Annotated in this window: 50 protein-coding genes and 6 pseudogenes (1 of these 56 only partly in view); 23 read left to right on the top strand and 33 right to left on the bottom strand. The window is 70.1% G+C overall.

The annotated features are described in order from the left end of the window. The 4 genes from efeU to ACWGH1_RS25825 all read right to left on the bottom strand — a co-directional run. Positions 1–55, bottom strand: the 5' end (the start) of a protein-coding gene (efeU, locus tag ACWGH1_RS25840; RefSeq protein WP_453355490.1) for an iron uptake transporter permease EfeU. 791 nt of this gene lie to the left of the window's left edge; the window shows 55 of its 846 coding nt (coding positions 1–55); its start codon is at positions 53–55; its stop codon lies beyond the left edge, outside the window. A 21-nt stretch (positions 56–76) separates the two neighbouring features. Continuing rightward, positions 77–1,228, bottom strand: a complete 1,152-nt coding sequence (efeO, locus tag ACWGH1_RS25835; RefSeq protein WP_453355491.1) for an iron uptake system protein EfeO — start codon at positions 1,226–1,228, stop codon at positions 77–79. Positions 1,229–1,381: 153 nt separating this feature from the next. Beyond that, the gene (locus ACWGH1_RS25830) at positions 1,382–2,320 is read right to left on the bottom strand and encodes a M56 family metallopeptidase (protein WP_453409031.1); all 939 of its coding nucleotides are present in this window, start codon (positions 2,318–2,320) and stop codon (positions 1,382–1,384) included. Beyond that, entirely contained in the window at positions 2,317–2,688 is a 372-nt protein-coding gene (locus ACWGH1_RS25825; protein ID WP_453354484.1) for a BlaI/MecI/CopY family transcriptional regulator, read from the bottom strand. Before ACWGH1_RS25825 ends, ACWGH1_RS25830 begins: the two co-directional genes overlap by 4 nt. 159 nt (positions 2,689–2,847) lie before the next feature. On the opposite strand from ACWGH1_RS25825, the gene ACWGH1_RS25820 reads away from it, so the two are divergent. From ACWGH1_RS25820 to ACWGH1_RS25810, 3 genes are all read left to right on the top strand, one after another. Beyond that, entirely contained in the window at positions 2,848–3,522 is a 675-nt protein-coding gene (locus ACWGH1_RS25820; protein WP_361319525.1) for a DedA family protein, read from the top strand. A 346-nt stretch (positions 3,523–3,868) separates the two neighbouring features. Next, a complete protein-coding gene (locus ACWGH1_RS25815) occupies positions 3,869–4,129 on the top strand; it encodes a hypothetical protein (protein WP_453354485.1) in 261 nt (86 codons plus the stop codon). A gap of 1,052 nt (positions 4,130–5,181) precedes the next feature. Continuing rightward, the gene (locus tag ACWGH1_RS25810; RefSeq protein ID WP_453354486.1) at positions 5,182–5,880 is read left to right on the top strand and encodes a HEAT repeat domain-containing protein; all 699 of its coding nucleotides are present in this window, start codon (positions 5,182–5,184) and stop codon (positions 5,878–5,880) included. Positions 5,881–6,572: 692 nt separating this feature from the next. Here ACWGH1_RS25810 and ACWGH1_RS25805 read toward each other — a convergent pair. After that, a complete protein-coding gene (locus ACWGH1_RS25805; protein ID WP_453409030.1) occupies positions 6,573–7,529 on the bottom strand; it encodes an NAD-dependent epimerase/dehydratase family protein in 957 nt (318 codons plus the stop codon). Positions 7,530–7,782: 253 nt separating this feature from the next. On the opposite strand from ACWGH1_RS25805, the pseudogene ACWGH1_RS25800 reads away from it, so the two are divergent. Further along, positions 7,783–9,030 (top strand): annotated as a pseudogene (locus tag ACWGH1_RS25800) (IS701 family transposase). Positions 9,031–9,584: 554 nt separating this feature from the next. Here the strand turns inward: ACWGH1_RS25800 and ACWGH1_RS25795 are convergent. Both ACWGH1_RS25795 and ACWGH1_RS25790 read right to left on the bottom strand, forming a co-directional pair. Next, complete coding sequence (locus ACWGH1_RS25795) at positions 9,585–9,971, bottom strand: peptidase inhibitor family I36 protein (protein WP_453354488.1); 387 nt, start codon at positions 9,969–9,971, stop codon at positions 9,585–9,587. 208 nt (positions 9,972–10,179) lie between these two features. Beyond that, positions 10,180–10,440, bottom strand: a complete 261-nt coding sequence (locus tag ACWGH1_RS25790; RefSeq protein ID WP_453354489.1) for a hypothetical protein — start codon at positions 10,438–10,440, stop codon at positions 10,180–10,182. 223 nt (positions 10,441–10,663) lie between these two features. Between ACWGH1_RS25790 and ACWGH1_RS25785 the strand changes: the two genes are divergently transcribed. From ACWGH1_RS25785 to ACWGH1_RS25770, 4 genes are all read left to right on the top strand, one after another. Next, a complete protein-coding gene (locus ACWGH1_RS25785) occupies positions 10,664–11,428 on the top strand; it encodes a CAP domain-containing protein (protein WP_453409029.1) in 765 nt (254 codons plus the stop codon). A gap of 120 nt (positions 11,429–11,548) precedes the next feature. Beyond that, positions 11,549–12,109: a hypothetical protein gene (locus ACWGH1_RS25780; protein ID WP_453409028.1), complete on the top strand. Its 561-nt coding sequence runs from the start codon at positions 11,549–11,551 to the stop codon at positions 12,107–12,109. A 307-nt stretch (positions 12,110–12,416) separates the two neighbouring features. Next, positions 12,417–13,130, top strand: a complete 714-nt coding sequence (locus ACWGH1_RS25775; protein WP_453352957.1) for a response regulator transcription factor — start codon at positions 12,417–12,419, stop codon at positions 13,128–13,130. Next, positions 13,127–14,524, top strand: a complete 1,398-nt coding sequence (locus ACWGH1_RS25770) for an ATP-binding protein (RefSeq protein ID WP_453352958.1) — start codon at positions 13,127–13,129, stop codon at positions 14,522–14,524. Before ACWGH1_RS25775 ends, ACWGH1_RS25770 begins: the two co-directional genes overlap by 4 nt. 11 nt (positions 14,525–14,535) lie before the next feature. Here the strand turns inward: ACWGH1_RS25770 and ACWGH1_RS25765 are convergent, their stop codons facing one another. Further along, positions 14,536–14,955, bottom strand: coding sequence for a TetR family transcriptional regulator C-terminal domain-containing protein (locus ACWGH1_RS25765; protein ID WP_453352959.1), 420 nt, complete (start codon positions 14,953–14,955; stop codon positions 14,536–14,538). A gap of 60 nt (positions 14,956–15,015) precedes the next feature. Between ACWGH1_RS25765 and ACWGH1_RS25760 the strand changes: the two genes are divergently transcribed. Beyond that, positions 15,016–15,801, top strand: a complete 786-nt coding sequence (locus tag ACWGH1_RS25760) for an alpha/beta fold hydrolase (RefSeq protein WP_453352960.1) — start codon at positions 15,016–15,018, stop codon at positions 15,799–15,801. A 271-nt stretch (positions 15,802–16,072) separates the two neighbouring features. Here the strand turns inward: ACWGH1_RS25760 and ACWGH1_RS25755 are convergent, their stop codons facing one another. Beyond that, positions 16,073–16,255, bottom strand: a complete 183-nt coding sequence (locus tag ACWGH1_RS25755) for a hypothetical protein (protein ID WP_453352961.1) — start codon at positions 16,253–16,255, stop codon at positions 16,073–16,075. 156 nt (positions 16,256–16,411) lie between these two features. After that, positions 16,412–17,149, bottom strand: coding sequence for an SDR family oxidoreductase (locus tag ACWGH1_RS25750; RefSeq protein ID WP_453352962.1), 738 nt, complete (start codon positions 17,147–17,149; stop codon positions 16,412–16,414). 222 nt (positions 17,150–17,371) lie between these two features. Between ACWGH1_RS25750 and ACWGH1_RS25745 the strand changes: the two genes are divergently transcribed. Further along, a complete protein-coding gene (locus ACWGH1_RS25745; RefSeq protein ID WP_453352963.1) occupies positions 17,372–18,184 on the top strand; it encodes a helix-turn-helix transcriptional regulator in 813 nt (270 codons plus the stop codon). A gap of 557 nt (positions 18,185–18,741) precedes the next feature. Here ACWGH1_RS25745 and ACWGH1_RS25740 read toward each other — a convergent pair. The 8 genes and pseudogenes from ACWGH1_RS25740 to ACWGH1_RS25705 form a co-directional block, all read right to left on the bottom strand. Beyond that, positions 18,742–19,035, bottom strand: coding sequence for a hypothetical protein (locus ACWGH1_RS25740; RefSeq protein ID WP_453352964.1), 294 nt, complete (start codon positions 19,033–19,035; stop codon positions 18,742–18,744). A 252-nt stretch (positions 19,036–19,287) separates the two neighbouring features. Then, positions 19,288–19,605 (bottom strand): annotated as a pseudogene (locus ACWGH1_RS25735) (fic family toxin-antitoxin system, toxin component); the annotation flags it as partial. A 29-nt stretch (positions 19,606–19,634) separates the two neighbouring features. After that, positions 19,635–20,705 (bottom strand): amidinotransferase, encoded by a 1,071-nt coding sequence (locus tag ACWGH1_RS25730; RefSeq protein WP_453352965.1) that lies wholly within the window; start codon positions 20,703–20,705, stop codon positions 19,635–19,637. 245 nt (positions 20,706–20,950) lie between these two features. Beyond that, a pseudogene (locus ACWGH1_RS25725) lies at positions 20,951–21,424 on the bottom strand (hypothetical protein); the annotation flags it as partial. A gap of 155 nt (positions 21,425–21,579) precedes the next feature. Next, positions 21,580–24,306, bottom strand: a complete 2,727-nt coding sequence (locus ACWGH1_RS25720; protein WP_453352966.1) for a molybdopterin-dependent oxidoreductase — start codon at positions 24,304–24,306, stop codon at positions 21,580–21,582. A gap of 1 nt (position 24,307) precedes the next feature. After that, entirely contained in the window at positions 24,308–25,132 is an 825-nt protein-coding gene (locus ACWGH1_RS25715; protein WP_453352967.1) for an FAD binding domain-containing protein, read from the bottom strand. A gap of 1,249 nt (positions 25,133–26,381) precedes the next feature. Next, complete coding sequence (locus ACWGH1_RS25710; RefSeq protein WP_453356911.1) at positions 26,382–27,479, bottom strand: PP2C family protein-serine/threonine phosphatase; 1,098 nt, start codon at positions 27,477–27,479, stop codon at positions 26,382–26,384. After that, positions 27,457–28,626, bottom strand: coding sequence for an aromatic acid exporter family protein (locus ACWGH1_RS25705; protein ID WP_453356910.1), 1,170 nt, complete (start codon positions 28,624–28,626; stop codon positions 27,457–27,459). Before ACWGH1_RS25705 ends, ACWGH1_RS25710 begins: the two co-directional genes overlap by 23 nt. Before the next feature lie 343 nt (positions 28,627–28,969). Between ACWGH1_RS25705 and ACWGH1_RS25700 the strand changes: the two genes are divergently transcribed. Then, positions 28,970–31,519: a SpoIIE family protein phosphatase gene (locus ACWGH1_RS25700; RefSeq protein WP_453409027.1), complete on the top strand. Its 2,550-nt coding sequence runs from the start codon at positions 28,970–28,972 to the stop codon at positions 31,517–31,519. Positions 31,520–31,811: 292 nt separating this feature from the next. Further along, a complete protein-coding gene (locus ACWGH1_RS25695) occupies positions 31,812–33,080 on the top strand; it encodes a YhgE/Pip domain-containing protein (protein ID WP_453351937.1) in 1,269 nt (422 codons plus the stop codon). A gap of 511 nt (positions 33,081–33,591) precedes the next feature. On the opposite strand, the gene ACWGH1_RS25690 is transcribed toward ACWGH1_RS25695, so the two are convergent. From ACWGH1_RS25690 to ACWGH1_RS25655, 8 genes and pseudogenes are all read right to left on the bottom strand, one after another. Next, positions 33,592–34,038, bottom strand: a complete 447-nt coding sequence (locus tag ACWGH1_RS25690) for a DUF6098 family protein (protein WP_453351936.1) — start codon at positions 34,036–34,038, stop codon at positions 33,592–33,594. A 280-nt stretch (positions 34,039–34,318) separates the two neighbouring features. Then, complete coding sequence (locus tag ACWGH1_RS25685) at positions 34,319–34,516, bottom strand: hypothetical protein (protein ID WP_453351935.1); 198 nt, start codon at positions 34,514–34,516, stop codon at positions 34,319–34,321. Positions 34,517–34,720: 204 nt separating this feature from the next. Then, a pseudogene (locus ACWGH1_RS25680) lies at positions 34,721–34,974 on the bottom strand (DUF5709 domain-containing protein). A gap of 30 nt (positions 34,975–35,004) precedes the next feature. Next, positions 35,005–35,319 (bottom strand): hypothetical protein, encoded by a 315-nt coding sequence (locus tag ACWGH1_RS25675; RefSeq protein ID WP_453351934.1) that lies wholly within the window; start codon positions 35,317–35,319, stop codon positions 35,005–35,007. Between the two features lie 528 nt (positions 35,320–35,847). Beyond that, positions 35,848–36,888, bottom strand: coding sequence for a vWA domain-containing protein (locus ACWGH1_RS25670; RefSeq protein ID WP_453351933.1), 1,041 nt, complete (start codon positions 36,886–36,888; stop codon positions 35,848–35,850). Between the two features lie 702 nt (positions 36,889–37,590). Further along, positions 37,591–38,433: a hypothetical protein gene (locus ACWGH1_RS25665; protein WP_453351932.1), complete on the bottom strand. Its 843-nt coding sequence runs from the start codon at positions 38,431–38,433 to the stop codon at positions 37,591–37,593. Between the two features lie 62 nt (positions 38,434–38,495). Beyond that, a pseudogene (locus tag ACWGH1_RS25660) lies at positions 38,496–38,782 on the bottom strand (SDR family oxidoreductase); the annotation flags it as partial. Continuing rightward, positions 38,755–39,111: a DUF3052 family protein gene (locus ACWGH1_RS25655; protein ID WP_453351939.1), complete on the bottom strand. Its 357-nt coding sequence runs from the start codon at positions 39,109–39,111 to the stop codon at positions 38,755–38,757. The pseudogene ACWGH1_RS25660 and the gene ACWGH1_RS25655, both read right to left, overlap by 28 nt. A 51-nt stretch (positions 39,112–39,162) precedes the next feature. On the opposite strand from ACWGH1_RS25655, the gene ACWGH1_RS25650 reads away from it, so the two are divergent. Then, a complete protein-coding gene (locus tag ACWGH1_RS25650) occupies positions 39,163–39,714 on the top strand; it encodes an ankyrin repeat domain-containing protein (RefSeq protein WP_453351931.1) in 552 nt (183 codons plus the stop codon). Between the two features lie 569 nt (positions 39,715–40,283). On the opposite strand, the gene ACWGH1_RS25645 is transcribed toward ACWGH1_RS25650, so the two are convergent. Next, positions 40,284–40,838: a hypothetical protein gene (locus ACWGH1_RS25645; RefSeq protein ID WP_453351930.1), complete on the bottom strand. Its 555-nt coding sequence runs from the start codon at positions 40,836–40,838 to the stop codon at positions 40,284–40,286. Positions 40,839–40,929: 91 nt separating this feature from the next. Between ACWGH1_RS25645 and ACWGH1_RS25640 the strand changes: the two genes are divergently transcribed. The 4 genes from ACWGH1_RS25640 (at position 40,930) to ACWGH1_RS25625 (ending at position 43,780) form a co-directional block, all read left to right on the top strand. Next, entirely contained in the window at positions 40,930–41,442 is a 513-nt protein-coding gene (locus tag ACWGH1_RS25640; RefSeq protein WP_453351929.1) for a PadR family transcriptional regulator, read from the top strand. Between the two features lie 108 nt (positions 41,443–41,550). Next, on the top strand, positions 41,551–42,132 hold the full coding sequence (locus ACWGH1_RS25635; RefSeq protein WP_453409026.1) for an IS5 family transposase: 582 nt from the start codon (positions 41,551–41,553) through the stop codon (positions 42,130–42,132). Between the two features lie 33 nt (positions 42,133–42,165). After that, positions 42,166–43,005 carry an alpha/beta fold hydrolase gene (locus ACWGH1_RS25630; RefSeq protein ID WP_453351927.1) on the top strand — a complete coding sequence of 280 codons (840 nt, stop codon included), beginning with the start codon at positions 42,166–42,168 and terminating at the stop codon, positions 43,003–43,005. Between the two features lie 4 nt (positions 43,006–43,009). Then, positions 43,010–43,780 carry a MerR family transcriptional regulator gene (locus tag ACWGH1_RS25625; protein ID WP_453409025.1) on the top strand — a complete coding sequence of 257 codons (771 nt, stop codon included), beginning with the start codon at positions 43,010–43,012 and terminating at the stop codon, positions 43,778–43,780. A gap of 636 nt (positions 43,781–44,416) precedes the next feature. Here the strand turns inward: ACWGH1_RS25625 and ACWGH1_RS25620 are convergent. The 3 genes from ACWGH1_RS25620 to ACWGH1_RS25610 all read right to left on the bottom strand — a co-directional run bounded on the left by ACWGH1_RS25620 (position 44,417) and on the right by ACWGH1_RS25610 (position 47,523). Further along, positions 44,417–45,049: a PASTA domain-containing protein gene (locus ACWGH1_RS25620; RefSeq protein WP_453351925.1), complete on the bottom strand. Its 633-nt coding sequence runs from the start codon at positions 45,047–45,049 to the stop codon at positions 44,417–44,419. 669 nt (positions 45,050–45,718) lie between these two features. Then, the gene (locus tag ACWGH1_RS25615; protein ID WP_453409024.1) at positions 45,719–46,408 is read right to left on the bottom strand and encodes a response regulator; all 690 of its coding nucleotides are present in this window, start codon (positions 46,406–46,408) and stop codon (positions 45,719–45,721) included. Beyond that, positions 46,405–47,523 (bottom strand): sensor histidine kinase, encoded by a 1,119-nt coding sequence (locus ACWGH1_RS25610; RefSeq protein WP_453351923.1) that lies wholly within the window; start codon positions 47,521–47,523, stop codon positions 46,405–46,407. The genes ACWGH1_RS25615 and ACWGH1_RS25610 overlap by 4 nt, the downstream gene beginning before the upstream one ends. 180 nt (positions 47,524–47,703) lie before the next feature. On the opposite strand from ACWGH1_RS25610, the gene ACWGH1_RS25605 reads away from it, so the two are divergent. The 5 genes and pseudogenes from ACWGH1_RS25605 (at position 47,704) to ACWGH1_RS25585 (ending at position 53,199) form a co-directional block, all read left to right on the top strand. Continuing rightward, entirely contained in the window at positions 47,704–48,363 is a 660-nt protein-coding gene (locus ACWGH1_RS25605; protein ID WP_453351922.1) for a hypothetical protein, read from the top strand. Further along, positions 48,356–48,904 carry a hypothetical protein gene (locus ACWGH1_RS25600; RefSeq protein ID WP_453351921.1) on the top strand — a complete coding sequence of 183 codons (549 nt, stop codon included), beginning with the start codon at positions 48,356–48,358 and terminating at the stop codon, positions 48,902–48,904. Before ACWGH1_RS25605 ends, ACWGH1_RS25600 begins: the two co-directional genes overlap by 8 nt. A 480-nt stretch (positions 48,905–49,384) precedes the next feature. Continuing rightward, positions 49,385–49,594, top strand: a pseudogene (locus tag ACWGH1_RS25595) (hypothetical protein); the annotation flags it as partial. A gap of 38 nt (positions 49,595–49,632) precedes the next feature. Then, a complete protein-coding gene (locus ACWGH1_RS25590; protein ID WP_453409023.1) occupies positions 49,633–50,259 on the top strand; it encodes a hypothetical protein in 627 nt (208 codons plus the stop codon). Beyond that, positions 50,260–53,199 carry a M56 family metallopeptidase gene (locus ACWGH1_RS25585; protein ID WP_453409022.1) on the top strand — a complete coding sequence of 980 codons (2,940 nt, stop codon included), beginning with the start codon at positions 50,260–50,262 and terminating at the stop codon, positions 53,197–53,199. It begins immediately after the preceding gene. 183 nt (positions 53,200–53,382) lie between these two features. Here ACWGH1_RS25585 and ACWGH1_RS25580 read toward each other — a convergent pair whose 3' ends face one another. From ACWGH1_RS25580 to ACWGH1_RS25570, 3 genes are all read right to left on the bottom strand, one after another. Then, a complete protein-coding gene (locus ACWGH1_RS25580; RefSeq protein WP_453356834.1) occupies positions 53,383–53,667 on the bottom strand; it encodes a hypothetical protein in 285 nt (94 codons plus the stop codon). 523 nt (positions 53,668–54,190) lie between these two features. Then, a complete protein-coding gene (locus ACWGH1_RS25575; RefSeq protein WP_453356833.1) occupies positions 54,191–55,456 on the bottom strand; it encodes a hypothetical protein in 1,266 nt (421 codons plus the stop codon). Continuing rightward, positions 55,443–55,823, bottom strand: coding sequence for a hypothetical protein (locus ACWGH1_RS25570; protein ID WP_453356832.1), 381 nt, complete (start codon positions 55,821–55,823; stop codon positions 55,443–55,445). Before ACWGH1_RS25570 ends, ACWGH1_RS25575 begins: the two co-directional genes overlap by 14 nt. Positions 55,824–56,117: 294 nt before the next feature. On the opposite strand from ACWGH1_RS25570, the gene ACWGH1_RS25565 reads away from it, so the two are divergent. Beyond that, the gene (locus tag ACWGH1_RS25565; protein ID WP_453356831.1) at positions 56,118–56,567 is read left to right on the top strand and encodes a GNAT family N-acetyltransferase; all 450 of its coding nucleotides are present in this window, start codon (positions 56,118–56,120) and stop codon (positions 56,565–56,567) included. Positions 56,568–56,721: the final 154 nt, after the last annotated feature.

Raw genomic sequence — 56,721 nt, 5'->3', positions numbered from 1 at the left:
CGACGAGGCTCGCTTCGAGACCTTCGCGCAGTCCGATCAGGTAGTTGCCGAACATGGGTGGCTGTGTCCTTCCGGACTACTTGACGACGGCGGCGGCGAGCTTGGACAGGGGTTCGGCGAGTGCGTTCACCGCGTCGGAGAGTTCCTTGCGCTGCGGCTCGGCGACGGTGTCGTAGGAGGCGTACTGATACCCACTCGCGCCGTAGCGGTACTTGTCCAACAGCGTGGTGAGAGACGCGAACTGCCCGTCGAGATCGTTGACGAGTCGGGGGGCGTTCTTCGCGGCGGCGGGCTTGAGGAGCTCATACGCCTTCTGGGCACCTTCGAGGTTGCCCTTGAAGTCCGCCAGGTCGGTGTGGGAGTAGCGGTCCTCCTCGCCGGTGATCTTGTTGCGGGAAACCTCGTCGAGGAGTTCCTTGGCGCCGTTGGCCATGGAGGTGGGGGTGATTTCGGCGGTGCCGACCCTTTTCACCCAGTCGTTCAGGTCGGTCATGAGCTGATCAGCCAGTTCCTTCTCCCGGTCGCCGATCTTGCCGTCCCGCCACAGCGCCTTCTCCAGGCGGTGCCAGCCGATCCAGTCCTGCGCCGGGTCCTGGCCCGCCTCCAGGCCGTCCTCGCGGACATCGACCTTGGGGTCGATGTCGCCGAAGGACTCGGCGACCGGCTCGGTGCGCTCCCAACCGATGCGCGAGGGGGCGTAGAGCTTCTTCGCTCCTTCGAGGTCGCCGGCTTTGACGGCGTCGGCGAAGGCCCGGGCCCGCGGGAGGGTTTCCTGTGCCTGTTCGAGGACGTAGGAGCGGTAGGCGGCGAGCGCGCCGTCCGCCTCGGGGCTCCGCTTGGTGGCCGCGTTCTGTCCGGTGGCGGTGACGTTCCGGCGGATGCCGTCGCCCTTCATACCGGGCTTGCAGGCGATCTGGTAGGCGCCCGCCTTGACTTCGGCGGTGATGGTGGCCTTGGTACCGGGGCCGATGTTCTCGCGTTCCGCCGCGATCCGGTCGTCCGGGAACAGGACGTACACCTCGGTGACTTTGGAGCCCGTGTTCTCCACGTCCAGGGTGAGATGTCCGGCGGGGAACTCGGCCTTGGAGACGTCGCAAGCCGAGTCCGAGGCCGTCACCTTGATCGCTTCATGCCCGCCCGCGGGCTTCTGCGCACACCCCGGCAGTGAGACGACGGCCGCAACGACGCTGCTCACGCCGAGCAGCAGGCGGCGATGGCTCGCGGACATGGGGCCTCATTTCGCGCAGGGGACGCAGGCAGCAGGGCATCATGCCCGGCCGCCGCGGAGTCTACTCAAAAGTAGACAGTAAGGAAAGCCTGCCCTTAGTAATGGGTCACCGCAATCACGGGGCGGAAAGACCACCGGGAGGAGTCCCCCAGCTCAGCCGGAAGGACACTCGCCCTGGGCGATCTCGACCCCCCGGTGCAACCAGACGGCCCCGGCCACGGAGGAGGCGCCCGCCGCCGTACACAGCAGAGCCATGGCAAGCACGGCGGGTGCGATGCGCCTGACGGGTGCCTGGCCCAGCAGGGCCCGCACCCGGGCCGGGACGGGTCCGGTGACCGCGCCCGCCACGAGCACGGACCGCCCGGGTCGACCGGCACCGTGGGTAGTGGCCAGCGCTGCGCGCCCCACGGCGTGCGCGGCGAGGGTGCGGCTGCCGGTGGCGCGAGCGGCTGATTCGTCCGCCACCCGCTCAGCGGCATAAGACACCTGGGGGACCACGGCGGCCAGCGCAGGGTGGCACCAGCCGGCCAGCTGGGCAACGGCAAGGAAGAGATGATGGCGCGCGGCGAGGTGCGCGCGTTCATGGGCCAGCAGAACCTCACCCTCGCGGGGGTCCAGGGAGCGCAGCATGCCGCTGGTCACCACGACCCGGCCCGGGCCCGCCAGACCGGGCAGCGCATAGGCATCCGGGCGGGGGTCGTCCAATACGCACACCCCTGCGACGTGCGGGAGGTGGGCGACGGCGCCATGGGCAATGCGCAGGCGCCTCACCTCGCAGAGGCCACGCCGGACCACGATGACGCCGGTGGCCCCGAGGATCCCGGCTGCCAGGGCGGAGACGCCCAGCGTCACGTCCGCCGGTCCGGCACGGAGCGGCTGGGTCAGGTGCACGAGCGCGGCCACGGGCGGGATCGTCAGGGCGAACGGCAGCAGCAGCACTCCCAGGCACGCCACGACCCCGACGGCGAGCACCCCGGCGGCGGCGGTGATCGCCCACAGGGCAGCCGCGGGCCTCACCCGGCCCGCGGCGCGCCGGGCCAGCGGCGGCAGGATCCAGGGCAGGAGGAGGGGGACCAGCAGCAGGGCGATCATTGACCGCCTCCCTCCAGGAGCCGCCTGAGCTCTGCCTCGTCGTCGACGCTGAGCCCCTCGACGAACCGGGCCAGGACGACGCTGCGGTCGCCGTCCTGGTCGAGCTCACGGTGCATCCGGCGAGCGGCGAGGCCGTGGGCATCGGCGACCGGGAAGTACACGAAGCTCCGCCCGCCCGGCCTCCGGTCGATGACACCCTTCTCGTGCAACCGGGCGAGCAACGTCGCCACCGTGGTCCGGGCCAGAGGTTGCGGTATCGCGGCTCTGACCTGCGCCGCGGACTGCGGCCTTCCCGCCGCCCACAAGGCCGCCAAAACGCTGGCCTCCAGCTCGCCCGCCGGCCGACGTTCGCTCGCGCTGCCCGTCATGGAAAACCTGCCTCCCACTAGATCGTCTACAGTGAGGTAGACCGACTACTGTTTTGTAGACACCGAGGTGGGTGAACCGCGCCGGCGGCGGGTCCGGGAACCTCTTCGTCTTCGGCGGTGAGCCCCACCACCGCCACCATTATCGACGGGACCGCGCCCATGCCCCTTGCACACCTCGCCTCAGCACCGCCGGTGCAGCTCGCCGTGAACCTCCTCGACGCCCAGTCCCTGCTCGCCGCGTTCGGGACCATCGGCATCGCGGTCATCCTGTTCGCCGAGACCGGCCTGCTCGTCGGGTTCTTCCTGCCCGGCGACTCGCTTCTGTTCACCGCCGGACTTCTGTGCACGGGCTCAGCCGCCTCTCCGGGGCACCTGTCGCTGCCCTGGGTCCTCCTCGCCTCTGCCATCGGCGCCCTGGCCGGCGCACAGACCGGCTACCTGCTGGGTCGCAAGGCCGGGCCCGCCTTCCTGACCCGGACGAAGTCCCGCAAGATCGGCGAAGGCGCCGCCCGGGCGGCGGAGATCCTGCATCGCTACGGGTACGCGAAGGCCATCGTCCTGGCGCGCTTCATGCCCATCGTGCGGACCGTGCTGAACCCCCTCGCCGGAATCTTGAACGTCCCGGCCCGCGCGTTCGCCCTCTGGCAGGTTCTGGGCGGCCTGCTGTGGACCACCGGACTGGTCCTCGCCGGTTACGCACTCGGCGCGTCCGTGCCAAACGTCGACCACTACCTGCTGCCGATCATCGCGGTCATCGTCGCCGTATCCCTCATCCCGGTCGCGCTGGAGGTCCTCCGCGCCCGCCGCGCGGGCAGCACCGACGGCGGCATTTGACGCCCCGCCCGGTACCGTGGCGCCGGCACGACGAAGTCGGCCAATCGCGGCGGAACAAGTCATCGCCATCTGCCGCGGACCGCCCGGCAGCCCGGGCGGCTGGGACGGTGTCGATGGCGTCTGAGCGCAGCGGTGTGCCCAGCGGGCGAGTCTCGATGCGCTGGAGCGCCTGCCAACGGAGCGGGATGAGTTCGGGCGGCTACGTGCGGGGCCTGGCGCTCGGCCACCCACTGCGCGCAGGGCGTCAGCCTCCGGCCGGGCGTCCGCCACTCCACGCCTCGTCGACGAGGTCGGTGGCCTTGTCGAGCAGGTACCGGTCGTGGATCGCTCTTTTCTGTGCACCGACGTGATCGGCCACCACATCGCCGCCGAAGCCGCCCACCGCGGCCATCACGGCACCACGAATTCGCTCGACCACGACGAGTGGCAACAGGCAGGGGTCTTCGACCGGCTGCACCGCATCCTGCTCAGCGAGCTGAACGCGGCCGGCGAACTCGACTGGTCGCGCGCCTGCGTGAATGGCTCCTCCATCCGCGCGAAGAAGGGGACGCCGACACCGGCCCCGCGTCGGCCGACCGGCGGAAGACAGGCAGAAAACACCATTTGATCTGCGACGGACGCGGCATCCCGCCGAAAGGCATCACGGCCGCGGCGCACGTCAACGGCGTCACCCAGACACTCACCCTGGTCGACGCGATCCCACCCGCCGTGGACCAACCCGCACGTCCCTGCCGACGTCTCGAGGCCCTGCTCGGAGACATGGGGCGACGACTCCAACTCACACCGCGATGCGCTGCGCAAGTGCCGGATCCTGCCGCTCATCTCCCGCAGAGGCGCCCCGAGCATCAGGTCATGGGCACGCTCCGCTACATGGTGGAACAGACCTTCGCCCTGCTCCACCACTTCAAACGCCTCACCGTCCGCTGGGAACGCCGCCCCCAACTCCAGGACACCTTCGCCCCCCTCGCATGCAGCCGCACCTCCCGGCGACGCCCCAAAAGGCAGAATTCACGAGCGTGTTACGAGCTCTCATGTCCTTTTCGAATCAGCTCAGGACGACAGATTTCACAGGCTCCTCGCTGGGCCTGCACCTCGCTCCGAGGGACGGACTGGACATCATGGATCTCGTCTCCTCTATAGCGAGCGTACCGCTGCCCGTCTTTGATTCCTTCACAGCTGGGCGTCCGGTGGTAGACGCTCCCGCCTTTGGTGATGTACACCCTCCGGGGGAGCTCCGATCGCAGTGTTCGACAGTGGTCGCACTGGGAAGCGGGCAGGAACATCACTTCACAGAAGTCGTCGTCCATACTCCCATTCTCCTGCACCGATGCCTGCGTGACCACCTCCTATCGGTCAACTGGCCTTTTACCATGGCCCCTTGAAGCCCCTCGCGTAAACAGGATCCACATCCTCCGGCGAAGCGTCCTCGACCGGCTGCTGCGGGACCACTTGGCCGCCACGTCAGGTGTCGATCTGCAGGGCGATCACGGGTGTGGTCGAGGTGAGCCAGCCGTTCTGCACGAGCCGGTGCACGATGTAGATCCGAACGAGGTGAGGCTCCTCGCCTTCCATCTCTTCAGGCGGCGGCCCCGAAAGGGAACCCGGCCGAGTCCGCCGACCCGATGCTCCGACGCGGACCGGATGCCGGACGATGAGGGCATGAACGCGGAAGAGCTCGCTGCCCTCATCACTCAAGCCGGTCACAAAGACCCCGAACTTCGTGCCGAGGTGGCGAGCGAGCTGCCCACGGCCTTGTCCGGGCAGGCGGACGACCCCGTGCCTGCGGCTCTGATCCGGCTGACCTCCGACCACGAGGCGCGCGTGCGCGAGCAGGCCACCTTCGCACTGGGGCAGCTCACCCAGGTGGACGGGCCGGAGATCAGGGCGGCCCTGTGGCGGCGCGTCGGCGACGAAGATCCACAGACGCACGAGGAAGCCGTACGCGGTCTGGCAGTGCGCCGTGATCCAGGCGCCGTTCCGCTGCTCGCGGCGCTGCTCGAGGAGCGGACCGCGTATGTACAGACGTTCACCGCGGCGGCGGTACTCGGCGATCCTGGGCTACTGCCCGCGCTGAAGAGGTACGACCCGGCGGATCCCGGTGTCGGCGAGGCCCTCCAGACCTGCGACCCGGCCGCCCGGGAAGGCCGCGATGCCGCGGCGTGCGCGCTACTGGACGCGGTCTACGCCCTGCTGCCCGCGGCGGACACGGCCCTGTACGCCTCGCGCTTCGAGGCGAACCTGACGCTGCTGCTCATCACCGCCGGCCGGGGCGAGGTGACGTGGAACGCGGACGCCCTGCTCGTCCGTGCCGGCGGGGACCCGCGGCGGGCTGCGGCGCTGGTAGCCGAAGACCTCTGAGGTGACGTCCGGGAAAGGCCTCGTGCCCCCTACGGAAAACGGACGCGAATGGCCCCTGTCGCATCGGCCCGGTCGTCGTAGGCAATCGTCTGCAGGGAGAGCATGCCGGTGGGGCCGGGGGCGGGTGTCAGTTGCTGGCGCGTTTTTGCGAGTTGCGGTCGCCCGAGAGCTCCTCCTCGAAATTCTGCTCTGCTCGGCCGCGTTCAGCACCTTCGGGTCAAGGCAGGGCAGACCAGCTTCGCCGGTTCAGGGCTTCCGCCGGTGGTGGGGGGCAGATCATCGGGTGATGGGCCGTGCGTTGGATCTGTCGGACGAGTTCCACTCCGAGGCCTTCGGAGAGCTCCTCGACTTCCTGCACGGCACCCCCGCTCCGGCGCAGACATCCTGGCTCCTGCGCGCCGTACGCGGTTTGCTTCAACCTCTAGGTGCGGCCACCGGGGGGCCAGTTCGATGGTGAGCTTCATCAAGCGCCTTCGAGCAGCGCGAGAGGCAGTTGAGCCGGTCTGGTCGCTGAGATTCATGGGCTTCCATTCCTTCGACGGCTCTTCGTGTGCGTTGAGACGTTCTGCTTCTTAATACTCCAGCCGTAGATCGTGATCACGACGGGACAGGGTGCTCCCCCACGGCCGTCGGGCAGTGGAGTCGCTTCTGCGGCGCCCACAGGTGCCTGCCCAGCTGATTTCCTGCGACCGTCAGGCTCTGGCGAGTAGCTTCGCCTCCTCTGTAGGGGACAGTCCGTGCCGGAGCGGCGGTTCGCCACGCTGACGGTCCCACGCCAGTACGTCAGCGACGGTCACCGCCAACGGGGTTGCGGGCATGCCGGCCACGCGGGCGCGCGCGGAGCTTCGTTGCTGGGTCGGCCACATCGACTCGGGGCGGGTCAGCGGAAAGAACGGCGACACTGCTTCTGCAGGCACAGGAACGATCTCGACCTGGCTGCCTGCCACCCGCGCGCAGGTGGTGATCAGCTCAGCCATCGTGGTCGGCTCAGCCGGACCGACGGCGTGGAACGCGCCGGGCCTGTTGTCCAGCAGCAGCTGCACCACGAGGCGGGCCACGTCGCGGGAGTCGACCACCTGAACTGGCTGTTCGGGGCTGCTTGGCAGTGCCACCCGGCCGCCGCGCGCGGCCCGGCGAACCCAGTACACGAGCCCGTCCTGCACGTCGTGCGGCCCCGCGACCTTCCCCAGCCGCACGATCGTCGCCCGTGAGCCATACCGGGCCACCACGTCGTCCTCGCAGGCCACCTTGCACGGCCCGTAGGTGTCCTCGTCGAGCTCCTCGGTGTCGCGCACCGGCGGGCGGCGGGGTGTGTCCTCGTCCGAGCCCGGCCCCACGCCCGTTTGCATATACACAGCCTGACTGGAGATGAACAGGTACCGGCCGACCCGGTCGCCGAGTGCCTCCATCGCCTGACCGACATGGCGCGGCACATACCCGCTGACGTCCACGACAGCGTCCCAGCTGCCGTCTTGCAGTGCCGCGTAGTCCCCTGTGTCCCGGTCTCCGATCAGCCGGGGCACGCCCGGGAACAGGTCGGTGCCAGTTCTGCCCCGGCTGAACAAGGTCACCTCGACCCCCTGACGCAGCGCGTCGTCAACGATCGCCCGGCCCACGAATGAGGTGCCGCCAAGTACAAGAAGTCGCATAGCGCCCGACAGTAACGGCGTCCTCAGGCCACCTCCACCGAGATTTCCGCAGCACGGTATGACTTCCCAGCGCGGGCTCGCCTGGCACCATCACCCAGCCCATGGCATGCCGGCGTCGTGATCCTGCGGGCGGGCACCGGCGCGGAGATGGGTGCGGCCACCGCTGATCATCGGTGTGTGAAGACAGAAGATCACGCAGTGGCCGCAGGTCACAGCGTAGACCCGGCGTTGGCAGGAAGTGTTCGAGGGCCTGATGGATCGGATCGCGGGCCGGTTCGCGCGGGTCGAGCCTCGGCGTCGGGTGAGGCAGTTGATACTCGGGCTGTTGGCGGACCTGCCGCGCAAGAACTGCTGGACGATCGCCGAGCATGTCGGGGACGCCACTCCAGACGGGTTGCAACACCTGCTGGGGCGGGCAAAGTGGGACGCCGACCTGGTCCGTGACGACCTGCGCGGCTTCGTGCTGGAGCACCTGGCGGACGACCAGGCGGTGCTGGTCGACGAGACCGGCGACCTGAAGAAGGGCACCCACACTGTGGGCGTGCAACGCCAGTACACCGGCACCGCGGGCAGGATCGAAAACGCGCAAGTCGCGGTGTACCTCACCTACACCTCCCGGCACGGGCACGCCGCCATCGACCGCGCTCTGTACCTGCCCAAGTCCTGGACCAGTGACCCGGACCGCTGCGAACCGCCGTCCCGGATACGGTCGGCTTCGCGACCAAGCCGCACCTAGGCCAGCAGATGATCGAACGAGCACTGGACGCCGGAGTGTCAGCTGCGTGGGCGGCAGGCGACGAGGTCTACGGCGACAACCCGAACCTGCGCACCGCCCTGGAGGCAAGACAGTCGGGCTACGTGCTCACGGTCTCCTGCACCCACCGCGCCCCCACCCCGGCCGGCCCTCAGCGTGCCGACCACCTGGCCAAGCGCATCCCACGCCCGGCCTGGCAGAAGCTGTCCGCCGGATACGGCGCGAAGGGGCACCGCTGGTACGACTGGCACTGGTCGCCGTCACCACGGGCGAACCGACGGGTCATCGGCACCTGCTGATTCGCCGCAACCGCACCACCGGCGAACTTGCCTACTACCGCTGCTACTCGCCCCGTTCGGTGCTGCTGTCCACGCTGGTCAAGGTCGCGGGAAGCCGCTGGACGGTGCAGGAGACGTTCCAGAACTCGAAGGGACTGGCGGAGCTGGACGAGCACCAAGTGCGCCGCTGGGACTCCTGGCACCGCTGGGTCCCCTGGCCCTGATAGCCCACGCCTTCCTCGCCGTCACCACCGCCCTCGAACGCCGCGACCAGGCCCAGTCCGACGACGGGACCAGCCCCGACGGACTGATCCCGCTCACCTGCAACGAGATCCAGCGCCCGTTCACCACCCTGATCACCGAACCCGCCCGCGACCTGGCCCACCGACTTCGCTGGTTCACCTGGCGCCGACGCCACCAAGCTCGCGCCCGCCACAGCCACTACCATCGCCAAGCCTCCCAGCCATGAAGATCACGATCTACGGCTGGAGTATTAACAAAGGTTCCATGGCCGGTCGTCGGACGCGGCGTCCGACACCGGCCGCTGGCTATCGCTTGTTGCTACGTTGCCAGTCGATGTCCGATACGCCGGCCGTCCCGTTCAGGGAGCAGGTCGCCATGGACACGCCCTGGTGCTGCCATTCGCCGTATAGCTTCCGTTGTTGCGCATGCAGGTGACTTTGGCGCGGAACATCGAGGTGGTGCCCACGGTGCAGGTCACGTTGCCTGTCTGACCGGGGCTGCTGGAACCGGTCCTTCCCCTACTGTCCCGGCTCAGCGGCGCCCCGCCGCTCAGCCGCCGAGGCCCCGCCGAACCACTTCCCGTACAGCCACGGCCGGCCGGTCACCAGGCCGAGCGCCCGCACCAGGGCTCCAGGCGGCCGCGCCCGGCGAAACCGGCGAGCAGCAGCGGCGCCGCGGCCATCGGCACCCCGACCAGCCCGATCCACCGGGCGCCCGGGCCGGACGGCCAGACCCCGTCAGCGCCGAAGCGGTGATGGCGTCGGCATGCTACGGGCCCGATCACCTCCAGTAATAGGCCTGCATATCGGCCTGGCCCTGCCCCGGCTGAACGTTCCAGTTCTCAGAGGTGCCCCAGCATCCCCCGCCCCTGCCGTAGAACGTCCAGTCCTGGTCGTCGTTGTTCCATACCGACCTGGTGGCCGCGACGAAGCCGCGCTGGATGGTCTCCACGAGATGGCAGGTGTGCCACTGCGGGTCGTGGTAGTCGAATCGCCGACCCTGGTAGTTCGGTTCGGTGTAGAAGCAGACGAGTTCACGCCCGCAGTCATGCGGGGCCCGGGCGGCTACCGGAGCGGGGGTGGCGGCCACAGAGGCCGGTGCACCGGTGCCGAAGCCGGCGAGGACGACGGCGATCGCCGTCCAGGCGAAAACACTCTTTCGGGTCATGGGTGATGCCTCCCGGAGAAAGGAGCGGCTTGCTTGCCCGGCCCATGCCCTCCCGCACCCCGCTCCGAGCCCGCAACGCGCACCATCACCTGGACGGATGACCGTTTGGGGCACCGGACACGCATGTGGGTTACCTGCCGCGGCGGGTGCAATACGTGCCGCATGGGGCCCTGCCGAAGGCGACGTTGGCCACGCCTGGGCGGCACCATCAGAGACGAACCCCCGCCCAGCACGGCGCGGCCGTCGCAGCCGAGGCCGCCGAGGTGCCTGCACGGACGGCGACGGCGACTGGCTGATCGGCCTGCGCCCCGACGGCTTCGCCCTGCTGGCCGAGCCCGGCCCGGCCGATGCCACGGTCCGCGGAACGGCCGCCGACCTGCTGCTGCTCCTGTACGGCCGCCTCGACCACCGGAGCGGCGCCTTCCAGCTGTCCGGCGACCCGGACCTGCACACCCACTGGTTCACCCACTCCGCCTTCTAGGCGTTTAGGGGATTGTCCGGCTTGTCCCTGAAGTGATCCTGCGGGGTTCCTTAAGGGAGTCTGAAGAACGCCTCCACGGCGCTGTCTGCGCTGGTCACGGGCCTAGGCTCAGGTGAACTTCCGTGTTTTCCCTGCCTTGTGAGGTGTTACCGGCATGAGCCGTAGCCGAACTCCCGTCCCGTCCCGTGTCGAATCGCGGCGGAGGAAGACAGTGCGCACGCGCATCGTTCTGTCGGTCACCGCCGCTGCCGCGGCGGTGGCGGTCGGCGTCGCGGTGGCCGACTCCGACAGTAAGGGCCACCGGGACGCGCGGGCCGACGGGGCCGCGGGCGCGGTGTCGAAGGCGGCGGGCGCCGGCGCCGGCAGCCCGGCGGCTACGGCGACTCCTGCTCACGCCTCCCCCAGTCCTGACGCCTCGGCTACAGGATCACCCACTCCCGCGACGCCCTCGGCGGCGCAGAGCAGCGCCACCACCGAGCCGGAGGCGCCCAAGCCCGAGAAGGTCACGCCCAAGCCGAAGCCCAAGCCTGCCGGGACCACGGCCGGCGGCTCCGGGGGTTCCGGGGGTTCCGGGGGTTCCGGCACCGCCGACAGCGGCACCGAATCCGCGGTCCTGACCCTCGTCAACAAAGAACGGGCCGCGGCCGGATGCGGCCCGCTCGCCACGGACTCCGCGCTGACCGCCGCCGCGCGGACGTACAGCGACACGATGGCCCGCAGCGGCGTCATGTCCCACACCGGTCCGGACGGGTCGACCATGACCAGCCGGGTGGAGGCCGCCGGGTACGGCTGGTCCCGGCTCGGCGAGAACATAGCCCGCGGCCAGGCCGACGCCGACGCGGTCATGAACTCCTGGATGAACAGCCCAGGGCACCGGGCCAACATCCTCAATTGCGCCTTCACGGAGATCGGCATAGGTGTCCACAAGGGCGACGGCGGTCCGTGGTGGACGCAGGACTTCGGCACCCCGAGGTAGGCGGCCCCGCGGCCCCCTCCCGACGCAGCCCCGCCCTCCGGCCCGTACACGGCTCGGAGGACGTCGGTGTTCACCGGCCCTCCATGACGGGGCGCCCGGCGCGTCGTTCACTATGGGGCCGTGCCCCGGATTCCGCGTTACCTGCTCATATGGCTGTCGTGCACGGCAGCCAGCGTGGCCGCCGTGCTCGGCACGGTCCAGTTCGTGGTCGGCACGACCCGCCACACTCCCCCGGTGGCCCGGTCCGCCCTGGTGGTCATCGAGACGCCGCCGGCGTGGCAGGCCGGCGCGAGCCCCGCACCGAGCACGCCGTCGCCGTCCTCGTCCGCCACGGCCTCGCCCACCGTGTCGGCGCAGCCGTCGTCCCCGACAGCTCCTGCCCCGGCCAAGAGCTCCTCCGGGATGCCCCGGACCGCGGCGTCGAAGACCGCCGTGGACTGCGAGAACGGCGGAGCGGGCCTGTACACCGTCCCCTCGCAGGGCGGTAAGGCCACGGTCCGGTACGGCAGTCGGGGCGTGTGCCTGATCTCCGCGATCCCGAGCCGCGGTTTCCGTGCCACCACCTCGCAGACCGCGGACGACACCCTCACGGTCACGTTCACCAACGACGGCCACCGCTCGGTCATCACTGCGACCGTCGAGCCGGCGGCCAAGGCCAGCGTCCGCGAAACGTCGTTCTGAGTCCACCGCCCTCTGTCCCTTCACGCCCCTCATGGACCGGTATCCGGCGAAGCGGAAGGTGAGCTGTTCCTTAGGGCAGCCTCAAGATCCGGCCGAGGCGGTTCCCCCGGCCCCTCGCCGCCCTATGCTCGCGTCACCGAGCCGGCCACGGCGCCGGGGTGCAACATCCCCGGCGAACCGCCCCGCCGCCGACTTTCACCGTGCCGGCGGCGTCTTCTTCGACGCCTCATAGACGGTGGCGTGGCGGCGGACCGGTTCCGGGTCCGCCGCCCGCGAGCTCCTCCGGCCGAGCCCCTAAGGTGTCCCCATGCCGAGCGTCCTGGTCGTGGAAGACGACCCCAGCATCCGCCAGTCACTCATCGAGGTCCTGGCGGAGCACGGGTACGCCGTCCGCAGCACGGCAGACGGGTTCGGCGCCCTGCGGGAGGTCACCCAGTCGCGCGTCGACGCCGTGGTGCTCGACCTGGGCCTGCCAGATCTGGACGGGGCGGACGCACTGCGCATGATCCGGGGTATATCCTCCGTCCCCGTGCTGGTGGCCACCGCCCGGGACGAAGAGACCGAGATCATCGACCTCCTCAACGCGGGCGCCGACGACTACCTGGTCAAGCCCTTCTCCGGGGGACAGCTCATCGCACGCCTGACCGCCGTGCTGCGGCGGACGGGACAGCTTCCCGCCGCCGCGGGTCCGGCGGGCACCCCCGCGGCCGGTCCGCTGCGCCCGGTCCTGGTGGGCGAACTGGCGGTGGACCCGGGCGCCCGCACTGCACACCTGGCCGGCCGGGAGTTGCGCCTCACCCGCCGGGAGTTCGACCTGCTGGCGTTCCTCGCCCACCACCGCGGTCAGGTCGTGTCCAAACGCCGGCTGCTGAACGAGGTCTGGCGCGAGCCGTACGTGGACGACCAGACCGTCGACGTGCACCTGTCGTCCTTGCGGCGCAAGCTGGGCGAACGCGCGGCGGCCCCGCGCTACCTGCTGACCGTCCGCGGTGTCGGCATCAAGCTGGTGGCACCGCGTTGAGACGCTCACTTGCCGGAGTGGCGCTCGCCGTGACCTCCATGGTCGCCCTCTCCTTCCTCATACCGCTCGCCGCCCTGGTGATGTCGCTGGTCAAGGAGCAGGCCGTCACCGCGGCCGAACAGCGCGCCGCCGCCCTGGCGCCGGTCCTGACCCTGACCACGGATCCGGCCGCGCTGCGGGAGTCCGCCGCTAGCCTGGACGCGGCCGACCGCCTCATCGTCCATCTGCCGGGTTCCGGCCCCCTCGGCAGCTCCAGGGCCCCCAGGGCCCTGCTCGATCGGGCGCAGCGCGGGCGGGAGTCCATCTCCCAGGAGATCCCGGGCGGCTGGATATGTCTGCAGCCGGTGGTGCTCCCAGGCGATCGGGTGGCCGTCGTCGAGAACTTCGTGTCCGAGGAGGAACTGACCCACGGGGTCAAGGAGTCCTGGGCGGTCATGCTGTTCCTGGCCGTAGGACTGGTCGGCGGTTCCGTGCTGGTCGCCGACCGCCTCGGCGCGAAGGTCGTCACATCGTCGAAGCGGCTAGCGCAGGCGTCGCGCGCACTCGGCAAGGGGGACCTGGACAGCCGGGTGGAGCCGATGGGCCCGGCGGAACTGCGCGACGCCGGAGTCGCCTTCAACGCGATGGCCTACCGCATGACCGAACTGCTCGCTGTGGAACGCGAACTCGTCGCGGACCTGTCCCATCGGCTGCGCACCCCGCTCACCGCCCTGCACCTGGCGTCGGAACGCATGCTCGGCACGCCCGAGTCGGCGAGGGTCGAGGCGGCGGTCGGCGAGCTGGAGACGGAACTCCAGGCCATCATCGCCGCGGCGCGCACCCCGCTCGCCGTGGGGCCGATGGGCCGGGGCATGTTCGCCGCGGATCCCTCTTCCACCTCCCCCGCCGCCTCAGGGGTGTCCGGTCCCCGCTGCGAGGCGGCCGAGGTGGTCCGTCGGCGCACTGCCTTCTGGTCCGTCCTGGCCGAGCAGCAGAACCGGTCCTGCTCCCTGGACCTGACCCAGGAACCCGCGGCCGTCAGCCTCTCCGACGACGACCTCGCCGCAGTCGTGGACGCGCTCATCGGGAACGTCTTTCGCCACACCGCCCCCGGGACGCCGTTCGCCGTCCACGTCGTACGTACGGTCCACGCCGTGCGGCTGGTCGTGGAGGACGGCGGCCCGGGCATACCCGAACCGGACCGCGCCCTGCCCCGCGGGAGCAGCAGCGGTTCCAGCGGACTGGGGCTGGACATCGCGCAGCGCGCCGCAACCGTTACGGGCGGCTCGATGCAGGTATCCCGCAGCGGGCTGGGAGGCGCGCACATCGCCGTGACGTTCGCGCTGGCCCCCTCGGCCCCGGCCGGACGCCCCTCCCGCATGTCCCGGCGGCGGCCGCGCATACCCCGGAGCTGATCTGTAGCCGGTCAGATCTCCTGAGGCGTCGGGGCGATGCCGGGCGTGGGGGCGATGGTCCGCCAGATCGTCGACCGGGCCGTCGCCAGGTCGACGCGCGGGTCGTCGGGCATCGGGCGGATGCCGGGGCCGTCGCACAGGGCCGGCACCAGGGTGCTGAGGGCGGTGACGTCGCAGTCCGTGAACTCCTCTGCCCCGGTTCCCTGCTCAATGGCCCCGGCGACCCACGCGTGCAGCCGGTCGTACAGGTCGACGGCCAGATGCCGGGCCGCCGTATCGTGCTGGGCCGCGCACCCACAGCTCCTGCCACACTTCCAGTCCTGGCGCAGTTCCGCGTCCGTCGGCAGCATGCTGCGCAGGACGCGGGCGAGACCGAGTCCTGCCGGTTTCAGACCCCCGAGTCCGAACGGCGGCTGCAGCCCTGACGGCACCGCCCTCACAGAACCGGCCCTCTCTGCGGAGGGGGATCCCGGCAATGACAAACTGCGCACATGACTTCGACGACCCGGCCCGAGCCGAGGCGCGCAGCCACGTCTGTGGCCGGGCGTCGCCTGTCCTTCCTCGATTTCGGCGGCCCGGGACAGCCTCTGCTCGCCTTGCACGGGCACTTCGGAGAGGGCCGCACGTTCACGCACCTGGCCCGGGAACTGGGCGCCCACTGGCGCGTCATCGCTCTTGACCAGCGAGGACACGGCTACTCTGACCGCCCCGCCGACTTCTCCCGCAACGGCTACATCCAGGACGCGGCGAGCATCCTGGAAGACCTGGGAATCAGCGATGCTGTCGTGCTCGGGCACTCGCTCGGAGGCGTCAATGCCTACCAGCTCGCCGCCCGGCATCCCCGACTCGTCCGCGCTCTGGTCATCGAAGACATCGGCGCCGAGGTCGATGACGACCTGTCCTTCAGCCTGTCCTGGCCGCACCGGGCGCCGACACGGACAGGGCTGCTGGAAGCACTCGGCCCCTCAGCCGGCTACCTCGTCGACGCCCTCCGCGAGTACCCCGATGGGTGGGGCCTCGCCTTCAACCCGCAGGACATGAACGCCTCCCAGCAACAGCTCAACGGTGACCACTGGGACGACTGGCTCGCCAGCAGCTGCCCCGCGTTGCTCATCCGCGGCAGCCGTAGCCCGGTTCTCAGCGCCGGGCACGCACAGAGCATGGCAGCACGACGCCCCGGCACTCACCAGGCTGAACTTCCGGCGGGACACACCGTCCACGAGACCGACCCGGCCGGCTTTGCCTCGGCAGTTCGAGGATTCCTCAGCTCGTTGTGACCGCGGCGGGCCGCCGCCCGGCGGCGCGTTGGCGGCGGTGTGTAGTTGCCGGGTGGTGAGGCCGATCACCAGGGCCCGGAGCCCGTCCGAGTAGGTGTCCTGGGCGGTCAACGCCTGCCATCGGCTGGCAACTAGGGTCAACTGGGGACGTCGTCCGGGTCGAGGTCGTAGAAGACCTCCGCCCCGTAGGTGGGCGGTCGTCGTCCGCGCGTCGTCGGGCGGACGCCGCCCGGACCACGATCTCTCCGGCTGTGCAGCGCCAGATCGCACGTTATACGTAAGCGGTCTGATTGAGGGTCAGTCCGCACTCGACCAGTCCGTCGACGATCCGCAGAGCGGTCTTGGAGCAGAGGTCGTCGGCGGTCAGGACCGTCACGATCCAGGGGCATGCGGCCAGTACACCGTGGATCACCTCCGCGGCGACGATGACCCGATCGCGGAGCCGGGCGGGCATTTCGCGCGGGCGAACGAACCCTTGGACGACGACGAACCGGCCGTCCTGGCGCTGACACTCCTCCTGAGCGGGAACGACACGACCACCTGCCAGATCAGCAACACTTGAACAGTTCCGTGACGCCAAGCCGACTTGATCAAAGGGCAGGCCAGAGGGTCAGCTCTGGGCTGTGGGCCGGACGACGATCTCGTTCACGTCGACCGTGGCAGGCTGTTCGATCGCGAAAGCGATGGCCCGGGCGATCGCGTCGGGCGGGATCGCGATGTTGTCCCGCATCTTCCTGATCTCTGCTCTGACCTGGCCGTTGGTCGACGCCTCGGCGAAGTCGGTCGCAGTCGCACCGGGTGAGATGGTGGTCACCCGCAGGGAGCCGCCGGCTTCCTGGCGCAGTCCTTCGCAGATCGCGCGTACCGCGAACTTGGTGCCGGCGTAGACGGCCATGGTCGGCACGATGCGAAACGCGGCTGTCGAGGCAGTGGTGATGAAGTGGCCGGTGCCCTGCGCTCGGAAGACGGGCAGCGCGGCTCCGATCCCGTGCAACACGCCCTTCACGTTGACGTCGACCATGTGGTCCCACTCGTCGACACGCAGGTCGTCGAGAGGCGAGATCGTGCCGACTCCGGCATTGCTGACGAGTACGTCGAGTCGGCCGAACCGCTCCCCGGCCAGCGCGACCAGGGCCTGCAGGTCTTCCGGCCGGGTCACGTCGGCGCGGATCTGCACGGCAGCGCCACCCGCCTTCTCGATTCGCGCCACCAGCTCCGCGAGACGTTCGGACCGGCGTGCGCCGAGGACGAGTCGCGCGCCGCCTTCGGCGAGCAGCAGCGCGGTCGCCTCACCGATGCCGCTGCTGGCTCCCGTGATCGCCACCACTTTGCCCTTGATTCCAGACATGCAGGTGTCCTTTCGGTCCTTGGCATCGGGTCCGGGCGCCGAGCGGCAGCAGGTCGTGGTGGATCATCCGCAAACCTGTTTTGCGCACTGGACGGCCGGGTGCCGGTATGCCCCTGAAACCCCGTCGGCAGTGCCCACGGCGCTTGTTCGCCCACCCAGTCTGCGACGACCTTAGCCTGGTATCCAGACCGTACTTATTCTGGAACCAGAGGTGCCACAGTCATGCCTACGCAGCCGGACCAACGCCGTCAGTTGAGCGATTTCCTGCGCAGCCGGAGAGAGCGTCTGACCCCTGACGAGGTGGGCCTCCCCCAGACCGGCCGCCGCCGGACTCCGGGACTTCGCCGAGAGGAACTGGCACTGCTGGCGGGGATCAGCGCGACCTGGTACACGTACCTGGAGCAGGGGCGGGAGGTCCGCGCCTCCCAGCAGGTGCTGAACGCCCTCGCCGCGGTGCTGCGGCTCAGCAGGCACGAGCGCGATCATCTCCTGCAGCTTGCCGGTCATGTGCCTGCGGCCGAAGCCGAGGACAGCGACTCGCTGACGGCCGAGGTGGCCGCCGTCCCCCTGCTGTTCCAGCCGAACCCGGCGTACATCATCGGCGGCAACTATGACGTCCTCAGTCACAACCAGGCGGCCGACGAGTTGTTCCCGCGGCTCATCTCGGAGGTGAACCGGCCGGCCAACTTCGTCCGCTGGGTGTTCCTCGAACCGGTGGCCCGGGACGTTCTGGTCGACTGGGAACCCGAGGCGCGCGGCTTGCTCGGCCGCCTTCGGACGCTGGCCGCACGCCATCCCGGCGACGAGCGGTACACCCGACTGATCGACGAGCTGAACGAGGGGAGCACGGAGGCGCGGGACTGGTGGCCGCACTACGAGGTACAGGCCCGGCACAGCGGTCGGAAACGGCTACGGCACCCGCAACGCGGAGCGATCGACTATGCGTACACCGCTTTTCACCTGGCCGAACAGCCGGAGCAGACGCTGGTCGTCTATTTCGACAGCAGCACACCGCCCGACCGGGCGCAGCCGTGACCGAGGGATGGAGGACGAGGTCGGCGGCGTACCCGTACGTGGTGCGGCGGCGGAGGACCAGACCCGCCCGCTCGGTCCCGCGGGTGGCTCGCAGCCGTCTACCACCAGCGACGATGCGGCCGTCCCGGACCGCGACACGGCCCGAGGTGACGTGGGTGTCACCGGTCCCACTGCCCCTCGACCGGGCTCATGGGGGGGGGTCGGACGGGTCGGCGGGGTGGGCCGCTCCACGACCGTCGTCACCGCCGGCGATGCGCCCGCTTCGGTGCAGGTGAGGATCGTGGTCACCTTCCTGCCTCCGGCGTTGGCGTGCGTCTCCTCGGAGCCGCCCTGGGTGCACTTGCCGGTGTCCACCAGCGTCGGCTTCGGCTTGGATTTATCCGATATGAAGGAGGCGACGGTGTGGGGTGCCGCGCTGGCCGGAGAGGTGGTGACGGGCAGGACGAAGACGGTGGCCGCCGCGGCGAGCACGGGCAGCGTCCGGAGGAGTCGAACAGTCGTGTTCATGGGTGGTGCTCCTTGGGAGAAGGGTCGTGGAGGTCGTGGACGGAGCCCGGTCACTTCGGGCTGGCCGGCTCGGCTGTGCACACCGTCTTGGTGGAGATCACCGGCGTCTGGCCCTTCACACACGAGATCGTGGTGGTGGTCACGCACCCGCCGAGAGACACGACCGACGTGGAGCTCTCGGTACTCGTGCAGACCTGGGGCTTGGGCTTGGGCTTGGGCGTCTCCTGCACGGTGGAGGTCGTGGTCGCGGCCGAGGCCGGTGAGGTCATGGCGGGCAGCGCGAAGGCCGCGGCGGCCGCCGCGAGCACGGGCAGCGTCCGGAGCAGTCGAGAGGTCGGATTCATCGTTACTCCTTGGTAAAGGGTGAGTGGTGCGTTGTCCCGTTCCTGCGGATCCCGCAACACCGGAACCGGTGCTGTCCTGTGGGTGGTGGCGGTGTGGCGCCTAAAAGAAGGGTGTCGCGGGACGTGTCGGCACGACCAGCCACGGCGTTTCGGGTCTTGACGCAGCGGCCATAAGGTGTTGGCCACCCGGCGAGGAGGAACCCCGCGGGATCGTCGAACGAGTCCTGGCGGTAGGCGATCCGATCGCGCTCGTCAGCTGGCAGTTGGCCAGGAGCGCAGCAGCGTGGCGATCTTCGCGGCAGTGCAGGTCGGGTCCAGTAGGAGATCCCTCAGGGCGACGGCGTCATCGCGAGTCGGCTTGACCGCGATTCCGGTGGCTTCGAGGTACATGACGCCGGTCGCGGCGGCGACGGCGAGGTTGGAGCGCTCCAGCCAGCGGCACCGCCCCAGGGTGTGTACCAAGGCGGCCGCCTTGGCGTACGGGCCGTTGTAGACCGGCTGTTCGAAGAGCTCTGCCCTGTGACGGGCGACTGCCGAGACGGGGACGCCGTAACCTTCGGGCGCGGGATCTTCGCGTCACTCGTTCCTCGGATCGCCCCCTATGCGGAATCTTGGTCCACGGAATGGTTCACACGGAGATCCGGCCCATGGCTTTCGGCGCGGTGGCGGTCCCTGCGCAGGTCAAGGGTTGCGCAGTGGAAGGAGCCTCCCAGCGCTTGGACGTTGCGGAAGGGCAACGCCAGAGGCGTCATGCCGTAGGAGAGGAGCAGCGCCTGAAGCTTTTCGTCCCGGATCTCCGTGAGAACGTGCTGGTGGTCGACGACGAGCAGGTTCATGGTGACCCAGGGGCTCGTCATGTAGAGCGGGGGGTTGTCGCGGGGCTCGGGGACAGGGGCGGGGACCAGTTCCCAGCCGTCCATCGGGGACCCGGCAAGGTGGGTGGGGTCGAGCCGGTCGGGGTTGTACAGGGCCAGTCCCTCGCGCAGCGGGCACAGCGTCGCGTCGATGTGCATGGCGTGCGGATCGTCCGGCTGGATCAGGTGGACGTTGGTGGCGGAGCCGAGCTGGGTGCGCAGGTGCGTGACGCCTGAGCGGTTGGTGACGTGGCTGAGCTGGCCGATGATGGTGCGGGGGCCCAGGCGGAGGAAGTCGGCGGCGTCCCACGCTGGTCGGCCCTCTCCGATCACCCATGGGCCCGAGCGGGACGGTCCGCTGGTGAGGGGGTCGACGGCCAGGTCCACCGCTGACGGCAGCCAGTGCGCACCTGATCGGCGGATCTGGCGAAGGAGGGGCCAGTAGGCGAGCAGTTCGTGGCGGCGGCTGCGCCACGCCATCGGTGCCTCGATGACACGGTTGCCCATGACGAGCAGAGAGTCGCGCGGCATCGCGGCGCAGTAGCCGCCCAGGCGCGCCCAGGGCATGCGAGGTGGCCGGTGCACCACACAGCCCAGCCTCTCCAGGACTTCCGTGAGAGTTTGCAGCTCCTGCTCCGCGACGTCCAGGATCCGGGAGGGGAAGGGGCGCCCGGGCCGGAACTCGGCCCAGTGCTCGCGGGGCATGGTCGCCTCGATCATGCGGGGGTCCTCGTAGGGGAACATCGCCCCGGACGCCGTGCCGACCACTACCTCGCGCAGCGGACTCCACTCGTCGCACGCATCCACCACGATCACGCCGACTCCCGTGCGGCCAGGGCACCGCTGCCCGCAGCCAGTGCCATCCGGGCCCCCAACCGACCAGCCGGTGAGGCGCCCGGGCCATCATCAGCGGCCGGCTGCCGCGCCGGCGATCTCCTCGCCGGGAGGCCACCCGAACTGGGGATATTGTCCTGCACTCGGGGACTCCAGTGCGCCGCCCGCGCGAGAATCGCGGTCTGCGACGATCAATCCTTCACCGGGACAGGAGCGGGGCAGGACGTTCAGGGCTCTGGCTCGCCCTGGCGGTTGCGGCGGCTGACTGTCGTCGCCATCCCAACGATGGTCGGCCGTGCTGAAGGGGGGAAGCCTGCCCCACACGAAGTGGGGAGTTGGGGCTCCGGAGGCTCCGACGTGCCGGACCCGGATGCCCGGATGGTGGCGTTCTGGCCTGCGCGGGTGTAGCGGTGGTGGCAGTGGGCGGCCGTCCACGACCGCGGCGCGCAATCGTCGGGGCGGCCCAGCCGGCCGTGCCGGTGCAGATGGTCGAGGCAGTCCGAGGGACGGTAGGCCAGGAGGGAGTTGAGGTCGACCGCGCTGTTGCACATCAGCAGCGGGTCGCCGTCACCGAAGGCCGGCCCCCAGCCGACCGGGTTGGGGTCCACCGGGCTCACCGACCGGATACGGCCGGCGGGAGGTGCCGCGTGCACAGCCGGATACGCGGCCGGGTCGACGAGGTGCAGGAAGACGCTCGTGCCGACAGCTCCGCAGCATCACGACCACGTCAAGGCCCTGTCGGTGGACGGAATTGGATGCGGTGGCCTGCTGACAGGGCCCGGCGGTTTCCGATACGGCGCTCTCGGCCACCGGCGGGCCCTCCTTGTGGGGAGGAGAAGCGGACTGGCGCCACCGGTCATGCGGGCGGGGGCGGGGCGTTCGCGTTCAGTTGCGCCCAGATGATGTCGGGGCGCAGCGGGAGGGTGGGGAAGCGGATGCCCGTGGCGTTGCGCAGAGCATTGGCCAGGGCGGGGCCTACGGGGTTGAAGGCGGCTTCGCCGCCGGGCTTGGCGCAGTGCAGCTCCTCGGGGCCGGGGGCGGGGACGAAGAGGACATCGGTGTGGGGTACGTCGGCTGCGTGCGGGACGGGGTAGGTGCGCAGTTCCGGTGTGGTGACGCGGCCTTGGTGGTCGGTGCGCAGGTCTTCCATGAGTGTGGTGCCGATGCCCTGGGCGACGGCGCCTTCGATCTGGCCGCGCAGCTGTCCCTGGTCCAGGACAGTGCCGGCGTCGCTGGCATGGACGGAGTCGAGGAGGGTGATCAGCCCGGTGGCCGCCTCGACGGCCAGCCGGATCCACTGGGCGTTCGCCGCCAGGCCCGGGGTTGCGGTGGTGGCGTCGCGGGTCGCCGTGGCGGTGAGGGGCCGGCCCGTCTCGCAGGCGGTTCGGTACAGCAAGGACAGGGACAGCGGGTGCCCGGCGCAGTCGACGGCCTCTTGGCTCAAGCGGCAGTGGGCCGGGGGTGTGCCGGTATGGGCGGCCGCAGCGTCCAGGATGGCCGCGCGCAGCGCCTGGCAGGCGTCGTGGACGGCGCGGGCCGTGAGGGTGGAGCCGGTGGAGACGAAGCCGCCGGTGTCGTGGTCGAGCAGATCGGTGTCGCCCTGGCGGACGCGGATGCGGCAAGCGGTGGTGGCCAGGGCGGTCGCGGCGATGCGCCGGTGGACGGTGGTGGCCTGGCTCCCGAACTCCGGGGCGCCGGTGCACAAGTCGTACGTGCCGTCGGCGCGCAGGGTGGCGGTGGCCTGGGCGATGTGGCCGTCGGAGGGCAGGGTGTGGGTGACGGTGACGGCCAGGCCCTCCCCCACCAGCCAGGACCGTCCAAAAGGCGCCGGGGGTGTGGCCTTGCGCTCCGCGCGCGCCGTTTCGATGAGGTCGAGGCAGCCCGTGATGGCGTGATCGGCGACAGGTGCTTCGCCGCCGTCCGCCACGGCCGGTGCGCATTGCCCGGGGCGCAGATATGCCCGGCGGCGCAGGAGCAGGGGATCAAGACCGCACATTTGGGCGAGTTCGTCGAGGGCGGATTCGACGGCGAAGGCGATCTGGCCGATGCCGTAGCCGCGAAAGGCGCCGGCTGGGACGCTGTGCGTGTAGAGCGCCCAACCATCGATCGTGATGTTCGGGCAGCGGTAGAGGCTCAGGGCTTCGGTGCAGGCGTTGCGCAGGACGGCGGGGCCGTGGTTGCCGTAGGCGCCGGTGTCGCTCAGGACGTGCAGGCGCAGGGCGGTGAGCGTGCCGTCGTGGCGGGCTGCGATCTTCACCCGGACCTGGAAAGGGTGGCGGGTGGTGGTATTGGTGAACTCCTCGGCCCGGGTGTACTCCAGCTTCACCGGGCGCCCGGTGCGCAGCGCGGCGAGGACGGCGATGTCCTCGGTAAGCATCTCCTGCTTGCCGCCGAACGCGCCGCCCAGCCGTGCGGCCGTGACCCGCACGTGCTGCGGAGGCAGGTCGAACACCTTGGCCAGGAGCCGGCGGGTCAGGTGAGGGGCCTGGGTGGTGGTGTGGACGCGCACCCGCCCGTCGTGGTCCTGCCAGGCGAGGGTGGCGTGCGGTTCCAGCGCGGCATGCTGCACCCGGTGGGTGCGAAACGTCTGCTCGTAGACATGGTCGGCCTCGGCCAGCCCGGCGTCGATGTCCCCGATGACGGTGTGCAGTTCGTCGACGACGTTGCCGCGGAGGTGGACGTGAGGTGCGTCCCTCGACAGGGCGTCTTCCGGGTTGGTGACGGCGGGCAAGACCTGGTAAGCGATGCGCAGGCGTCGGCAGCCCTCCTCGGCGGCGGCTTCGCTGTCAGCGACGACCGCCGCGACGCGTTGGCCCACGTGGCGCACGATGTCGTCCAGGACCCTGGTGTCGGCCGGGTCGCCCTCGGCATGTTCGTGCAGCGCGGTGGAAAAGCGCACGTCGGGTGCGTCGCGGTGGGTCAAGACGGTCTGGACGCCCGGCACCATGAGGGCTCCCACGCTGTCGATGCCGAGGATACGGGCGTGCCGGTGCTCGGAGCGCACCAGCTTGACGTGCAGCAGTCCGGCGGGATCCGGGCCGTCGAGGGTGAAGCGGGCCTTGCCCGTGACGATGTCCTCGGCCTCCAACGGCACCGCGGCACCGGCATCCGCTGCTGCGGTGGCGACCTGGTCATCACCGGTGCGGTCCTCCTGCGACGACCGGATGGCTTCCTTGATGCACCGGTAGCCCGTACAGCGGCATACGTTGCCCTTGAGGGCCTCGGTGAGATCGCCGTCCTGTGCCTGCTCCAGGGCGGCGGCCGTCATGACGAACCCCGGGGTGCAAAAACCGCATTGGAAGGCGCCGGCGGCGGCGAATGCCTGCTGCACGGGGTGCAGCTCACCGTCCCGGGAAAGACCCTCCACCGTCGTCACCGCCCGCCCTGCGGCCCGCAGGGCCGGGTAGAGGCAGCTGTGCACGGGCATGCCGTCCACATGCACGGTGCAAGCACCGCAGTCACCGCTGTCGCAGCCCTTCTTCACCCCGAAGCAGCCCTGCCGGCGCAGATAGGTGCGCAGACACTGCCCGGGTCCAGGCGGCTCGGACACGACGCGGCCGTCGAGGAGGAACGAGAAGGCCATGTCAGTCCTCAGCCCTGAGTGCCTGCCGTGCTTCCTCGGCCAGGTGATAGATCAGGTGCCGGCGCCACGCCGGGTCTCCGTGCGCGTCATCCACGATCAGCTGCGCATCGACCGCCTGCCCGATCGCGGCGCGCAGCCCGGCCGCCGTGGGCAGCCGGTCGAACGCCAGGTACACGGGACGGGTGGTGGCCGCGGTCAGCGTCCAGGTCACGTGCCTGGTCTTGGGGGCCGAGGTCGCGATGACCAGTGCCGCCGAATGCCCGCCGGGCCGCAGACTCACCCGTCGCATCGCCGTGCACCACGTCAAGGCCTCGGCCGGCAGCCGCAGACAGCGCAGCATCTCCCCCGGCCGCAGATCCGTCCGGCCCGCCCCGGTGACGAATGCACGCACGGGTACGTGCCGTTCACGGCCGTCGGCCGCCCGCAGCACACACACACCGTTCAAGGCTGCGGCCATCGACACCATCGGCGCGGCCGGCAGCGCCAAACACACATTGCCGCCCACCGTGGCCGCGTTCCATACCTTGAAGGACGAGGAGAACGCCCGACAGCAGTCCGCCATCAGCGCACGCGCACCGGGCCAGGAGCCGTTCGGCTGAACGGCGAACGCCAGCAACTCGGCCACTGTGCACGTCGCCGCGATCTCCAAGCCGCCCTCATCGAGGGTCAACGGCTGCCAGCCCATCCCGGTCAAGTCCCACAGACGCCTCACCTCGGGCTGCGGCATGGACAACAGCCAGGTGCCGCCGGCCAGCCACGCGTCTCCCGTCTCCCACCGCACACCACCGCGTGCCTCGAGTACGGATCGAACCGCCAGCAGATCCATGTCCGTCCACCTCCGACCATCGAACGGGCCGCTGCCGCACCGTGACCCGTGACACCCGTGACACCCGTGACTGTGCCAACTCCCCGCCCGCTCTGCGCGTCACGCCGCGTCCGGGTGAGACCACTGAGCCGCGCGGACGACGAGGATAGAGAACATCGTGCGGGCGCCATCCGGGAGGGCGCCTACGCCCGCACCGGTTATGCCTCCGCCTTCCCGGGGCGGAAATGCCCGACAGAGCTCCAGCGTGTGTGCATGTCGCGAAGCCGGGCGAGGTCGGTGGCGTTCCTCGTGAGGGTGACCACGCCCGGCCGGCCCAGGGCGGGCGGGCGTTCGGTGGACGCGACGGTCTCCCACGGGGCCCACAGGGCGTACCGGGTGACTCGGCGTGCGAGCGAGGTGAGGGCCACGGCGCGGTGACGGGCCGGTGGTCGTAGGCCAGGACGCGGCTGCGGCGCCCGGGTGCGATGACGATGCCTCCGATCCGTAGCCGCGTCAGATCGTTGCCGGGGCCGGGCCAGGGCGATTCGATGAGGCACCGCCGGTATCCACAACGGATAGGACACCGAAGTCAGCAGTTCCAGGGCCAGCCCACACCCGGGAACTCGGCGGCCCCAGCCACCGGCGTTGCACCTCGCCCGGGGCGAGAGTGAGGGCGGGGCTGGAGGCACCGTTTGGGGTGCTGGTGGAACCGTGTATCAGAAGGTGCCGGCCGGGTGGTTGGCGGGGACGGCGATGCTCTGCGGTGGGCCGGCGGGGCGTCGCCCCGCGGCCGGGGCGGGAGGGAACGTGCGGAAGATGTTGCCGGCGATGCCGGTGGGATCGACGTGCAGCCCGTGTGTGTGCAGGCCGGGGACGGATTTGCGGGGGTTTCCCTGCCGCCGGAGCGGCACCGGCCGCAGCCGGTGCCGCTCCGAGCAGGACGGCGCCTGCGGCGGCCGGGAGGAACTTCGGTGTGTTGCGCCGGGTGGTAGGTGTCATGAGGCGCCCGGCTTTCAAAGTGGAGGCGGAGTCAGCCCGGAGCGCACCCGGACCTGCCGGCCCCCGGCCAGGGCCGCCTCCACCGCTGAACCGACGGGACGCCAGCCGCCGGCGTGAATGAGGACGGGTTCGGCGACGTCGCTGCGAACCGGGACAACGTGGCTCGGCCGAAGCACAGCCGGCCGGGGGGCGACTGCGGGTCGGCGCGCCGTCGGACCGGGCGATCGGGTGTGGCCGGCGAGCCGTCCGCCCGGGCCGGGCGGTCGCGTCGTCAAGCGACGGAGCGTTCGATCACGAGCAGCGCCGCGTCGTCCTCCAAGTCCCCGCAGCCGTGGCGCAAGAGGTCGGCGCGCAGGCCGTCCACCAGGGCGTCCAAGGACTGCGTGCCGCGTACCCGGGCTTGGGCGACCAGATCGTGGAAGCGCCCGGCCCGGTCCCGGGTCTCGATGAATCCGTCCGTGTAGAGCACCATCCGGTCGCCCTCGGCGAAGGGGACGCATTGGGTGACGGTTTCGGCACCCACGAGATCGGCCAAACCGATCGGGGCACCCGGCGGCTCGGGGAAGTGGGTCTCGACCCGCCCGGCGCGGATCATCAGCGGTTCTGTGTGGCCGCAGTGCACCAAACGCGCCACGGGCTCGGTCGCCGAGATCTCCACGAACAGGGCCGTGGCGAACTGCTCCGTGAAAAGCTGTCCTTGCACGGCCTCGATCTGCCGCTTGGCGCTTTCCTCCAGGCACCGGGCCACGTCCGCCAGCGATTCCTCCTGGTAGGCGGCTTGCCGGAACGAGCCGAGCAGCGCTGCGGACGCTCCCACGGCGGGCAGCCCCTTGCCTCGAACGTCTCCGATGAGCAGCCGGGTCCCGTACGGGGTGTGCAGCGCCTCGTAGAAGTCACCGCCGATCCTGGCTTCCGACTCGGCGGCCAGGTACGTGCGGCTCAGTGCGAGGCAGCCGATTCGGTGCGGAAGCGGACGCAGCACAGCGCGCTGTGCCGCTTCCGCGACCGAGCGCACCTGTCGTAGCTCACGCTCGCGGCGTCGGCGTACCGAACAGGCCAAGAGACTCGCCATCGAGACGACGACCAGCGTCAGGATGCTCACGCCGGAGTCGGGCCGCTGCCAGAGCTCCTGCCGGATCTCCAGGAACGCCGTGGCGCCGAGTGTGGCACCAGCGAGAACCGCGGTGGCCCACACTCCGTTGGTGGCGGCGGCCAGTACGGGCACGGCGGCCATGACCGGCAGTACGTGCAACCGGTCCGGCGTGGCCAAGTCGGCAACCGCGACGGTGGCGAGCAGGACGAGCGGCGGTACCAGGCGGGCCCGCTCCCCCGGCTTCCTACGGGTGTCACGGGGCGCCGGTTCGTGCATGATCGTTTCCTCCCCTCAGGTCCGGGCTGTTCCGGTCGATGGCCTGGACCTCACCGAGGCAGGCCAGTGCGTCATTCAGGTGCTCGATGAGGCGGCCGTCGAGGCCGGCCGGGGCCCCGCCCCCGCCCCTGCCGGTGGTGTGCTCCTCCAGGCGTCGGCAGGCCCGCTGGGCCGCCGGCAGCACGGGATGCGGGCGCCCGCCCCGGCACCCGTATACGCAGAGCGCCGTGCTCCGCAGCAGTGGGGCGCAGTGGACGAGCCCCGGGTCCCCCGTCGCATCACTGGACCCCTGGTCGGTTCGGGTCGGGGAGGCTCCGTCCAGCAGCTGCCCGATGGCCCGTACCCGACCCGCCACGTTGTCGAGGGTGGCCAGGACGGCGTGGTCGAGGTGCCACGGGGTTCGACGGGCGGTCGGACGTACGTTCCAACGCTTGCTTTCGTGCGCTTCCGAGAGGGCGGCGCCCGCTCGGGCGACCGCGTCGTCCAGCTCCGTGCTCCACCCCGGCCCGAGTACGGCTTCGGATGTCCGCCCCTCATGTGCGGAGGTCGCCAGACCTTCCAGGGCAGCGGCCAGGCGCGTCCGCAGGGTATCCAGTGCCCGTTCGGCGGGGCGCAGCCGCAGCGGTGGGAACAGCAGTGCGTTGAAGACGATGCCGACGACGACCCCTACTGCTATTTCGAGCACGTGAGGAACGACTTCGTCTCCCAAGTGGTCGCGGCCGAGCACGAAGGCGAAGAGGGCCGTGATGGGCACGTGAACGCCGTGGTGGCCGAATCGACCGTGCTGTGCGGCCACCACCGAGAGGAACACCACCACGCACAAGCCCACCCAGGCCGGGCCGATGAGCAGGGTGGCGGGGAGGCCGATCAACACGCCCACGGCGCAGCCGACCGCGTACTGGGCCCCCGCCACGAAGGAGCGCAACACCGTCGATTCGGCGATCAGCAGCGCGGCCAGGGCAGCCGGGTAGGGGCGCTGCTCAGCCTGTACCGCGCAGCACACCCCCCAGGCGAGCCCGGCGGCCGCGGTGGCCCGCGCCGCCCGTTTCATCGTCCGCCCATCGATCCCGGCATGCGCGAGCGCCGGCACCGACCGGTACAAGTTCGTCGCATGCTGCTTGATGAAGACCGTCTTCGCGGCGATCACCTCTCATTCTCCGTTCCCGAAGCGCCGGAGCAATCCATGGGTTGCCCGGTCGGCGGGCCCCTCTGCGGATTTCCTCCCCACCAGACCAGACACGGGGCAAATAGTGTCTTTTCCTGCCAATATCTCGTAAAACCAGATCCGCGGAAGAGGGGACTTTCGCAAGCTCGTACAGGGCGAAAGTCCCTCGGCGGCGGCAGGTCGGCCCGCCACCCGCACAGGCGGTGGTGGTGCGCGACACACCGGGCCGGAACCAGCACACGCCGGTGGGGAAACGGATGATGGGACGTAGCTGGGAAGTGGGACGTCAGCCCATGGACAGCAGATCACCATGTGGGGTGAAGTGATGGACGACCCCGAGCTTGGCGGCGGCATCGACCGGTTCGCCGAATCGGGCGACGAGGTGTACGCCGTCATGGACGATCGGGGCGCGCTGACCGCCTGGAGTCCCGGGGCGGAGCGCCTGCTCGGCTACTCGGCACAGGAGGTCCGGGGGCGGCGGGGGACCGACCTGCTGGAGACCGGGTCGGATGGTGCCGGGCTCCTGGCGCGATGCGGGAACGAGCGGTTCGGTACCACGGGCGCCGATGTGGTGCGGCTGGGTGTGGTCGGCCTGCGTCACCGGAGCGGCCACTCGGTGGAGGTCGCACTGCAGGCTCGTCGCCTGGTGTCGACGGCCGGTGACCTCCAGTGGTTGGTCCAGGCGGAGGATGCGGGCACCGCCCGGCGCCGGGAACTCGGTCGTGCGCTGCTCAGGAGCTTGTTCACGGAGTCCCCGTTCGATTTCGACGTCTACGACACGGAGCTGCGGTTCCTGGCTCAGAGTGCCGGGCGACGCCGTGTGGGGTGGTTCGCGGGCAAGGATTTCACCGGCCGCACGATGGCCGAGGTCGCGCCGCCGGGCCTGCTGGACACCGATGCCTTCCAGGCGCGGCAGCGGCAGGTCCTGCAGAGCGGTGAGGCACTCTTCCAGAACGAGGTACGCGGCCGGCTGCCGTCTGACCCGGATCGGGAGTACGTCTGGCTGGAGACGATCCTTCCGCTCCGTGATCCTTACGGCGAAGTGATCGCCCTGGCCCATGCGTTGACCGATGTGACGGAGCAGGCCAGGGCCCGGGAGCGGCTGGCGCTGGTGAACGCGGCCAGCACACGGATCGGCAGCACACTGGATGTGCTGCCGACCGCGCAGGAACTGTGCGACGTGACCGTCCCGCGGTTCGCCGACCACGCCTACGTCAACCTGCTGAGTCCCGTGTTCGGCGGCCAGGAGCCGGTGACCGGTCCGATCGGCGAGGCCATGCCCCTGCGCCGCACGGCCATGGCCACCATGCCCGGCACCCCCGCCGCATCGGTCGCCGCCACAGGTGAGGTCGACCCCTTCATCTCGAGTGCCGCGCCGCTGTTCACCCGTGCCATGACAGAGGGCCGACCGCTTCTGATGGCGGGCGAGGAACTGGCCGCGGCGCTCTCACCGCTCGATCCCCAGGCGGCTGCGGAGACCTTGGAGGAGGCGATCTGCTCGTGGCTGCTGGTACCGATGTCCGCGCGGGGCGCCGCCTTGGGCGCAGTGGAGTTCGTGCGCTTCACGCCGAGTCGCCCGTTCGAGCAGGACGACGTGCTGCTGGCCGAGGAACTCGTGGCGCGCGCCGCCGTATGCATCGACAACGCCCGCCGCTACCAGCAAGAACGCAAGACGGCTCTGGCACTTCAGCGCAGCCTCCTCCCGCAGGGTCTGCCTGCCCTGGCAGCCGTGGAAGCGGTGTCCCGCTACGTTCCCGCCAGTGGGCACGTGGGACTGGGGGGAGCCTGGTTCGACGTGATCCCGCTGTCCGGGGGGCGAGTCGCCCTGGTGGTGGGCGACGTGCCAGGCCAGGGTCTGCATTCGGCGGTGACGATGGGGCGCCTGCGCACCGCGGTACGGACCCTTGCCGATCTGGACCTGGCTCCCGAGGAACTGCTCACGCACCTCAATGATCAGGTCAACCGGTTCCACGACCAGCACGGCGAGGACCTCGCCGGCATGGCGACCGGCACGACGTGCGTATACGCCGTGTTCGACGCGATCTCGCGGTCCTGCGCGGTGGCGCGAGCCGGCCATCCACCACCCGCGAGGGTCTCGGCCGACGGCAGGGTCGACCTGCTCGACGTGCCGGGCGGTCCTCCCCTCGGTCCGGGCGGCGCACCGTTCGAGAGCGGCGAACTTGCCCTCGGTGACGGGGATGTCCTCGTTCTGTACACCGCTGGACTGCTGCAACTCGGCGGCACGGAGGCGGGGAGCCGGCCGAACACCGGTCCGCTCGCAGATCGGCTGCGCGAGGCCCTGGCGGAAGCAGTGGCGGCGCCCCGTCCCTCCCGCCGCGCACCCGCGCTCGACGACATCTGTGACCACCTGGTCCGTCGAGTGGTGGGGGACCGGCCCGACGACGATGTGGCGCTGCTGGTGGTGCGCGTACGCGGACTCCCACGGGACTGCTACGTCACCTGGGACCTGGAAGCCGTACCAGAGAACGTCGGCCGTGCTCGTGCGCTCGCGACGGGCAAGCTGGCGGAGTGGGGGTTGGAGGACCTCGGTTTCACCACGGAACTCCTGGTCAGCGAACTCGTCACCAACGCCATCCGCTACGGGACTCCACCGATCCAGCTCAGATTGATCCGCGGCCACACCCTGATCTGCGAGGTCACCGACGCCAGCAGCACCTCGCCCCACATCCGTCGCGCGCTGGAAACCGACGAGGGGGGACGGGGACTCTTCATGGTCGCCCAACTCTCCCAGCTGTGGGGCACCCGCTACCACGCCCGCGGCAAAACCATCTGGGCGGAACAACCCCTCCCCGACAGCAACGTTGCCGACTCCCCCGGCGCGCATCCGGAGACTCCGCACCCGCACGAACCGTAAACCGTGCGGAGCACCTCACCATCCCGGCAGCGTGACGTCCACGGGGCCTCGAAGCCGACACCCTCACCTCGCGCCGGACTCCCATTTCCTTCCGTCCTCATCCGGCCGAGCGAGACGATCCGAAGAAGCCGCCTAGTGCAACGGGGGGAGGAGTGCGAGGCGGACAGCGGCCTTCCCGGGTGCGGGGCCCATTCTGAGCTCTGGCGAGAGGTTCGCGAGGTCGGCAGAGGAACGCTCGCCCGGCCACCCGAACCGCCGTTCGATCCCGCCCGCCGAAAAGCTACGGAGACCCATGTCCGTACCCGCCGTCACCGAAACCACTGCCTCGGCCCTGTTGCGCCGTCCCCAGCTGTGGCTGATCCCCACGATCCTCACGGGGCTGCTCGCCCTTCTGCTGTCCCTGCTCTACATGGGCGGCATCGTCAACCCGAACGCAGACCTGCATGACCTGCCCATCGCCCTCGTCAACGATGACATCGGCCAAGCGCCGACCGGGCAGCAGCAGAACCTGGGGGCACAAGTCACAGCCGCCATCGCCGCCGACCCCGCAGGCGGCAAGGCCGACTGGCGCCCGCTGACCCGCGCTCAGGCCCAGGACCAGCTCGACTCCGGCAAGGTGTACGGCGCACTGGTGATCCCGGCCGGCTTCACGGACTCCGTCACCGCCCTCACCACGTCCGGAGCCACGCGACTACCCACGATCACCGTGCTCACCAACCCCGGCAAGGGAAGCCTCGGCTCCTCCCTTGCCAGTCAGATCACGACCCAGGCCGCCCACCGCGCATCCCAGTCCGTCGGCCAACAGCTCACCGCAGCCGTCGGTGCCCAGGGCGGCCCCACCGCAAAGCTGCTCCTCGCCGACCCCGTCCACGTCGTCACCCAGGTCGGCCACCCCATCGGCACCCACAGCGGCCTCGGTCTGACGGCCTTCTACTACACCCTGCTGCTGGTGCTGGCCGGCTTCATGGGCGGCAACGTGATCAGCAACGGCGTCGACACCGCCCTCGGCTACGCCGACAACGAGATCGGTCCCTGGCACACCCGCCGCCCGACCGTGCCGATCAACCGCACCCAGACGCTTCTCCTCAAGATGGTGATGACCGCAGGCATCACCCTCATCAGCACCGCGCTGGTGATGCTGGCCTGCGTCGCCGTCCTCGGTATGGACGCGTCCCACCTGCCACTGCTGTGGATCTACTCCTACTGCGCGGCCCTCGCCGTCGGCCTGGGTGTGCAGGCCATCAACGCCGCGTTCGGCGGGATCGGCCAGCTGGTGTCGATGTTCGTGTTCATCGTGCTCGGTCTGCCGTCGTCGGGTGCCACGGTTCCGCTGCAGGCGGTCCCCGGCTTCTATCGCTTCCTGTCCCACTTCGAACCGATGCGCCAGCTCAGCGACGGCGTGCGCGCGATCCTCTACTTCGACGCCCGCGGTGATGCCGGGCTCACCCGCTCCTGGATCATGATCGCGGTCGGCACCGTTCTGGCCCTGTTCTTCGGTTTCGCCATGACCGTCTACTACGACCGCAAGGGTCACAAGCGCCTCACCCCCCAACCCGCCTGACCCTGCTCCCCGGCAGCGGTCGTCTCGACCGCCAACTCTCCCGTCACCGGCAGCAGTCGGCGCCGACGTGTTGCGCACCGAGACGGTGTCACACCTGCCGCCCCGGATGCCCGCCGCAGAGCGGTCAGGGAGTGTCCAAGAGGTCGGCCGCATCCTCCGGCGACGGTCTCCCCCGCTACTGCTCCGGACACGGCGGACACCGCCACAGCCGCGGGTGGCAAGTGGGGCGGGGCCCCGCGTACCCGTCCGGTACTGCCTCGGCACGGGTCGGCCAGGTACGGCGAAACCACCCGTTTTGGAGGTCGGCGGCCCGGTCGACTTCGAGGACCGGCCTCAGTCGCCTCAAAGCGCCCGCGATGAGACCCAGTTCCCCTCGAACGTTGTCGAGTCCGAGCTCATCTGCACACCACCGAGGCCGTCACCGGCATCCGCTGCCCGGTCCACGAACCCGCCACCTCCTCCGGACGCCTTCCCGGCCACCGCCGGCGGTTGCGCTTCGGCAGCCGCTCGCTCACGGGGTGCGCCGCACCGGCCCCCACTCGCCCGGTTGTTCCTCGATCTCCCGGACCGCCTGATCGATCACCTTCTTGTCGATCCACGCCAGCGGTCGTACCGCGCACACCAACGGTTCGTTGTCGGGGCCACGGTCGCACTCACTCCCGTGCAACAGCCAGGGGCGGACATCCGGGCCACGCAGGTGCGGGAGGTGGCAGTAGTCGTACAGCCGGCGGGCCGCCCACGTCCGCAACGGCCGGTCCTCCCACCACGACGCCACGTCCAACGGGCTCGCGGACAGCCCCGGCAAAGGCACCCCGGTCAGATCATCCGTACTGGACGACTCCACGAGGTCGACCACAGGCCCCCGCGACCAACGTACGTACAAGTCCGGCCCCTGCCTGATCCACCCGACGACATCATCGAGGTCGTACAGAACGGGAAGGTCCTCACTCACGCACACCTCCGGGAACCCGTCGAACGCGTGGAGCCTACGTCGCCTGCCCTGCGTCGACGGCCGGCAAACGGTGACTGCGCCGAGTCGGCGGTGGACCACGCCGTTCGGTCCCGGCACCCGGCCGTGCGGAGGGTTACACCGCAGGCGCGGAGCGCGTGCCCGGCGCGGACCACCAACCAAGATCCCGCCCCGCTGCATGAGCGGGGCGGGACCGGAGCGTTCGGCATCAGCTCATCGGCGTACCAAGACGTCGTCCAGCGGCGCACTTACGTGTACGGATGGCGTGCTACGGGTGGTCGGGCTGCTGCTCAGGCGGTACGGCGCCACCCGCGCCGCCACCCTTGGCGCCCTTGTCGGTGCCGTGCGGGTGGGCGCCCTCGGCTCCCTTCTTCGTCACTTGCGATGCCTTGAGCGATCCGGCGTTCTCGGGTGTCGAACCGCCCTTCCCGCTGCGCCGCATCTCCGGCTGCTGTGGGTTCGCCATGTTTCCTCCTCCTACCGGTTTCGACGTAGGTCCGTGCGCTGCGCCTACCCCCACGCCGGCGTTTTCATCCGCGGCCCGTTCTGCCGCCTGCCGTCGGCGCCGCGCCGCTGTGCCCGCCGCGGCCGGACGCCCATACCGGCGGCGGGCGCCATGTGGGCGCTTCCCCCGTACCGGCGCCCGCCTTCCTGGCTGTGACACCGGGTCTCAGGCGTCTTCCGGTTCTGCCTCCACGACGTGCACCGCGGCCTCTTCGGCACTCGCGGCGCCGGCGTCGATGCCGTGGTCCTCAGCGACCAGTTCCTTCGTGGTGTCGGTGTGCACGCCCTCATCAGGAGCGGTCAAACGTCCCGCGCGAGGCGTGCCGGTTTCCGCTCGTCCACGGCGTTCTGAAGGTCCAGCGCCGCCGCGTCCCCCTGCTCCTCGTTGCCACCAGTGGGCTGATATACGTCATCTGCCATCTGGTCGTCACTCCCGAGCGCCGAGCCCGTTCACGGGCGAGGATCGGTGCGCTGCCATCGGGGGCGCGAGTCCTCGCCACGGCGCCCGGCGACCACCGCGCAACGGCGGCACAGCCGCCGCACCCGGTCCGCCGAGCCTCCGGATTCGGGGATCGCATCCGTCCAGGAGACGTGGGGGAAGCGAGTCAGCTGGGAGCGACTGAGGGAAAGGCCGCACACGGTCTCGTTCCGGCCTGGCTCCCATGCGTGGACCTCACCGGCGGGAAGCCTGCGCCGGCCTTGCCCCTCATCCTCGATCCACTGACCCGTGGCGGCGACCGTGTACCTCTTGCGCGTTGTTGCCATGCCGTGCGGCTACCACGCCGACGGCCGAGCATGCGGACGCGCGGCAGCGCAGAGGAGGTGATGAGGTTCCGCCGCCTCGGCAACACCACGCGGAGGTGATCGGACTGACGGATGCACCGTGGCCGGTGGACCGGTGGCAGAGGTGGCGCCTCGGCTCGACGCGCTCACGGTCGCCATCGACGCACGGCCCCCGGCTCAGCTCCCACCGCTACCGCACCGTCTCCCCGCGCATGCCCCCGCCGGGCGGCTGGCCCCTGTCCGGCTGAAGGAGATGATCGCCGCGCCCGATCGTCTGCTGATCATTGCGGCCGTCGCGACTGCGGTGCCGGTCCTCCGCCCACCCGGCGGGGCACGGGGGAAAGCGGTCCGTTGCAGATCACGTACGGCATCGACGGACGTCTCGAGCTGCCCGAATACGAGCTTCCGCACCTGGAGGGATACCTCGGCTCCGCACCGGTCCGGGTGGGCAACGCCGCCCCCTGGCATGCCCGCAATTCACCCGCGCACCGCACCATGGCGTCCGACGCATCAGGTCATGATCAGAAGGCGGGTGTTCGGCACCAGCTTCCTGTTCACGCTCGTGCTCTGCACGAAGATCGTGAAGTCGTCGTTATGATCCGGCTTCACGCGCACCTCCGCGTCCGGAAGGCCGAGCAGGGCGCGCGCCTCCGGCCCCGCATAGAGCTTGTCCGACTTCTTCTCCAGCACCGCGACCTGCTTCCGTGCCTGGATCTTTTCCGACTTGCTCAACTGATAGAAAGCGCAACCAGTGCGGTAGCCGTGCCCGGATTCGACGACCCGCTCCCGGATTGCCGCGTCGCGTTCCACGGGAACGAGCTGGTAGCGGGACGGATCCACCGCCTGGAGACCGGCCGCCTTGATGGTGTCGCTGTTCACCGCGTCCCCACCCGCACGGAAGACGGCCCGCGATCCCCGGATTCCCCGGGTCCGGCCGACCATGAACTTCTCGGTTGCATCCTTGATCACCTGCCCGGCTTCCTGCAGGCCCTGTGTGCTGGTGGCGTCCCAGATGGCGATGTTGTCCTTGGGGAAGCCGTACTGCATGGCTTCGCGCTTGCCCATCTGGTCCGGGACCAGGACGGCGAGCGTCCAGTTCTCCGCCTGGGTCTCGATCATCGAGGCGACGGCCTGCACCAGGTCGCGGGGATTCTTGGAGGGGGCATCCGGGCAGCGGTGACTCGCGTTCTCCTGGCCGTCAGTCAGGACGAAGGTCAGGAAGCTGTGGTCACCGTAGAGTTGGGCGGTCTGCGAAAGCTCATGCTGTGACTTCAGCGTGGCGGACAGCAGAGCGGTCATGCCGCCGGTCCTGTAGACCTCCTGGAGGGACGGCATGCGCAGCACGTCCTTGTCGTAGACGACGCACTCCACCTGGCTCGAGAACACGTACACAGTGACGCGGGTTTCCTGGTCAAGCTCCTGCGAGCGGCGGGCCAAATAGGCAATCTGCTGGTCCGCGACCTCGACGACCTTGCGGCTCAGGTGCGACATGGACGAACTGGCGTCCAGGACGAGAGCAACGTGATTGATGTAGTTCTGGTTGCCGGACATGGCGAACTCCCCGTTTGTGTTCTCCGATTCGGTACTCCGATCCTCGCAGCCACCACTGACAATCGATCCGGACCTCCATGCGGGCGGCCGCAGCGGCCACCCTTGGCACATGGAGGTCGGCACGTGCCGACGAGGGATCGCAAGGGCGCCGGCACCCTCAAGAAGCCGGCCACCCCCCGCGTGGCCGATTCTGCCGATTCCCAAGCGGCGGACCACATGCACTGCTCATGGGTGACTCAACTGGCGCGGTCAAGAGGCCGGTCACTTCCGTCCTCGTCCACGGCGCGGGCAACCACTGCTACAGCCGGTCCCGGTGGGCGTGACGCGGACGCTTCGCGGCATCGGTCCGCCGGTTGACCGGATGGCTCCGAGCTCCGGCGGGGACGGCACGGCAGTGGCTCCTCCGTTGACATCAGCCGCTCTCGCCGAGCAGGTCGGCGCGGTGGTGCGGCGCGCCCGCGGTAACGGCCCCGGGGTGCTGGTCGGTCAGGGCATCGGCGGCGTGACCTGAACGTGGTAGTCGACCGGGAATCCGGCCCGGTCGTGCATCTCGTTTACGTCGCCGCCTTCTCCCGAGAAGCGGTCGACCAGGCAGAAGTTGATGGTGCCCCCCCGAGGCCGGCTCCAGCGCGATCTTTGGGCCACACGTTGCGCCGGCACCGGCCTGCGTTGAGCCGGGGGGCCGTCAGCGCCGGTCGTCCGCTACGGTCTTTCGAAGGCCTGGAGCACGCCGCCGATCGAGAAGCACAGGGCGCCGGCGAGCGTCCCCAGGTTGGCGATGTCGGCGTTGACCGGGCTTCCGGTGGCGGGGCGGGTGAATGCGGCCAGCGCCGAGACCATGAAGAGGACCGACCCGAGCTGATTCACCGCGACCACCCACCAGCCGAGGCTGCGCGAGCGGACGCAGGGCCGGGGGCGATGGCAGATCTCGAGGAACGCGAGATGCCCCGACAGCAGGAACAGCACGCACCCGACCACGTCGGGAGTCCAGATCAGCCGGTCGGCCTGCTGGACGGTGAGCCCCTGGAGGAAGGAGTTGAGCAGGTTGACTCCGAAGACGAGCGTCCCGACGAACAGGACGAACGCGCTGAGCCAGTCCGAGCGCATCGGCTCGTACCCCCACCACCTCCAACGGGCGGTGACCAGTGGACCGCCCCCCGGCGTGTGGCGGGGCGCGTTCAGCACCTGCAACAGCGAGGTGTTGCCACCGGTGTTGAAGAACAGGCCGCCCACGAAGTAGATCGAGGCGCTCTCGAGCGCGTCCGCCGAGCCGAACTGGTCCGCGGCCGCACCCAGGGAGAAAAGAGCCCCGCCGATGACGAACGCTCCCGAGGCGATGCCGTTGAGCCTGCGGAGCCGGCCGAGGGCCTCGGCACCGGCACGGCGGGGCGTGCCGGCCGCATCCCCCGGGCCCTGTACCGACAGCACCCCGCGCCTGCGTGCGAGGCGCGATTCCCACACCACCGTTTCCCCTCCGGGGCGGTGCCAAGTGAGCCGGGTGGTGAAGGGTCCCGCGCCTTCGGCGCGCTGCTCGGTCTGTCCCACGGCCCGAGCCTAGTCCGGCGTGCGGTGCCCGCCGGTCAGTGAAACGAACGGGCGTACCGTAAGGCTCTGGCCTGGCCGCGGTCGAGTTCGCCGTTGACGGCCATGGGGTCCACCATGGGGGTGCTGATGGTGCCGGGGCAGACTGCGTTGATGCGGACGCCGCGGGAACCGTAGTCGAGGGCCGCGCTCTTGATCAGGCCGATCACGCCGTGCTTTGTGGCGTGGTACGCGGCGCGGCCCGGGGTTGCCGTCGGCCGCCGAGGGAGGAGCAGTTGACGATCGTGCCCGCTGCGCTGGTTCCGCATTGGCGCAGTTCGTGCTTCATGCACGCCCAGACGCCGCGCAGGTTGTTGTTGCCCCGGGGGGGGTTCCCTGTGTGACCGCCGCCGGCCGCGGCAGCCACCCACAGCTGAGGCCTCGCCTACCGCTCGCGGGCGGCCTTCGGGCGACCAGCCGGACGTCTGTCCAGTTCGTTGCGGCGCTGACGGCTGTGGTCCGGGAGGGGCCGGCGGTGTCGGCAGCCTCGCTGACGTCGGCGGGTGGGATGTGGCCGTCCTGGCCGGACTTCGAGGTGAAACCCCAGATGAAGCCGCGGTCGTCCAGGTTGCCGATGGCACCGGTAAGGGCATCGACGAGGTCGCCGGCGCCTTCCCGCCAACCACTGGGTGTCGTCGCGATCTGCCCGGACGGCCTGTGTTCCTTCGGCCAAAGAGCCGGAATGATTGCGACATGGACACGACGGATCAGCTGGTGCGGTCGGCGGGTGACGGGGACGTACTCGAGGTATCGCGGCTACTGGGGCAGAATGCCGCAGTGGACGGGCCGAACAGCGACGGGCGTACCGCCTTGGACGTTGCGGCGGAACGAGGCCATGCCACTGTTGTCCGCCTGCTCGTCGAGGCGGGGGCCGGTCCGGAGCAGCCAGCCGGCGAATACCGGGAGTCGACGCCCCTGTGTCTTGCGGCGATGCACGGACACACAGCGGTGGTCGCGGTTCTGCTCGATGCCGGTGCCCAGCTCGGAGCCCAGGGCCGGATGAGCCACCTGCCGCTGGTGCTGGCGGCCACGTCCGGCGCCGAAGGGTACCCGGAGGTTGTCGACCTGCTGCTGGACCGTGGAGCGGACATCAACGCGGCGATGAAACACAAAACCGCCCTGGACTGGGCCGCCGGGTTCGGACAGCAACGGATGGTCCACCACCTGCTTCTCCGCGGCGCCGACCCCTCGGCCAAGGCCCCGGCCACCGAATGTGAGCATGCCGAACGCCGTCCGGAAGGGTGATAGAGAATCGAGCCCATCGCACCACCTGCGCGGCCACACCTGCGGCCCACGCTGCACGAGGGGACCGGAGCCTCAGGCGCTCCGGGGTTTACGGCCGGCTGTCTTCGTCACTGGAGCCTGCTTCACGGCCGTCTTCTTGGCCGTTGTCTTCGTCCCTGACGCGGCGCGCGGCCCCGACCGGCCTGCTGCCTCAGCCCGTAGTTGGGTCCAGGTCCACCTCGAACCGGGGTACATCGCGCGCCGTGAGGTCCAGGCGTAGGCGATTGCAGCGGAGGGGTGTCGGTGGACGCCGTGGTCGACAGCAGTGTCGGCGCTGATCTCGGCGACCAGCTCGGGGCGGACCAGGGTGACGTCAGGACGTCGCTGCTGCCCCATGCCGAGGGGAGCCGCATGCCGGTCCAGGGGTGCCCGGGGTCGGTCTCGGTGATGTTCATGCCCCGCAGGATCGCCATGCACCCGTGCGGGGCGATCCTCTCCCCCACCAGGATGCTCGCGGCGTCGCCCGGTGGCGGCCGTTCCGCCCGTCCGGGAGCAGTCGGGTTCTTGCCGGGCCCGACGAGTTCTCCGGCTCAGCGGGCGCCGGCCCTGGCTTGGGCGGCGGAGACGTAGCGGACGGTGAAGAGCATGGGGGCCACGAACCCGGCGGCCTGGACGAGCGTGCCGGTTGTGGAGTGACCGTGACCCGCGTGGGCGAGGGCCGCAAGCGCGCCGGCCGTGACGGCGAAGGCGACGGTCCACACGGCGGTGATGACTACGTTGATCCGGACGAAGGCCGCCTGACCCCATATCTCGCGGGGGGTGGTGCGCTTGGCGATGCCCAGGGTGAACGGCTTGCCCACGAGAAGTGAGGCCCCGGCGATGAGAGCGAGGGTGGCCGAGGAAAGGGCCGCCGAGTACGGGTGTACGGCCGAGCGCGGATCGGCGAAGGCGATGACCGCCAGGGCCGCGAAGAAGGCCGCCGAGCCGCTCTCCATGATCAGCGCGTCGAGGTGGACCCCGGTCCGGCGCTGCTGGACGGTCACCACCACCGCCACCAACAGTCCGGCGAGCGCGCCCCATTGCCATTGGGCGGACGGAAACACCGCGAAGACGATCCACGGAAGAAAGGTGCGGACGTACGACATCGAGACCCCCGGAAGTGACGTTCCTACTCTGACATGTCTAAAGTAGAATCCCACTCGCGACATGTCAAGAGTGGAAGGTAGGCTGAGGGGCATGAGCCTTCGACACGCCCTCCTCGGACTTCTGTCCGAGCGCCCGGCCAGCGGGTACGACCTGCTGAAGCGCTTCGAGACCTCGCTGGCCAACGTCTGGCCCGCCACGCAAAGCCAGATGTACACAGAGCTGACCAAGCTCGCCGACGCCGGGCTGATCAGCGTCTCGGCCCAGGGCCCGCGCGGGCGCAAGGAGTACACCCTCACCGACGAGGGATTGACGGAACTGCGCCACTGGCTGACGGAGACCAAACCGCAGCGCAACACCCGCAGCGACATCCTGCTGCGGGTCTTCTTCCTCAACCTGATCACCCCCGACCAGGCCCGGGGCTACCTCACGGAACTCGTGGAACTCTCGCAGCAGGAGCACGAGGACCTGCGCCGGTTGGCGGACTCCATCGACTGGGGGGACGACCCGTTGTCGGTGAACGGGAGGATCGCCCTGGAATACGGCCTCCGCTTCAATGTGATGCGCCGCGAGTGGGCCGCGTGGGCGGCCGACCAGATCCGCTGAACCACCAGAACCAGGAGAAGTCACGGACCCGCTCGCGCATCGAGCGTCCCGCCCCCAGCCGGAAGGAAGACCAGGGTCCGTCTTCAAGTGACCGTTCGCTGATGCCTGGTGTCGCGATTCGTCGTCGTGAACTGTCCGATGCCGGAGCGGGAGTTGCTGGGTCCGCTGCTACCGAGTGCCGGCAGCGGCCGGCCGCGTGCGGAGGACCGCCGGGTCATCAACGGGATGGTCTACAAGATCCGGACCGGGGTTTCCCGGCGTGACCTGCCGGAACGTTACAGCTCACGGAAGTCGGTCTACACCTGCTTCCGCCGCTATGCCATCGACGGAGTGTTCACCCGGGCCCCGCAGCAGATCCAGGCCCGGGCCGATGCAGCTGGTGACATCGACTGGCCGGTCCAGATCGACTCCACCCTCGTCCGCGCGCACCAGCATGCCGCCGCCACCGGGCGAAAAAGGGGGAAACACCGGACGGACGAACCGGACGATCACGCCCTCGGCCGATCCCGCGGAGGCCTGACCACCAAAATCCACCTTGCCTGCGACGGCCGCGGCCGGCCCCGCTGCCGACCGGACCACGTCATCGCTGGCAGGGCCTACAGTTCCCGCGACTTCCGCGCCTACCTGCGCAAACGCGGTATCGGACACACGATCCCGGAGAAGAGCGGACCGCTTGATTTCCGGGGTTGACCTTGACCCAAGGTCAGGCTTCACGCTGAAGGCATGACGAACTCGAACCCGAACTCGAAGGCCACCACGGACTCCACGTGGACCGGCATGGTTGCGGTGGAGGACACGGCCCTGGCCGTCACCGACACTCAGGGGCTCGGTCAGCCCGTGGTCTACCTCAACGGCTCCTACGCGACGCAAAGAAACTGGCGCCGGGTCACCACCGAGCTGGGAAGCGATTACCGGCACATCACCTACGACGAACGCGCCCGCGGCCGGTCGAGGCGTTCGGCGGACTACTCATTCGAGGCGTGCCTGCGGGATGTCGACGCCGTCCTGGATTCGACCGCGGTGCAGCGGCCTTTGCTGGTGGGCTGGTCCTACGGGGCGGCGCTGGCGTTGCACTGGGCAACCCGCAACCCGGGACGCGTCGCCGGTGTCGTGATGGTCGACGGCGGCTACCCGTGGGACTACCTCGCCACCGTCGAGGGTGGTCCGGAGGCGGGCCGGGAGGAGATCCGAAAGATGTTCCGGCGCTTCGGTTGGATCATGCCGCTGGTCCGCCCGCTGGGCATGGCGGCACGGATGAGTGCCGAGCAGCACGCCGAGATCAACATCGAGTTGAACGAGATCGTCGCTGCCGGCGACCCGGTCTTCGACCTCGTGACCTTCCCGATGCGCTTCCTCGTAGCCTCGGGCGCCAGCCTCGGCGGCACCGCCGAAGGGCTGGCGGCGATGCGCGCCACGCTGGAACCGATCCTCGCCCGGAACCCCAACGTGAAGGTGAGTGCGACAGTTGCCAGCAAGCACACGACCATCGTGCGCGAGGACTTCCGTGCCATCGCCGCGGCCGTTCGAGAAGTTGCCGACCTGTCACGTAGTGCGGCTAACTGACGCCATGACAGACGGAATCACCATCAGTCAGGCCGCAGCCTTCGCCGGCGTCACGGTGAAAACCATCCGGCACTACCACCAAAACGGCCTGGTCGACGAACCCCGCCGGGACAGTTCGGGCTACCGACGTTACACATCGGCCGACCTCCTGCGGCTGGTTCAGGTCCGGACGCTGGCCGGCGCTGGGGTACCGCTGGCCGAGATCGGCTCCCTACTCGATGCCGATCCCGACCGGTTCGTCGCCGCGCTCGTCGAGGTCGAAGAGAACCTCACCAGCCGGATCGACGAGCTGATGGCACGGCGCAAGACGCTGCGCCGACTCGCCAACGGCGACCGGGTCCTGCTGCCCGACCGCGCCTGCGCGCTGCTGGACCGGATGCCCGCGCTCGGATTCTCGACGGACGACGTGGCAACGGCACGCGAGGGCCTGATCCTGGTTCGGGCCCTGATACCGGAGGGCTTCGACGACTACCTCTCCCAAATCGAGTACGGTCTCGACGATCCGCGGCACGTCGCCATGATCAAACTCACCTGGAGCGCCGGCCACTGGCAACCCGACGACCCCCGGATCGAGGAGCTCGCCGAGGAAGTGAGCGCCCACTTCCTTGCCGACCCCTCGCTGCTGCCCGCGCTGACCGGCCTCCAGAACCGCAACGACGGCGCGACCCGATACGAACTGCTCACGCACCACGGAGAAGACGACAAGCCCGGCTGGACCCGACTGACCACCCTGATACAGGAGAAACTGCGCTCGGCCGGCCTCGACACCCCGTGAGGGGACATGCCAAGGAGCGGATCGCCGTCTGGCTCGCGGGCGCGCAAGGAGCGCTGCCAATCCTGAACATCGCTGACGACGCGGCCCAGGCGGTCAGCAGAAGGACGAGGCCGAGGCCGGCGAAAGGTTCTTGTCGCAGCTGGACGTGTTCCGGAAGGGCGGCCCGGCCAGGGTGGCGCCGACCCGCAACCCCTCGCCGCCGCGGCCGACATAGATGCCTCCCCGCGCGAAGGCCACCGCAAGGTGTGCTCCACAAGGCACGGCAGCCTCTGGCGGCGGCGAACAGCCCTCCGGTCGTGGAAGGGGAAGCCCGCGGCCCGCACGCGGCCCGTCTCGGGCGGCCGAACGCCCGCAGCCGCCCGCCGCTCCCCGGTGGCACAGCCACCCGCCGCCCGCCACCCGCATGAAGCCACCGATGAACCCGCCGTTCCGCTCCCGGCCTTACCAAGGCGGCGGGCGATCTCGTTGCGGGCGAGGCCCTCGTCGTGAGCTTACGGACATCGGCACGGGTTTCCTCGGTGACGGGGAACGGTGCCCTTGGGGGCATGACGTCACCTCAGGTGAGGGACTGATCAGCCGGGGCTCCGACGGCGGCCCTGTGCCGGGAGGCGCCAGCCAGGCGGCGGAGTCGATGGGTCAGGGACAGGCCTCTTCGGACTTGCTGACGGTGAAGGAGACGGGCTGGCCGGTGAGCGCTGTCCCAGGCTTCGGGTCCTGGCTGCACACCTTCCAATTCGACTCCTGGAGGACCATGCGGCTCTGCACCGCGTCCTTCACGGTGATCGAGGCGTTGGTCGGGAGCGCGGAGCGAACTGCCTTCATGCCCTGGCCAACGAAGTTCGGCATGGTCTCGCCCACCGGCTTCGGCGCGGGTGCGTCGCTGGCGGGACAAGCCTCTTCCAGCTTGACCGCGCCGAAGTCGACGGTGGTGCTGGTGTCGATGCTCGCGCCGGAGGCGGGGGTCTGGCTGCACACCTTCCAGTTCCGATCGAGGGCCTGGAGCCGGTCGCGGCCAAGCGCGTCATGGGATTTGAGGGCAAAGAACCCTGCCGCCTGCGCTTCGTCTTGGGCGGTCTGGAGGCCCTTGCCAACCATGTTCGGGAGCGTGGCCGTCTTCGCGGCGGGTGTGGGGCTGGAGCGGGCTGGGGCGCCCGGGGCCGTGGCACTGGGCGTTGCCGGCTTCGCGGTGCCGGCTGTCTGGGGGTTGCAGGCCGTCAGGGCGAGGACGGCGGCCGCGGCGATCACTGCGGCGGTGTGGTGTGTGCGCATCGGGTCATACTCGCTGGCCGGTTGCTGCTGTGCGGTGGCTGTGACCGGTCTGTGACGTGCGCAAGCCCCCGCGCGGGCGGGGCTTGGTTCGGGGCACGCCGAAGTCGCGACCGGTCATCACGGGGCACCGAAGAGAGGCTACGTAACCGGGCGCAAGAGGAGCTCCGCCTCGTGCTCACGAATGTGCGCAGGCAACCGACACGGCGATCCATCCGGTACCAGCGTCCTGCGGGCCATGGGCGAGCAAGAGCAAGATGGAACGGACGAAGGCAGCGGCCCGTGGCCGTACGGGCTCGACCCGGGCGGAAAGCCCTCCGCACCCTGGGCTCCAGTGCTCGGAGGGTAACGGGCTTCCGTAGCCTCTCGTTGCCACCGTCCGGGGAGCGGCTCTTGCGAACGGTCCGGGTACGGGTCACCTGCTGCGCGAGAGTCCCTGTGACAGCGCTGCGGGTATGGGGGATCCCGGGAGTCTGCGGTGGCACCCTGTCGAGGCCGATTCGAACGGGACACGTACACCCCATGAGCGCTTCGGCATGACGAACGCCTCGTGGTGGCGCCTTCGACGCCACGCCCGTGACAACGTGGAGGTCAACGAGCCGTTGCGGAATTCACCGGTGCCGGTCATCTCTCCGGGCAGGTGGTACTTGGTGATGGCGTCCTCGTCGCGGCCTACTCCCCTGGTTCCCGTGGGACTGGACCGGCCAGGCCGTTCTCCCAGGCCCAGGCGGCGATGCCCACCCGGTTGCGGGCCTTCAGCTTCGCCTGGACGTTGGCTATGTGGGTCTTGACGGTGCCCGCCGAGATGAAGAGCTTCTCGCCGACCTCGGCGTTCGTGAGGCCCTGGGCGACCAGGCGGGCGATGTCGACCTCCCGGGCGGTGAGAGGCGACGGGAGCGTGGGCGCTGCCGGGGCGGGGGCAGGGGCGAGGGTCTGGAGCATCCGGACCGTGACCTGGGGGCTGATGAGGATGTCCCCGGCCATCGCCGCCCTGACCCCCTCGATGAGGAGCCCCGGGCCCGAGCGCTTGAGCAGGAACCCGCAGGCGCCGTCGTGCAGTGCCGTGCGTACGTAGTCGTCGTGGTCGAAGGTGGTGACGACGAGGACGCGCATCGGGTCGGGCACACCGGATCCCGCGAGGCGCCGGGTGAGTTCGAGGCCGTCCAGGCCCGGCATCCGGATGTCGGCGAGGATCAGGTCAGGCCGCAGGGTGCGGGCGAGGTCAACGGCGGTGAGGCCGTCCGCCGCCTCACCGACGACGGTCATGTCGGGCTGCGAGCCGAGAATCAGGCGGAAACCGCTGCGTATGTCCTCCTGGTCGTCGGCGATCAGGATGCGGGTCGGGCCGAGGTGCGTCGTCATGAGGTCTCTTTCGGGAGCGTGGCGGGCAGGACGGCGGTGAGCTGCCAGCCGCCGTCGCCGTGCGGCCCCGCCGCGAGGGTTCCGCCGAGGGCCTCGGCGTGCTCCGTGAGAGCGGGGAGGCCGAGGCCGCCCCGCCAGGCGCGGCGGCGGACGGGGACAAGCCGGGCGCCGCGGTCGTTGGTGACGCGGATCTCCACGCTGGTGGCGGTGGGGGTGAACGTGACGGTGGCGCGGCGGGCGCCGGGGGCATGCCGGCGGATGTTGGTCAGTGCTTCCACGACGATGCGGTACGCGGCGGAGCCCGCCTCGCGGGAGAGCGACTCCATGGTCAGGGGAGGCAAGTCCAGAAGTGCCTCAGTGGCTCCCGCCGAGGTGAAGTCCGCGACCAGCGAGTGCAGTTGCGACACGTCGGGGAGGGGGTGGGTGGCGGCTGGCTCCGGTCCGTGCAGCATCTGTACGGTCCGGTCCATCGCGGCCAGGGCGCTCAGGCCCGCCTTTTCGATGCGCTCCAGGGCGAGCACCGCGTGGGAGGGGTCGGTGGAGGCGACGAAGCGGGCCGCCTGAGCCTGGACGACGATCCCGCTGATGTCATGGGCGACGAAGTCGTGCAGGTCACGGGACAGCTGAAGCCGCTGGGCGGCGCGGGCCTCGGCCACCGCGTTCCGGCGACGCAGTTCCTGGCGGCGGGGGTAGGCGCCGACGGCGACCGCGGCGGCTACCGGAAGCAGCCAGAAAGTGGCGATTCCGATGCATTCCAGGAAGGACTCACCGGTGACCAGCGGCAGCGGCCAGAGACACACCGAGAGGGCGGTCAGCGGGAGGGCGGACTTGAGTTCGCGCAGCGGTGACCAGCGGGTGACCACGGCCAGCAGAAGCAGCAGGACGGCGATCTCCGCCAGCTTCCAGCCGGAGCCAGAACCGGAACCGGCCTCCGGCAGGGCGAAGCTGGTGCTCAGGGAGAGGGCCGCGCAGATCGTGGTCGGGCGGGCGAGGCGGCCGAGCCGCTGAAGGGCTGCGGCACGGGGGCGGGCAACGGCCCACACCAGCGTGCCCGCGGCCGCGAGCGACGGCAGAGCGCCAAGCACCGTGACGACCGGGCCGGTTGATTCCCACATGATGATCAGCGTACTGGTGTGCGACGGGCGGGGGTCTCCGCCGAACGGCATAGAAGGGCCGCGCAGCGGCGCGATGTTTGTGCCGATCGGCGGATGGGATCGCGGGGGTGCCGGGGGTGAAGCTTGAGCCGTTCAACCGACCACGGAAACACAAACACCTCTGGAACACGGGAGTCCCTCATGCGTAACAGCGCAATCGGCGCTACGGCAGCCCTCGCCCTCCTCGCCGGACTGGTCGCCGCGGGCCCGGCTCCCGCAGCCTCGTTCCCGTCCGTCTCCGCCTCGGCCTCCGCCGCGAAGAAGGGGGCGAAGGCCGCGAGCGTCCACGGGGAGGCGCGGATCTCCTACATCGAGTCGATCAACGACGACATCCGCTTCACCATCGATGCCGAACAGGTGCCGTTCAGCCGGCCGGTGCTCCCCATCGCCCCCAGCGGGATGGCCACGGACGCCCGGGGAACACTGAAGGTCTCCCACACCCCCCAGAGCGGAGCCGCGGGGTGGGCGGAGGCCCGGGTGGACTGTCTGGTCACCAGCGGCCGGACGGCGACCCTGACCGCGATCGTGACGAAGTCGAACGTCGAGGAGGTCGGCACCCGGCTGGGCGTCAGCGTCCAGCAGGGCGGCGAGGGCCAGCCGGACCGGCTCGGCTTCTCCTGGGGCGTGGTGAACCTCGACCCCGAGCACGTCGACGCGGAGGGCGTGCCCATCAGGCCGCAGGCCGGTACGTGTATGGCTCCCGCACCCTTCACGACCGTCATCAAGGGCGGTTTCAAGGTGGTCCACGCCGAGATCACGAAGGCCCCCGCGCAGCCCCAGGCGGCGATCCGCCGTGGCTGACACGCTGGTCACCGGGCCGACGCCCGTCACGGTCCCGCCCCGACTCCCCCGCTGCGTCCGCCTGGCGGCGCACGCAGCCGCACTCACCCTGGTGCCGTCGGGGCTGTGGCGTACCGCCATCGCCCTGGGCTGGAACTCCGGATTCACCGAGGACTTCCTTCGCCCGGAGAATTTCCCCGGCGCCGGGTCCTTCTACCTCATCGGCCTCAGCCTGCTCACCGAGGCACTGGGACTGCTCACCCTGGGCTTGGTCCACCAATGGGGCGAGGAACTCCCGCACTGGGTACCGGCCCTGGGTGGCCGGAGAATCCCCGTCATGGCGGCGGTGATCCCCGCCTCGCTCGGCGCGGCGCTCGTCACCCTCATCACGATCACCGGCGCGTTCAGCTGGAACGATGCGGACAACATGGGCGGCGCGGGATCCCCTGACGGCAGCCACTACTGGCTGATGACCGCTTGCTACATGCCACTGCTGGCCTGGGGGCCGCTGCTCGCGGTAGTCACAGTGGCCTACTACCGCCGTCGGCGTGGGGGCCGCTGAGTGCGGGCGTCGGCAGATCGTGGTACATGTGCGAGCGGGGTTCGGGGCCGGCTCCACGAGGCGATCCTGCGCCGCCTCGACGACGTCGGCCTGCTCGTCCTCTTCCTCGCGGTCCTCGGCTCCCTCCACGTTCCGGCTAACCGATCGTGTCAGAAAGCCCGCGCCCGACCCCGGAATCGCGCGGATCTCGAGGCTCGCTGGCACATTCCCCGGGCTTCTCGGTCACCGGGCGAAAATCGGCATGGGAACTGCGCAGCTCGGAGCCCTGCCCGGCCCTGCGGAAATCGCGGCGGGAGCGCTCGACGGAACCGCATTCGGCCTCGCGACGGGACCCTTCCGAGGGCGCAGAAGACCAGCCGTTCGACGAGGTGCCCCTGTGCCGTGGCCGGCCCCCGCTCCCCAGCCCAAGAGTGGCCGGCCTGGTTCGCGGGTTCGTACGGGCCGATCCGTACCGGCTCCGGGTCCGGCCGACACACTGCCGCCGCGGCCATTGGCATGGGCATCGCCACCACCCTGCGCTGCCACTTCAGCCGCACCGTCCGCGTCCCGCCCGACACCTATCGGCGCACGTTCCGCACGTATGTCCGCACCGGTCGGCCCGGCGCCGCTGACTTGGCCGGAAAGGCACTTAGAGGGTGCTGTTGCAACGTCATCTCCCGTGCGAAAGTTGGTGGTTCGGGTGCCGCTTGAAGCGGCATGCAGGGGATGCGCTACGTCTGGGGGGACGAATGGGATCCGGAACAGAGGTGTCCGGGGACGGCCCGCTGCCCGTGGCCGTGCGGGATCTGGTGCGATCGGTCGTGGCTGCGCTCGCTCCGGAGGAGCTGCCGCTCGTGGACGGCCTGCGGCACTTCGATGACGCCACCGTAGTGCGGCGGCTGAGCCGCGGCGGCGGGCGCCGCGAACCGCTGGGGTTCGGCATCGGCGAGGTCGCCGCGCTGATTGCCCCCGTCGTGTGGCTGGTGCTCGACGGGGTGGCGCAGCAGATGGCGGTAAGGGCCGAGGAACGGGCCTCGCGATCGGTGACGAGCATGGTGAGGCGGCTGCTTCGGCGCCCGGCCCCCGTTGCCGAGGTCCCAGCGCTCACCCGGGAGCAGCTGGCCGACGTACGTGCCCGCGTGCTGGCAGTGGCCGGGCAGCGGGGCCTGCCGCCGGGGCGCGCCGAGGAGATCGCCGACGCGGTGGTGGCCCGCCTGATCCTCTCCGACGGGCCGGAGGCCCCCGCCGTCCTGGCACCGACTCCCGCAACCACACCAGACGGACCGCACCCGACCGCTCCGACTGTCCCGGCGCCGCCGCCCCCTCCCGATCCGGTACCTGCGGACCGTCCGGAACCGGCCGCCGGGCCGGCGTAAGTGACGGCCGGCAACGAACTTGACGGACGGCCGCGCATCGACGAGCGGGTCCTGGGCGCGGGCACGGGCCCCCGGTTCGTCACCCTGCTGCTCCTGATGCTGACCGCGGGCGGGTCCCTGATGCTGTCGGTGTACAGGACGTTCGGAGCCGGATACGAAGCGAAGTGCTCGCTCGCCGCGGGTGTCGACCCCGCCGACGGCAGCTACTGGGCAGCGACGCTCAGCATCACCGGCCAAGGCACTGCCTACCGCTTGTGCATGCACACCTGGGCACCGCCACCGCCGGGGTGGCAGCTGGCCATCTGGCCCCTGGTGCTGGTGCTGGCGGCAGGACTGCTGTTCGCCGTGCTGCCGCTGTGGAGGACCCGCCGCGGACGGGTCGTCACGCTGGAGTCGGTCGATCCGGACGGCGACATCCGCACCCTGCTCGGCGAACTCTGTACCGCGATCGGCCTCGCGCGGCCGCCCAGCGTGGTGATCGACCCCGCGAACAGCTCGGTCGGCGCCGTCGTCTTCGGGCGTACCCGCCGTCCCGTCGTCTGCCTGCACGGCGGGCTGGTCGCGATCAGGTCCACCGATCCGGAGCGGTTCCGAGCCGTGCTCCTCCACGAACTCGCCCACATCGCCAACCGCGACGTGACCCTGACGTACCTGACCGTCGCCCTCTGGCGGGTCTTCCTCGCCCTCGTCCTCCTGCCTTACACGTGCTCCTGGGCCTACGACGTGTCCGGCATCGTGGCGGACGGCGGCACGCCGAGGCTCTCCCGGAACGCGGCGTTCGCCGTCATCATGGTGGTGATGGTGCACCTCGCCCGCGCCGACGCGCTGCGCAGCCGGGAGATCTACGCCGATCTGACGGCGCTGCGCTGGGGGGCGGATCCGCACGGCTGGTCCGTGTCCGTCACGCCACCCGGGAGCAGGGTCCGCCGCGCTCTCGACGGCGTCCTCGACCTATGGCGAACCCATCCGCGGTGGGGTCTGCGCCAGGGGGCCCTGACCGACCCCGGGCCGCTGTTCCGCACCTCGGCCCTACCGGTCTTCCTCCTGGGCACCATACCCGTCCTGACCGTACCGCAGGTGTTGGGTCAGATCGCCCCCTACCGGGTCAACTTCACCAACAACCTGATGGCGGTCCTGGTCGTCCTGCCCGGCGCACTGGTGTCCGGCGTGATCGTCGTCGCCCTGTGGCGCAGCGTCGTGTACGCCGTGCTGACCGGCACCAAGGTCCCCTCGGGCGCCTGGACGGGCGGGTGGCTCGGTGCCGGGATGTCGGCCGGCCTGTTCCTCAGCGGCTTCGCCGCGGGCTGGTCCTGGCTGCCCCTGCGACCGCAGGTCCTCCTGCTACCAGTGGTGGTGGGCGCGCTCTTCGCATGGTGGACCACTCAGTGCGCACGCCTGTGGATCGGCACCGCGCGGGGCCGGACCTTGCGCCCCGCGCTCGCTCTCTGCCTGGCTGCCGCTTGCCTCGGCATGACGTCGTGGCTGGCGTGGTGGATGCTCACCGGAACCACAGCCCTGAACGTACCCCTGTTCACCGCACAGTTCGTCGCCAAGGCCATCCTGCGATGGCTTCCCTCCGCTGCTCCTACCGGCGACCTGGCCGGGATCCCCGGCATCGCCGTAGTGCATCCCCAACTGTCGGCCCTGGCCGACACACCGATGGCCGCGATGGCCATGACCGCACTGTGGGCCGTACCGCTGCTCGCCTGGGCATCCGGGCCGGTGGCGGGCGCACCGCGCTGGTTGCCTGACGCAACGGCCGCCCCCGAGCGGGCCCCCGCGCCCCTGCGCGCGGTCTTGCTGCCCGGCCTGCTCGGTGGAGCGCTCGCCTGCCTGGCCGTCATCGGCGTGCAGGCCTACGTCCACACCGCACAGCCGGCACCTGACGGCCGGGGCGGGCTCTACGCCCTGCGGTACGCGGTCCTCCTGCTGCTCGTGCTGTGCCTGCCCGCAGCCGCGGCGGCCGTCGTCGCGAGCACCGCCGACCGGCGATTCCGGCTGCTGGGAAGCCTGATCGCCGCCCAGACGGCCACCCTGATCGGGCTGGCAGCCATGAGCCTGCTCGTGTCCGTCGACGGCTGCATCACCTCCCTCAACGTCCTTTCGGAGAGCTGCGCCTGGCGCCCGGCCTGGTCCCGGCCACTGTTCCCGTTCGTCTACGTGATGACCAACGCGCTGGTCCTCGCCTCGGTCCTCGCCGTCGCCATCGCCCTGGCGGCCGCATCAGTCGGCCACCGACGGCCGCGACGCGCACGGGTCACCGGCCGTACCGGGATGCGCACCAGCCCGAGCACGACCGGCCGGCCCCGTGCCCGTCGCGTCGCGGCAGGCGTCCTGGCTGCCCTGGTGATCGCAGCGACCGCGACGGACGGTGCCGTACAGCAGTACAGACTCGGCTTCACCATCGACGCACTCGCGGCCGAACGTAAAATCGTGCAGGACTGGAACCTTCCCGACCCGCCGGTTTCTGACTCCACACGTCTGCGACAGATCCGGGCCTGGTACCGCCTCGGCGGCTACGCAGTCATCGGGCTCGTGGTCTCGTACGACGACCAGCTCACCAACACGCTCCGGGAAGCACAAGCCGCCAAGGACTCAGGGGACGTGTTCGAACGGCGCCTTCGGCCCACGTGTAAGAACTCGGGCGGGGCATCGCTGTTCGAGACCGTCTGGTTCCGTGTTCCCGCCTATCCCCAAATACGGGCGGACTGGCACGCCGTGGTCACCTTGTCGGAGACCGGCAGCCGCGACTGCACCCGGGGACTGGACGCACACGACGTCCAGGCCGTCGGTGCCGCGTTGGCCAAACTGCGTACCGCCCGTCGCTGCGCGGAAGCCGTCAACGCCCAGATCGACAGGATCCTGCGGGCAGGCGGCTACGAGGGCACCCGCCGCCCACCCGCGGCGGGGGCCGCCGCCCTCTGCGACGGTTCGGCTTGAGCCGGCCGGTCCCCCGCCCCGGCTGCGCCGCCTTCTCGATCCGGCCTATCGGATCGGGTGCCGTCACCAGCACGGGCAGGAGCCCGACCACAAGCCAGACCCGCACCGCCCGCACCTTGCGCTCCGCGGGCCCGGCGAACTCCCGACCGTCACCGATGCCCACGGCAAGGGCCTGCCGGCACGTCACGTCGGCCATCGATCCGGCGCCGGGATGGACGCCACGGCCTCGTCCAGGACCAGCTCCCGCAGCTGGACGGCGAGTCCACGGAACGCGTTGACCAGGGCCAGGACGATGCCCTCCGGCTCCCCGGAGTCGATTGCCGCTTCGGCGCCCTCCAGGAGCTGGAGGGTGCCACCGGCAAGCTCCGTGCTCGCAGCGCGTTCCTGGGCTGACGCGGCCAGTTGCTCATGAGTGAGGACCGCGGCGAGTCCCTCCCACTGCTCTTGCGAGCAAGCCAGTTGCTGCATGCCTGATACGAGGTGTGGCTGCGTGGCTCAAGTGACCATGGTGACGGCGCGTCGTTTCAGCACAGTGCTGTCCCAAATGGTGCACCCGCTATGGTCGCACTGACCGCTTCTGAGCTGCGAGAACTTGACCCGCACGCTCGCAGCGCCCCGGAGAGACGTCGGTGACTTCGACGCCTCGGGGTGCTGACATCGAGCGGGCTGGGTGGCCAGGACGTCCTGCCGGAGCGTGTCCTGCTCGCGCTGCCCAGGCCCGTGAGTACGGACTGCCTGCGGCCGTACGGCCAGCGGTCGCCGGGTACGTGCCCGGCGCTTGATGGGCGCGCTGCCAGGCAGTCTCCGACGTCCACGCCGGCGCGTTGTCGGCCACCCTCTCGGCGTCCACCCTGATCATGGCGTTCACACCCTGCTCGCCCAGCCATTCCAGGATGAGGAGTGTCACCTCCTCGATGCCGGCATCCTGGTCGGTCTTCGGCTACCGCCACAGGCCGCCGACGGCAGGTATTCGGCGGCGCCGAGCCGGTCGTCACCGCGCCCGTACGGCTTCGGCGCGCAGGGACATGGCGTGCGCCGCACGCACCGCCGGGTCACCGGCCTCCAGCAGCTCGGCCATGGTCCGGCCGTCGGGGACCTTGAACCTGACTGCTTCCGGGGTCGTCCCCATGCGCAGGACCCCGAGGCCCTCGTGGCACGCCGCCATCACGGCGTAGAAGCGCATCTCACGGTCGTACGCGGCCTGCACGGCGGGCATGCTCCGCGGGTCGTAGTGGAGGGACGACACGGGAACGGCGTTGTACCCCTTCGGCACGGGCCCGAACTTTCCCCTGACGGCGTCGATGTCCAACCCGTTCAGACCGAAGGCGCAGTGCACCCAGCCCTGTTCCTCCAGGCGTGGCCACATGCCGTAAGTCTCCGGCTCGGCGGCGGAGGTCATCGCGCCGGCGACGGAGAACACGTGGCGCCGGACCATGGGGTGCGCGTAGATGCCTTCGGCGTACGACCCCATGTGCATGCGGTGGACGTCGAACAGGGCGTACAACGCGGTCACGGCGTATGACAACCTGAAATACGCCGTGGCCGGACTGAATTCCCAGCCCTGCTCCCGCGCCGTGAGCCGTCCGATGTCCTGGGCGAGCATCGCCCAGTGCGTCGCCATGACGTCCGCGTCCGTCTCGGCGAACCGTCTGAAGTACCGCTCGTCTTCGGGTGTGCGCACCACGTCGAGATCCTTCATGGCCCGCAACTGCGGGCCGTGCTGGCGGTAGACGTGTGCGGCTTCGTGGCCGATGACGAACATGAGGGCCAGGGACGTCATGGAGGCGACGTCGTAGGCGGCATCCGGCGTGCGGGTAACGGAATGCAGCGCCGCCAGCTCCTTTCGCCAGTCCGTACGCGCCCCCGCTGCCCCGAACAGCGGATGCAGTCCCGGGGGCAGTCGCCACAGGGACTCCCACTCGGCGTCCACATCACCGAGCACCAGCATGACCTTGCTGCCCAGCAGGTATCCGCACAGGAGGTCGGCGAGGACGTAGAAACGGCAGACGAGGCCGAGGGGAATCGTGATGACGTGGTGGTCGGGGGTGATCTCCTTGGCCCGGCAGGTGAAGAAAGGGGAATCGACCAGTTCCACGGTAGTCCGGATACCGATGGCGGTGTCGAAGGCCGACAGTTGTATACGCATGACCATGAGCGACAGTCGGCACGCCTCGACCGCGTCCTCGGACACGAACGAGGGGAAGTCAGCGGGCTTCACCGGCCCGCCCATGGCGTCGATGAACTCAGCGGCTTCCACTGCGCCCGTGCCCCCGCGTCCCGGTACCGCACAGCCGGTGGAGTCCCGCATGCACGACCTTCACGGCCAAGACGGTGGCCGGCACGTCCAGCCCGAGCTGCGCGTGCAGGATGGCATCGACGACCGCGGCGGCCAGCAGCCGGTTTCCCTCACCGGGGTTCTCCGCGGCCCGCATCACGGCGGCATTCGCGCAGACGGCGTCGCGCAGCCGTCCTTGAAGGGAGGCGAACCACCGACGTGCGATGAAGAGGCGCTCCTCGTCGTCGTCCTCCCGGCTGCCGAAATCCTCGCCGACCAAATGCTGGGCGATCAGAAGATCGATCTCGTGTTCGGGCAGTTCCAGAAGCTCTGCCAGCCCGTTCGGCATGTTCCCCCCAGAGGCGCGCGTTTCCCCCAGTGTGCCGTTCACAGGCAGGCGGGCGCGGGCGATTCAGCGAAACCGCCGGCTCCCTCCGACCACCTCCACAACCTCATCCGCGGCCGGAGGGAGTTCAGGAAGGGCGCATGTGCTACGAGGGTGACATCGCGGACGGCGGCCCGATCGGCCGGGTCTCGTTGCAACCGGACATCTCCGCCGTGGTGCACTGCGGGGCGCCGATACGGCCCGCGAACCGCGGCACCCGTAATAGGCCTATCGGCAGTTCGCCCCTATACTTTTGCCATGGCACCCGTGCACATCGTCCGTGCCGTCGCGCAGGACGCCGAGCGGCTCACCGCGTTGATCCAGGCGTCCCGCGCCTACCGGGGGCGGTACGCCTCCATGATCGCCGGCTACCACGTCGCCCCCGAGTACGTGTCGCGGCACCAGGTCTTCATGGCAACCGGCCCAAGCGGGCGCCTGCTGGGCTTCTACGCGCTCGTGCTGGACACGGCGGAACTGGATCTCGCTTTCGTGTCCGATCAGGCCCAGGGGCTGGGCGTCGGCCGTCTGCTGGTGGAGCACATGATCGTCCGGGCCCGACTGGAGGGCCTGGACGAGGTGCGCGTGGTTTCGCACCCGCCTGCCGAGGGCTTCTACCGGCGCCTGGGTGCGGAGCGGATCGGCACAGTACCCTCGTCGCCGCCCAAGGTCACCTGGGAGCGACCGGAGCTGAGGTTCCGGACGGGGTGAAGGAGCGATGCGGCAGGTCGTGTGCGAAACGGTGGTGGGGGCCCCCCCCCGGGGCGGGCGGCGCGGGGGGGCCCCCCCCCCCCCCCCACCCCCGGCGCCGCCCGCGGGGCGGGCCCCCCCCCCGCCCCCCCCCGCCCCCCCGGGGCGGCGCCGC

This window comes from Streptomyces sp. NPDC054883, assembly GCF_053610645.1.
This window is presented reverse-complemented; position numbering and strand designations above follow the sequence as displayed.

Excerpts from the sequence above, each read along its gene's own strand:
- efeO (WP_453355491.1), bottom strand. The coding sequence starts at position 1,228 with ATGTCCGCGAGCCATCGCCGCCTGCTGCTCGGCGTGAGCAGCGTCGTT.
- ACWGH1_RS25830 (WP_453409031.1), bottom strand. The coding sequence starts at position 2,320 with ATGATCGCCCTGCTGCTGGTCCCCCTCCTCCTGCCCTGGATCCTGCCG.
- ACWGH1_RS25825 (WP_453354484.1), bottom strand. The coding sequence starts at position 2,688 with ATGACGGGCAGCGCGAGCGAACGTCGGCCGGCGGGCGAGCTGGAGGCC.
- ACWGH1_RS25820 (WP_361319525.1), top strand. The coding sequence starts at position 2,848 with ATGCCCCTTGCACACCTCGCCTCAGCACCGCCGGTGCAGCTCGCCGTG.
- ACWGH1_RS25810 (WP_453354486.1), top strand. The coding sequence starts at position 5,182 with ATGAACGCGGAAGAGCTCGCTGCCCTCATCACTCAAGCCGGTCACAAA.
- ACWGH1_RS25805 (WP_453409030.1), bottom strand. The coding sequence starts at position 7,529 with ATGCGACTTCTTGTACTTGGCGGCACCTCATTCGTGGGCCGGGCGATC.
- ACWGH1_RS25795 (WP_453354488.1), bottom strand. The coding sequence starts at position 9,971 with ATGACCCGAAAGAGTGTTTTCGCCTGGACGGCGATCGCCGTCGTCCTC.
- ACWGH1_RS25775 (WP_453352957.1), top strand. The coding sequence starts at position 12,417 with ATGCCGAGCGTCCTGGTCGTGGAAGACGACCCCAGCATCCGCCAGTCA.
- ACWGH1_RS25760 (WP_453352960.1), top strand. The coding sequence starts at position 15,016 with ATGACTTCGACGACCCGGCCCGAGCCGAGGCGCGCAGCCACGTCTGTG.
- ACWGH1_RS25755 (WP_453352961.1), bottom strand. The coding sequence starts at position 16,255 with ATGCCCGCCCGGCTCCGCGATCGGGTCATCGTCGCCGCGGAGGTGATC.
- ACWGH1_RS25750 (WP_453352962.1), bottom strand. The coding sequence starts at position 17,149 with ATGTCTGGAATCAAGGGCAAAGTGGTGGCGATCACGGGAGCCAGCAGC.
- ACWGH1_RS25745 (WP_453352963.1), top strand. The coding sequence starts at position 17,372 with ATGCCTACGCAGCCGGACCAACGCCGTCAGTTGAGCGATTTCCTGCGC.
- ACWGH1_RS25740 (WP_453352964.1), bottom strand. The coding sequence starts at position 19,035 with ATGAATCCGACCTCTCGACTGCTCCGGACGCTGCCCGTGCTCGCGGCG.
- ACWGH1_RS25720 (WP_453352966.1), bottom strand. The coding sequence starts at position 24,306 with ATGGCCTTCTCGTTCCTCCTCGACGGCCGCGTCGTGTCCGAGCCGCCT.
- ACWGH1_RS25715 (WP_453352967.1), bottom strand. The coding sequence starts at position 25,132 with ATGGATCTGCTGGCGGTTCGATCCGTACTCGAGGCACGCGGTGGTGTG.
- ACWGH1_RS25710 (WP_453356911.1), bottom strand. The coding sequence starts at position 27,479 with ATGCACGAACCGGCGCCCCGTGACACCCGTAGGAAGCCGGGGGAGCGG.
- ACWGH1_RS25700 (WP_453409027.1), top strand. The coding sequence starts at position 28,970 with ATGGACGACCCCGAGCTTGGCGGCGGCATCGACCGGTTCGCCGAATCG.
- ACWGH1_RS25695 (WP_453351937.1), top strand. The coding sequence starts at position 31,812 with ATGTCCGTACCCGCCGTCACCGAAACCACTGCCTCGGCCCTGTTGCGC.
- ACWGH1_RS25685 (WP_453351935.1), bottom strand. The coding sequence starts at position 34,516 with ATGGCGAACCCACAGCAGCCGGAGATGCGGCGCAGCGGGAAGGGCGGT.
- ACWGH1_RS25675 (WP_453351934.1), bottom strand. The coding sequence starts at position 35,319 with ATGGCAACAACGCGCAAGAGGTACACGGTCGCCGCCACGGGTCAGTGG.
- ACWGH1_RS25670 (WP_453351933.1), bottom strand. The coding sequence starts at position 36,888 with ATGTCCGGCAACCAGAACTACATCAATCACGTTGCTCTCGTCCTGGAC.
- ACWGH1_RS25650 (WP_453351931.1), top strand. The coding sequence starts at position 39,163 with ATGGACACGACGGATCAGCTGGTGCGGTCGGCGGGTGACGGGGACGTA.
- ACWGH1_RS25645 (WP_453351930.1), bottom strand. The coding sequence starts at position 40,838 with ATGTCGTACGTCCGCACCTTTCTTCCGTGGATCGTCTTCGCGGTGTTT.
- ACWGH1_RS25640 (WP_453351929.1), top strand. The coding sequence starts at position 40,930 with ATGAGCCTTCGACACGCCCTCCTCGGACTTCTGTCCGAGCGCCCGGCC.
- ACWGH1_RS25630 (WP_453351927.1), top strand. The coding sequence starts at position 42,166 with ATGACGAACTCGAACCCGAACTCGAAGGCCACCACGGACTCCACGTGG.
- ACWGH1_RS25625 (WP_453409025.1), top strand. The coding sequence starts at position 43,010 with ATGACAGACGGAATCACCATCAGTCAGGCCGCAGCCTTCGCCGGCGTC.
- ACWGH1_RS25620 (WP_453351925.1), bottom strand. The coding sequence starts at position 45,049 with ATGCGCACACACCACACCGCCGCAGTGATCGCCGCGGCCGCCGTCCTC.
- ACWGH1_RS25615 (WP_453409024.1), bottom strand. The coding sequence starts at position 46,408 with ATGACGACGCACCTCGGCCCGACCCGCATCCTGATCGCCGACGACCAG.
- ACWGH1_RS25610 (WP_453351923.1), bottom strand. The coding sequence starts at position 47,523 with ATGTGGGAATCAACCGGCCCGGTCGTCACGGTGCTTGGCGCTCTGCCG.
- ACWGH1_RS25605 (WP_453351922.1), top strand. The coding sequence starts at position 47,704 with ATGCGTAACAGCGCAATCGGCGCTACGGCAGCCCTCGCCCTCCTCGCC.
- ACWGH1_RS25590 (WP_453409023.1), top strand. The coding sequence starts at position 49,633 with ATGGGATCCGGAACAGAGGTGTCCGGGGACGGCCCGCTGCCCGTGGCC.
- ACWGH1_RS25580 (WP_453356834.1), bottom strand. The coding sequence starts at position 53,667 with ATGCAGCAACTGGCTTGCTCGCAAGAGCAGTGGGAGGGACTCGCCGCG.
- ACWGH1_RS25570 (WP_453356832.1), bottom strand. The coding sequence starts at position 55,823 with ATGCCGAACGGGCTGGCAGAGCTTCTGGAACTGCCCGAACACGAGATC.
- ACWGH1_RS25565 (WP_453356831.1), top strand. The coding sequence starts at position 56,118 with ATGGCACCCGTGCACATCGTCCGTGCCGTCGCGCAGGACGCCGAGCGG.